At 70.7% G+C, this 53949-nt stretch carries 55 protein-coding genes (1 of these 55 only partly in view); 27 read left to right on the top strand and 28 right to left on the bottom strand.

What is annotated here, in order from left to right:
- Both FFS10_RS14925 and FFS10_RS14920 read left to right on the top strand, forming a co-directional pair.
- On the top strand, positions 1–428 hold the 3' portion of the coding sequence (locus tag FFS10_RS14925; protein WP_137895260.1) for an AAA family ATPase. It extends 958 nt beyond the left edge of the window; only the last 428 of its 1386 coding nucleotides appear in the window; the start codon falls outside the window, past its left edge; it ends in the stop codon at positions 426–428.
- A complete protein-coding gene (locus FFS10_RS14920; RefSeq protein ID WP_137895259.1) occupies positions 425–1264 on the top strand; it encodes a hypothetical protein in 840 nt (279 codons plus the stop codon). Before FFS10_RS14925 ends, FFS10_RS14920 begins: the two co-directional genes overlap by 4 nt.
- A 134-nt stretch (positions 1265–1398) precedes the next feature.
- Here the strand turns inward: FFS10_RS14920 and FFS10_RS14915 are convergent, their stop codons facing one another.
- Entirely contained in the window at positions 1399–2190 is a 792-nt protein-coding gene (locus FFS10_RS14915; RefSeq protein WP_137895258.1) for an exodeoxyribonuclease III, read from the bottom strand.
- A gap of 10 nt (positions 2191–2200) precedes the next feature.
- Here FFS10_RS14915 and pyrE point away from each other — a divergent pair, with 10 nt between their 5' ends.
- A complete protein-coding gene (gene pyrE, locus FFS10_RS14910) occupies positions 2201–2893 on the top strand; it encodes an orotate phosphoribosyltransferase (RefSeq protein WP_137895257.1) in 693 nt (230 codons plus the stop codon).
- A gap of 69 nt (positions 2894–2962) precedes the next feature.
- The gene (locus FFS10_RS14905) at positions 2963–3559 is read left to right on the top strand and encodes a DUF4124 domain-containing protein (RefSeq protein WP_137895268.1); all 597 of its coding nucleotides are present in this window, start codon (positions 2963–2965) and stop codon (positions 3557–3559) included.
- Between the two features lie 24 nt (positions 3560–3583).
- On the opposite strand, the gene gatB is transcribed toward FFS10_RS14905, so the two are convergent.
- From gatB to gatC, 3 genes are read right to left on the bottom strand one after another with little or no spacing between them, the layout of a single operon-like run.
- On the bottom strand, positions 3584–5032 hold the full coding sequence (gatB, locus tag FFS10_RS14900) for an Asp-tRNA(Asn)/Glu-tRNA(Gln) amidotransferase subunit GatB (protein WP_137895256.1): 1449 nt from the start codon (positions 5030–5032) through the stop codon (positions 3584–3586).
- Between the two features lie 2 nt (positions 5033–5034).
- Positions 5035–6543 (bottom strand): Asp-tRNA(Asn)/Glu-tRNA(Gln) amidotransferase subunit GatA, encoded by a 1509-nt coding sequence (gene gatA / locus FFS10_RS14895; protein ID WP_137895255.1) that lies wholly within the window; start codon positions 6541–6543, stop codon positions 5035–5037.
- A gap of 8 nt (positions 6544–6551) precedes the next feature.
- On the bottom strand, positions 6552–6851 hold the full coding sequence (gene gatC / locus FFS10_RS14890; RefSeq protein ID WP_137895254.1) for an Asp-tRNA(Asn)/Glu-tRNA(Gln) amidotransferase subunit GatC: 300 nt from the start codon (positions 6849–6851) through the stop codon (positions 6552–6554).
- A 201-nt stretch (positions 6852–7052) separates the two neighbouring features.
- Between gatC and FFS10_RS14885 the strand changes: the two genes are divergently transcribed.
- The 4 genes from FFS10_RS14885 to mrdA all read left to right on the top strand — a co-directional run bounded on the left by FFS10_RS14885 (position 7053) and on the right by mrdA (position 11624).
- Positions 7053–8096, top strand: a complete 1044-nt coding sequence (locus FFS10_RS14885; protein ID WP_137895253.1) for a rod shape-determining protein — start codon at positions 7053–7055, stop codon at positions 8094–8096.
- Between the two features lie 103 nt (positions 8097–8199).
- A complete protein-coding gene (gene mreC / locus FFS10_RS14880; RefSeq protein WP_137895252.1) occupies positions 8200–9141 on the top strand; it encodes a rod shape-determining protein MreC in 942 nt (313 codons plus the stop codon).
- A complete protein-coding gene (gene mreD / locus FFS10_RS14875; protein ID WP_137895251.1) occupies positions 9138–9656 on the top strand; it encodes a rod shape-determining protein MreD in 519 nt (172 codons plus the stop codon). The genes mreC and mreD overlap by 4 nt, the downstream gene beginning before the upstream one ends.
- An 18-nt stretch (positions 9657–9674) precedes the next feature.
- Positions 9675–11624, top strand: a complete 1950-nt coding sequence (gene mrdA / locus FFS10_RS14870; protein ID WP_137895250.1) for a penicillin-binding protein 2 — start codon at positions 9675–9677, stop codon at positions 11622–11624.
- Between the two features lie 27 nt (positions 11625–11651).
- On the opposite strand, the gene FFS10_RS14865 is transcribed toward mrdA, so the two are convergent.
- The 3 genes from FFS10_RS14865 to ssb all read right to left on the bottom strand — a co-directional run bounded on the left by FFS10_RS14865 (position 11652) and on the right by ssb (position 13715).
- On the bottom strand, positions 11652–12644 hold the full coding sequence (locus tag FFS10_RS14865; RefSeq protein ID WP_137895249.1) for an SLAC1 family transporter: 993 nt from the start codon (positions 12642–12644) through the stop codon (positions 11652–11654).
- Between the two features lie 36 nt (positions 12645–12680).
- Positions 12681–13127: an OsmC family protein gene (locus tag FFS10_RS14860; RefSeq protein WP_137895248.1), complete on the bottom strand. Its 447-nt coding sequence runs from the start codon at positions 13125–13127 to the stop codon at positions 12681–12683.
- Between the two features lie 78 nt (positions 13128–13205).
- On the bottom strand, positions 13206–13715 hold the full coding sequence (gene ssb, locus FFS10_RS14855) for a single-stranded DNA-binding protein (RefSeq protein WP_137895247.1): 510 nt from the start codon (positions 13713–13715) through the stop codon (positions 13206–13208).
- Positions 13716–13797: 82 nt separating this feature from the next.
- On the opposite strand from ssb, the gene FFS10_RS14850 reads away from it, so the two are divergent.
- On the top strand, positions 13798–15198 hold the full coding sequence (locus tag FFS10_RS14850) for a chloride channel protein (RefSeq protein ID WP_137895246.1): 1401 nt from the start codon (positions 13798–13800) through the stop codon (positions 15196–15198).
- On the opposite strand, the gene FFS10_RS14845 is transcribed toward FFS10_RS14850, so the two are convergent.
- The gene (locus FFS10_RS14845) at positions 15086–16264 is read right to left on the bottom strand and encodes an MFS transporter (protein ID WP_137895267.1); all 1179 of its coding nucleotides are present in this window, start codon (positions 16262–16264) and stop codon (positions 15086–15088) included. The genes FFS10_RS14850 and FFS10_RS14845 overlap by 113 nt on opposite strands.
- A gap of 159 nt (positions 16265–16423) precedes the next feature.
- On the opposite strand from FFS10_RS14845, the gene uvrA reads away from it, so the two are divergent.
- Both uvrA and FFS10_RS14835 read left to right on the top strand, forming a co-directional pair.
- Complete coding sequence (uvrA, locus tag FFS10_RS14840; RefSeq protein WP_137895245.1) at positions 16424–19357, top strand: excinuclease ABC subunit UvrA; 2934 nt, start codon at positions 16424–16426, stop codon at positions 19355–19357.
- Between the two features lie 68 nt (positions 19358–19425).
- Positions 19426–20925 carry a CYTH and CHAD domain-containing protein gene (locus FFS10_RS14835; protein WP_137895244.1) on the top strand — a complete coding sequence of 500 codons (1500 nt, stop codon included), beginning with the start codon at positions 19426–19428 and terminating at the stop codon, positions 20923–20925.
- A 4-nt stretch (positions 20926–20929) separates the two neighbouring features.
- Here FFS10_RS14835 and pyrF read toward each other — a convergent pair whose 3' ends face one another.
- On the bottom strand, positions 20930–21754 hold the full coding sequence (gene pyrF, locus FFS10_RS14830) for an orotidine-5'-phosphate decarboxylase (RefSeq protein ID WP_171016164.1): 825 nt from the start codon (positions 21752–21754) through the stop codon (positions 20930–20932).
- Positions 21755–21789: 35 nt separating this feature from the next.
- On the opposite strand from pyrF, the gene FFS10_RS14825 reads away from it, so the two are divergent.
- Both FFS10_RS14825 and FFS10_RS14820 read left to right on the top strand, forming a co-directional pair.
- On the top strand, positions 21790–22671 hold the full coding sequence (locus tag FFS10_RS14825; RefSeq protein ID WP_137895243.1) for a DMT family transporter: 882 nt from the start codon (positions 21790–21792) through the stop codon (positions 22669–22671).
- Positions 22668–23876 (top strand): polysaccharide pyruvyl transferase family protein, encoded by a 1209-nt coding sequence (locus FFS10_RS14820; protein ID WP_137895242.1) that lies wholly within the window; start codon positions 22668–22670, stop codon positions 23874–23876. The genes FFS10_RS14825 and FFS10_RS14820 overlap by 4 nt, the downstream gene beginning before the upstream one ends.
- Before the next feature lie 15 nt (positions 23877–23891).
- Here FFS10_RS14820 and FFS10_RS14815 read toward each other — a convergent pair whose 3' ends face one another.
- Both FFS10_RS14815 and FFS10_RS14810 read right to left on the bottom strand, forming a co-directional pair.
- A complete protein-coding gene (locus tag FFS10_RS14815) occupies positions 23892–24533 on the bottom strand; it encodes a DUF1109 domain-containing protein (protein ID WP_137895241.1) in 642 nt (213 codons plus the stop codon).
- Positions 24530–25105: a sigma-70 family RNA polymerase sigma factor gene (locus FFS10_RS14810; protein WP_137895240.1), complete on the bottom strand. Its 576-nt coding sequence runs from the start codon at positions 25103–25105 to the stop codon at positions 24530–24532. Before FFS10_RS14810 ends, FFS10_RS14815 begins: the two co-directional genes overlap by 4 nt.
- 195 nt (positions 25106–25300) lie before the next feature.
- Here FFS10_RS14810 and FFS10_RS14805 point away from each other — a divergent pair, with 195 nt between their 5' ends.
- The 5 genes from FFS10_RS14805 to FFS10_RS14785 all read left to right on the top strand — a co-directional run bounded on the left by FFS10_RS14805 (position 25301) and on the right by FFS10_RS14785 (position 29463).
- Entirely contained in the window at positions 25301–25612 is a 312-nt protein-coding gene (locus FFS10_RS14805) for a BufA1 family periplasmic bufferin-type metallophore (protein ID WP_137895265.1), read from the top strand.
- 4 nt (positions 25613–25616) lie between these two features.
- Entirely contained in the window at positions 25617–26501 is an 885-nt protein-coding gene (gene bufB / locus FFS10_RS14800) for an MNIO family bufferin maturase (protein WP_137895239.1), read from the top strand.
- Positions 26482–27288 (top strand): HvfC/BufC family peptide modification chaperone, encoded by an 807-nt coding sequence (locus FFS10_RS14795; protein ID WP_137895238.1) that lies wholly within the window; start codon positions 26482–26484, stop codon positions 27286–27288. The genes bufB and FFS10_RS14795 overlap by 20 nt, the downstream gene beginning before the upstream one ends.
- The gene (locus FFS10_RS14790; protein WP_137895237.1) at positions 27285–27752 is read left to right on the top strand and encodes a DoxX family protein; all 468 of its coding nucleotides are present in this window, start codon (positions 27285–27287) and stop codon (positions 27750–27752) included. The genes FFS10_RS14795 and FFS10_RS14790 overlap by 4 nt, the downstream gene beginning before the upstream one ends.
- 130 nt (positions 27753–27882) lie before the next feature.
- Entirely contained in the window at positions 27883–29463 is a 1581-nt protein-coding gene (locus FFS10_RS14785) for an MFS transporter (RefSeq protein WP_137895236.1), read from the top strand.
- Between the two features lie 12 nt (positions 29464–29475).
- On the opposite strand, the gene FFS10_RS14780 is transcribed toward FFS10_RS14785, so the two are convergent.
- From FFS10_RS14780 to FFS10_RS14765, 4 genes are read right to left on the bottom strand one after another with little or no spacing between them, the layout of a single operon-like run.
- Positions 29476–30300 (bottom strand): uracil-DNA glycosylase, encoded by an 825-nt coding sequence (locus FFS10_RS14780; RefSeq protein WP_137895235.1) that lies wholly within the window; start codon positions 30298–30300, stop codon positions 29476–29478.
- On the bottom strand, positions 30297–30764 hold the full coding sequence (rimI, locus tag FFS10_RS14775; protein ID WP_137895234.1) for a ribosomal protein S18-alanine N-acetyltransferase: 468 nt from the start codon (positions 30762–30764) through the stop codon (positions 30297–30299). Before rimI ends, FFS10_RS14780 begins: the two co-directional genes overlap by 4 nt.
- Positions 30761–31528, bottom strand: a complete 768-nt coding sequence (gene tsaB / locus FFS10_RS14770) for a tRNA (adenosine(37)-N6)-threonylcarbamoyltransferase complex dimerization subunit type 1 TsaB (protein WP_137895233.1) — start codon at positions 31526–31528, stop codon at positions 30761–30763. Before tsaB ends, rimI begins: the two co-directional genes overlap by 4 nt.
- Positions 31525–32499 carry a DMT family transporter gene (locus tag FFS10_RS14765; RefSeq protein WP_137895232.1) on the bottom strand — a complete coding sequence of 325 codons (975 nt, stop codon included), beginning with the start codon at positions 32497–32499 and terminating at the stop codon, positions 31525–31527. Before FFS10_RS14765 ends, tsaB begins: the two co-directional genes overlap by 4 nt.
- 55 nt (positions 32500–32554) lie before the next feature.
- On the opposite strand from FFS10_RS14765, the gene dacB reads away from it, so the two are divergent.
- The 3 genes from dacB to FFS10_RS14750 all read left to right on the top strand — a co-directional run bounded on the left by dacB (position 32555) and on the right by FFS10_RS14750 (position 35520).
- A complete protein-coding gene (gene dacB / locus FFS10_RS14760) occupies positions 32555–33991 on the top strand; it encodes a D-alanyl-D-alanine carboxypeptidase/D-alanyl-D-alanine endopeptidase (protein ID WP_137895231.1) in 1437 nt (478 codons plus the stop codon).
- Between the two features lie 81 nt (positions 33992–34072).
- Positions 34073–35200 carry an SGNH/GDSL hydrolase family protein gene (locus FFS10_RS14755; protein WP_137895230.1) on the top strand — a complete coding sequence of 376 codons (1128 nt, stop codon included), beginning with the start codon at positions 34073–34075 and terminating at the stop codon, positions 35198–35200.
- A gap of 65 nt (positions 35201–35265) precedes the next feature.
- Positions 35266–35520: a SemiSWEET transporter gene (locus tag FFS10_RS14750; RefSeq protein WP_137895229.1), complete on the top strand. Its 255-nt coding sequence runs from the start codon at positions 35266–35268 to the stop codon at positions 35518–35520.
- Positions 35521–35591: 71 nt separating this feature from the next.
- On the opposite strand, the gene FFS10_RS14745 is transcribed toward FFS10_RS14750, so the two are convergent.
- From FFS10_RS14745 to purE, 4 genes are all read right to left on the bottom strand, one after another.
- On the bottom strand, positions 35592–36584 hold the full coding sequence (locus FFS10_RS14745) for an SGNH/GDSL hydrolase family protein (RefSeq protein ID WP_137895228.1): 993 nt from the start codon (positions 36582–36584) through the stop codon (positions 35592–35594).
- A 91-nt stretch (positions 36585–36675) separates the two neighbouring features.
- Positions 36676–37665 carry an L-threonylcarbamoyladenylate synthase gene (locus tag FFS10_RS14740; RefSeq protein ID WP_137895227.1) on the bottom strand — a complete coding sequence of 330 codons (990 nt, stop codon included), beginning with the start codon at positions 37663–37665 and terminating at the stop codon, positions 36676–36678.
- 11 nt (positions 37666–37676) lie between these two features.
- Positions 37677–38858: a 5-(carboxyamino)imidazole ribonucleotide synthase gene (locus FFS10_RS14735; protein WP_137895264.1), complete on the bottom strand. Its 1182-nt coding sequence runs from the start codon at positions 38856–38858 to the stop codon at positions 37677–37679.
- A gap of 14 nt (positions 38859–38872) precedes the next feature.
- A complete protein-coding gene (gene purE / locus FFS10_RS14730; RefSeq protein ID WP_137895226.1) occupies positions 38873–39373 on the bottom strand; it encodes a 5-(carboxyamino)imidazole ribonucleotide mutase in 501 nt (166 codons plus the stop codon).
- Between the two features lie 42 nt (positions 39374–39415).
- Here purE and trxA point away from each other — a divergent pair, with 42 nt between their 5' ends.
- Both trxA and FFS10_RS14720 read left to right on the top strand, forming a co-directional pair.
- Positions 39416–40372: a thioredoxin gene (gene trxA, locus FFS10_RS14725; protein ID WP_137895225.1), complete on the top strand. Its 957-nt coding sequence runs from the start codon at positions 39416–39418 to the stop codon at positions 40370–40372.
- A 67-nt stretch (positions 40373–40439) separates the two neighbouring features.
- Positions 40440–41489: a GSU2403 family nucleotidyltransferase fold protein gene (locus FFS10_RS14720; protein WP_137895224.1), complete on the top strand. Its 1050-nt coding sequence runs from the start codon at positions 40440–40442 to the stop codon at positions 41487–41489.
- A 40-nt stretch (positions 41490–41529) separates the two neighbouring features.
- On the opposite strand, the gene FFS10_RS14715 is transcribed toward FFS10_RS14720, so the two are convergent.
- The 3 genes from FFS10_RS14715 to pyk all read right to left on the bottom strand — a co-directional run bounded on the left by FFS10_RS14715 (position 41530) and on the right by pyk (position 45157).
- Complete coding sequence (locus FFS10_RS14715) at positions 41530–42450, bottom strand: phosphoribosylaminoimidazolesuccinocarboxamide synthase (protein ID WP_137895223.1); 921 nt, start codon at positions 42448–42450, stop codon at positions 41530–41532.
- A 95-nt stretch (positions 42451–42545) separates the two neighbouring features.
- Positions 42546–43610: a class II fructose-bisphosphate aldolase gene (fba, locus tag FFS10_RS14710; protein ID WP_137895222.1), complete on the bottom strand. Its 1065-nt coding sequence runs from the start codon at positions 43608–43610 to the stop codon at positions 42546–42548.
- Positions 43611–43723: 113 nt separating this feature from the next.
- Positions 43724–45157: a pyruvate kinase gene (pyk, locus tag FFS10_RS14705; protein WP_137895221.1), complete on the bottom strand. Its 1434-nt coding sequence runs from the start codon at positions 45155–45157 to the stop codon at positions 43724–43726.
- A 502-nt stretch (positions 45158–45659) separates the two neighbouring features.
- On the opposite strand from pyk, the gene FFS10_RS14700 reads away from it, so the two are divergent.
- Positions 45660–46745: a fatty acid desaturase gene (locus FFS10_RS14700; protein ID WP_171016163.1), complete on the top strand. Its 1086-nt coding sequence runs from the start codon at positions 45660–45662 to the stop codon at positions 46743–46745.
- 72 nt (positions 46746–46817) lie between these two features.
- On the opposite strand, the gene FFS10_RS14695 is transcribed toward FFS10_RS14700, so the two are convergent.
- From FFS10_RS14695 to def, 6 genes are all read right to left on the bottom strand, one after another.
- Positions 46818–48011 (bottom strand): phosphoglycerate kinase, encoded by a 1194-nt coding sequence (locus tag FFS10_RS14695; protein WP_137895220.1) that lies wholly within the window; start codon positions 48009–48011, stop codon positions 46818–46820.
- 69 nt (positions 48012–48080) lie between these two features.
- Entirely contained in the window at positions 48081–48419 is a 339-nt protein-coding gene (locus FFS10_RS14690; RefSeq protein ID WP_137895219.1) for an AzlD domain-containing protein, read from the bottom strand.
- Positions 48416–49156 carry an AzlC family ABC transporter permease gene (locus tag FFS10_RS14685; RefSeq protein ID WP_137895218.1) on the bottom strand — a complete coding sequence of 247 codons (741 nt, stop codon included), beginning with the start codon at positions 49154–49156 and terminating at the stop codon, positions 48416–48418. Before FFS10_RS14685 ends, FFS10_RS14690 begins: the two co-directional genes overlap by 4 nt.
- Positions 49156–50127: a methionyl-tRNA formyltransferase gene (fmt, locus tag FFS10_RS14680; RefSeq protein WP_137895217.1), complete on the bottom strand. Its 972-nt coding sequence runs from the start codon at positions 50125–50127 to the stop codon at positions 49156–49158. The genes FFS10_RS14685 and fmt overlap by 1 nt, the downstream gene beginning before the upstream one ends.
- Positions 50128–50139: 12 nt before the next feature.
- Entirely contained in the window at positions 50140–50655 is a 516-nt protein-coding gene (locus FFS10_RS14675) for a hypothetical protein (RefSeq protein ID WP_349654589.1), read from the bottom strand.
- A complete protein-coding gene (def, locus tag FFS10_RS14670; RefSeq protein ID WP_137895216.1) occupies positions 50652–51164 on the bottom strand; it encodes a peptide deformylase in 513 nt (170 codons plus the stop codon). The genes FFS10_RS14675 and def overlap by 4 nt, the downstream gene beginning before the upstream one ends.
- A gap of 145 nt (positions 51165–51309) precedes the next feature.
- Here def and FFS10_RS14665 point away from each other — a divergent pair, with 145 nt between their 5' ends.
- The 3 genes from FFS10_RS14665 to FFS10_RS14655 all read left to right on the top strand — a co-directional run.
- A complete protein-coding gene (locus tag FFS10_RS14665) occupies positions 51310–52518 on the top strand; it encodes a LysM peptidoglycan-binding domain-containing protein (RefSeq protein ID WP_137895215.1) in 1209 nt (402 codons plus the stop codon).
- A gap of 38 nt (positions 52519–52556) precedes the next feature.
- A complete protein-coding gene (gene dprA, locus FFS10_RS14660) occupies positions 52557–53684 on the top strand; it encodes a DNA-processing protein DprA (protein WP_137895261.1) in 1128 nt (375 codons plus the stop codon).
- 45 nt (positions 53685–53729) lie between these two features.
- Positions 53730–53949, top strand: a 220-nt coding sequence (locus tag FFS10_RS14655) for a DUF494 family protein (protein WP_137895214.1), incomplete at its 3' end; no start/stop codon positions are given.

Raw genomic sequence — 53949 nt, 5'->3', positions numbered from 1 at the left:
TACTCCAACCCTACATTAAGAGCGTTGAAGGTCGACTTGAAGCTGTAGAGCCAATCTACCAGTTAATCGATCGCTTCGTAACCATCGTCAACAGCCTCCTAAGTGACAAAACGATTTCTTTCAAGCTTAGCCAGGGATTTAGCATTCAGAACCGCCTTGGGGTGCCTCTAAAGCCAGCCCAGCTTTCCTCAGGAGAGCAGCAACTTTTGCTCTTGTTCTGCTACGTTCTGACGGCCCGCGATACACCAACGGTCTTCATGATTGACGAGCCCGAGATATCCCTCAATATTAAGTGGCAGCGCCAGCTCGTTCAGTCCCTTCTGGATATCACTCAAGGTGCCAGCATCCAGTTCGTGTTCGCCTCCCACTCCATGGAACTATTGGCCCAGCATCGCAGCCGGGTTGTCAAGTTGGTGAGCAAGCCGTGAGCGACCAGACCCGTTGGTCTATCGAGGAACTTCTCGCAAGATACGACCTTGAGCCTCAGCTTGCCGATGTCTTTGTAGAGGGGTCGTTTGATAAAGAGATCTTGTCGCAAGTGTTTAACCAGTCAGCCCGCCGTGCGACTTTCTACGAAGTAGATACCGTAGATGTCCCGCCAGACCTGCTGAGACGGCATGGTCTCACATCTGGCAACAAGCAGCGTTTAATAGCGCTTTCCAAAGAGTTCGAAGCCCTGACATCCGACGCGAGCGTTGTCTGCCTTGTTGATCGCGATCTTGATCACTGGTTTGGCAACATAAGCGACACGCATCGCCTTCGATGGACCCGGTTCTGTTGCATCGAGAGCCACTTCATCACGCGTGAAATCGTAATAGATGTGGCACTCACCACAGGTGCCTCTCGAATCAAACAGGTCGACATCTTCGTCATCTCTCTATTCAATGTGCTTAAGACCTTGTATGCCTTTCGACTCGCAGATCGCGAGCTAAGCTTGTCGCTCAAGTGGGTGGCTCTGCGCAAGTACCTAGCCCGCGACGGTGACGCAGTTCAACTGAATACCGATAAGTATGTCGCAGCAACTCTCGGGGCGAACGCAGCGCTTGCCAAGAAGCAGGAGTTCGCAGGCTCGTGGAATACATGGTTGACGAAATTGGATGGCGATGTCCGACTCTCTGCCAGGGGGCACGATTACACTGAGCTTCTCGCGTGGGCTATAGGCGAGTTCAACGGGCACAAAGCCTTTGGGCAGCAGGCAGCGGTTGAGCGTTTGTTGGTGCTGCTAGCGAGGTCAGTTCCAACCATTTCCAACGAACTTCAGTGATACAAAACGTTCCGCTAAACGGAGGGCAAAGGACCGCTTATGTCAGACGTTGATTGTCCACTTTGCTCGGTTCAAAAAAGGTCTGATTAGGGTCGCTATGGAAAGCTTTGCATAGCGCCCCAAAGTCAGAAACCTCAAAGCCCCATCTCATACTCGATCGTGATCGGCGCGTGGTCCGAGAACTTCTCGTCCTTGTAGATCGCCTCGCGTCGCGCCAGCTGCGCCAGCGCCGGCGTGGCCAGGTGGTAGTCCAGCCGCCAGCCCACGTTGTTCGCATAGGCCTGGCCGCGGTTGCTCCACCAGGTGTAGGCGGTGTCGGTGGCCGTGGGCTGGAGCTGGCGGTAGACGTCGACCATGCGGGCCTCGTCCAGCAGCTTGGTCATCCAGGCGCGCTCCTCGGGCAGGAAGCCGCTGTTCTTCTGGTTGCTGCGCCAGTTCTTCAGGTCGATCTGCTGGTGCGCGATGTTGACGTCGCCGCACAGGATGAACTCGCGCTGCGCCTTCAGCGCCTCCAGGTGCGGGTAGAAGGCGTCGAGAAAGCGGAACTTGGCCTCCTGCCGCTCGGGGCCGGACGAGCCGCTGGGGAAGTAGGCGCTGACTATGGAAAGCTTGCGCGCCGGGGTGTCGAAGCGCAGCTCCACGTAGCGGCCCTCGGCGTCGAACTCGGGCGAGCCGAAGCCTATGATCACCTCGCTGGGCTCGTGGCGCGTGTAGACCGCCACGCCCGAATAGCCCTTTTTCTCGGCGAAGTGGAAATGCCCCTTGAGGCCGGCCAGCTGCTCGAAGCGGCCGGCCACGTCGGCGGCCTGGGCCTTGACCTCCTGCACGCAAATACAATCGGGCTGGTGCCGGGCCAGCCAGGTTTCCACCCCCTTGGTGGCGGCCGAACGGATGCCGTTGAGGTTTAGGCTGGTGAGTTTGAACAAGGATTTCCCCATGGTGGCAGAGAGCGCAAGGTCGGCTGGTCAGGACCAGCTGGCGCAGGATTTCGTGCAGTTTTCAGTCGACGCAGGCGTGCTGCGCTTCGGCGAGTTCAAGACCAAGGCCGGACGGCTGTCGCCGTATTTCTTCAATGCGGGCCTGTTCGACGACGGCGCCAAGCTAGGCCGGCTGGCCGAATTCTATGCAAAAGCGCTGATCGCCAGCGGCATCGAGTTCGACATGATCTTCGGCCCGGCCTACAAGGGCATTCCGCTGGGCGCGGCGGTGGCGATCGAGCTCGCGCGCCTGGGGACCAATGTGCCCTTTGCCTACAACCGCAAGGAGGCCAAGGACCACGGCGAGGGCGGCAGCCTGGTCGGCGCGCCGCTCAAGGGCCGGGTGCTGATCGTCGACGACGTGATGTCGGCGGGCACGGCGGCGCGCGAGTCGATCGCGCTGATCCAGGCCGCCGGCGCCACGCCACACGCGGTGGCGATCGCGCTGGACCGCCAGGAAATGGCCACCGAGAACGGCCGGGACGTGCCGCACAGCGCCGTGCAATACGTGCGCGACCAGCTGGGGCTGCAGGTCTGCGCGATTGCGCGCCTGGCGGATTTGCTGCAGTATCTGTCGCAGCACAGCAGCGAGGGCCTGGCGGCCCACCACGAGCGCGTGCTGGCTTACCGAAAACGTTACGGCGTGGAATAAGAAGCAAGGTGGAACGTGCAGGGTTGGCTCAGGACATCGTCGGCTTTCGTCATCTTCTTGGCCAGCCCGCTGGGCACGACCTGGGCCCAGCAGGGCATCTACACCTGCACCGCCGACAAGGGCCGCGCCATCACCTCCGACCGGCCCATCGCCGAATGCCTGGACCGCGAACAGCATGAGCGCAACCCCAGCGGCACGGTGCGCCGCACCATCGGCCCCTCGCTGACCGCGCCCGAGCGCGCCGCCCTGGAGGCGCGCGAGCGTCAGGCCGCCCAGAAGCAGGCCCGCATCGCCGAGGAAAGGCGCCGCGAGCGCGCGCTGCTGGTGCGCTACCCCAACCAGGCCGCGCACGACAAAGAGCGTGCCGAGGCGCTGCAACAGGTCGACGCCGTGATCCAGGCCGCGCAAAAGCGGGTGGACCAGCTGCTGGCGCAGCGCCAGCGCATAGACGCCGAGCTCGAGTTCTACCTGAAGGACCCGTCCAAGGCCCCGCCCGAGCTCAAACGCCAGGCCGAGGACAACACCCAGAGCCTGAACGTGCAGAAGCGCTTCATCGCCGACCAGGACAGCGAGAAGAAACGCATTCAGGCGCGCTTCGACGCCGAGCTGGCCAAGCTGCGCCCGCTGTGGGTACCCGCCGCGGCGGCCGGCCTGCCCGCGCGCTGAGACGCGTCAGGCCCCGCAGCCCGCTCAGCTGAGTTTCTGCTTGAGCAGTTGGTTGACCTGGGCCGGGTTGGCCTTGCCCTTGCTGGCCTTCATGACCTGGCCGACCAGGGCGTTGAAGGCCTTGTCCTTGCCGGCCTTGTACTGGGCCACGTTGTCGGCGTTGGCGGCGATCACCTCGTCGATGATTTTCTCGAGGGCGCCGGTGTCGCTCATTTGCTTGAGGCCCTTGGCCTCGATGAGGGCATCGACGTCCTGGCCCTCGCCGTTCCACAGCGCGTCGACCACCTGCTTGCCGGCGTTGTTCGAGATCGTGCCGTCGGCGATACGACCGATCACCATGGCCGCCTGGGCCGAACTCACCGGCGCCTGCTCGATACCGATCGCATTTGCATTCAGGCGGCGAGAGATTTCACCCATGATCCAGTTGCTGACCAGCTTGGGCTGCCCGCTGCGCTTCGCTGCGTCCTCGAAATAGGCCGCCATCGCCTTGCTTTGCGTGAGCGTGGTCGCGTCGTATTCGGGCAGGCCATAGTCGGCCACGAAGCGCGCCGCCATGGCGCGCGGCAGCTCGGGCATGCGCGCGCGCACCTCATCGATCCACTCGGGCGCGATCACCAGCGGCGGCAGGTCGGGGTCGGGGAAGTAGCGGTAGTCGGCCGAGTCTTCCTTGGTCCGCATGGCGCGGGTCTCGCCCGTGTCGGGGTCGAACAGCACCGTGGCCTGCTGGATCGCCAGGCCGTCCTCGAGCTGCTCGATCTGCCAGCGCACTTCGTAGTCGATGGCCTGCTGCATGAACTTGAAGCTGTTGAGGTTCTTGATCTCGCGGCGGGTGCCGAGCTTTTCGCCGGGCTTGCGCACCGAGACGTTGGCGTCGCAGCGGAAGCTGCCTTCCTGCATGTTGCCGTCGCAGATGCCTATCCAGGTCACGATCTTGTGCAGCTCCTTGGCGTAGGCCACGGCCTCGTCGGACGAGCGCATGTCGGGCTCGGTCACGATCTCGAGCAGCGGCGTGCCGGCGCGATTCAGGTCTATGCCCGATTGCCCGACGAAGTCCTCGTGCAGCGACTTGCCCGCGTCCTCCTCGAGGTGGGCACGCACCAGGCGCACGGCCTTCTTCTCGTCGCCCAGGTAGAACTCGATCTGGCCGCCCTGCACCACCGGGATCTCGAACTGGCTGATCTGGTAGCCCTTGGGCAGGTCCGGGTAGAAGTAGTTCTTGCGCGCGAACACGCTGCGCGGCGCCACATGGGCGCCGATCGCGAGGCCGAACTCGATGGCGCGCTCGACCGCGCCCTTGTTCATCACCGGCAGGGTGCCGGGCAGGGCCAGGTCCACCGCGCAGGCCTGGGTGTTGGGCTCGGCGCCGAAGGCGACCGAGGCGCGGCTGAAGATCTTGGACTGGGTGGACAGCTGGGCGTGGGTCTCGAAGCCGATCACCACCTCGTAGCCCTGAATCAGTTGAGGAGTGCTCATGGTCAGATGCCCTCCGGCTTGCGCAGATGCCAGTCGGTCGCCTGCTGCAGGCGGTGCGCTGCGTTGAGCAGCTTGGCTTCGGAGAAGTAGTTGCCTATCAGCTGCAGGCCCACGGGCAGCGGCTTGCCGCTGCCCGCTTCCGAACCTTGCATGCCGGCCTCGCTGAAGCCGCAGGGCACGCTCATGCCGGGCAGCCCGGCCAGCGAGCCCGGCAGGGTGAAGATGTCGGCCAGGTAGTCGGCCAGCGGGTCGCTGCCATGCGCGCCGAGCTGCCAGGCCACGCTGGGCGCGACCGGGCCGGCGATCAGGTCGCATTGCTTGAAGGCCTGCTGGAAGTCGTCGGCGATCATGCGCCGGATCTTCTGCGCCTGCAGGTAGTAGGCATCGTAGTAGCCGTGCGAGAGCACGTAGGTGCCTATCATGATGCGGCGCTTGACCTCGTCGCCGAAGCCCTGGGCGCGCGTCTTCTTGTACATGTCGACCAGGTCGGCATAGTCCTTGGCGCGGTGGCCGAACTTCACGCCGTCGAAGCGCGCCAGGTTGGAGCTGGCCTCGGCCGGGGCGATGATGTAGTAGACGGGGATGGCCAGCTCGGTGCGCGGCAGCGAGATCTCGACCAGCTGGGCGCCCAGCTTCTGGTATTCCTTGAGCGCCGCGTCGATCGCGGCGCGCACGTCGGCCGACAGGCCTTCGCCAAAGAACTCTTTGGGCACGCCGATGCGCAGGCCATCGAGCGAGTCGTTCAGGCCGCGCGTGAAGTCCTCGGGCGGCAGATCGAGCGAGGTCGAGTCGCGGTCCGGGTCCGGGCCGCACATGGCCGACAGCAGCAGCGCGCAGTCCTCGGCCGTACGCGCCATGGGGCCGGCCTGGTCCAGGCTGGAGGCAAAGGCGATCATGCCGTAGCGCGAGGCGCGGCCGTAGGTCGGCTTGATGCCGGTGATGCCGCAGAAGGCGGCCGGCTGGCGGATCGAGCCGCCGGTGTCGGTGCCGGTCACGGCCGGCGCCAGGCGGGCGGCCACGGCGGCCGCGCTGCCGCCCGATGAGCCGCCCGGCACGCGCGCGCGGTCCCAGGGGTTGTGCACCTTGGCGTAGGCCGAGTTCTCGTTGGCCGAGCCCATGGCGAACTCGTCGCAGTTGAGCTTGCCCAGGCTCACCATGCCGGCGCCGCCCTCGGCCAAGCCGAGCCGGGCCACCACGGTGGCGTCGAAAGGCGAGCGGTAGCCCTCCAGCATGCGCGAGCCGGCCGTGGTCGGGAAGTCGCGCGTGACGAAGATGTCCTTGTGCGCCACTGGCACGCCCAGCAGCGGGGCGCTGTCGCCCGCGGCCAGGCGCGTGTCGGCCGCCTGGGCCTGGGCCAGGGTGGCGGCCTCGTCGATGGCGAGGAAGGCGCCGAGCCCGGCCTGGGCCTGGGCGCGCGCGAGGAAATGGCGGGCGGCTTCCACCGCCGAGACGCTGCGGCTGCGCAGTTGCTCGGCCAGCTGGGCCACCGTGAGGTCGTGAAGCTGGGTCATGGCCGGCCTCACTCGATGACCTTGGGCACCAGGAACAGGCCGCGCTCGACGGCCGGCGCACTGCGCTGGTTGGCCTCGCGCTGGTCGGGCTCGCTCACGCTGTCCTCGCGCAGGCGCAGGGCCACTTCCTGGATCGCGGCGACCGGATGGGCCAGCGGCGCTATGCCGCTGGTATCCACAGCCCGCATGGCCTCGACGATGCCGAAGAAGCCGTTGAGCTGCGTGAGCATGCGCTCACTCTCTTCGGGCTGCAATTCGAGCCGCGCCAGATTGGCGATCCGGGCGATGTCCTGGGAAGTCAACGACATAGGGAATGGGGGTTCGGAAACCAGATGTAAGGCTGAAATTCAGGCGGCGCTGTGGGGAGTTATTCACAGGCGATCGGGTATTATCCCGTGTTTGCCGCAGCGCCAGCCGAACGGTCGGCATTTGCGCTGAAAACACAATTTCAAAATGGTCAACAGGGCGATGGCGGGCCGAAGCGCATGCCGTGCCCGAGAGGATTTGTCATGTTTGGAGCTTTCCGTCGGTACTTCTCCACCGACCTGGCGATTGACCTGGGCACCGCCAACACCCTGATCTACGTGCGCGACAAGGGCATCGTGCTGGACGAGCCCTCGGTGGTCGCGATCCGCCACGAAGGCGGGCCCCAGGGCAAGAAGACCATCCAGGCCGTCGGCAAGGAAGCCAAGGCCATGCTGGGCAAGGTGCCCGGCAACATCGAGGCCATCCGCCCGATGAAGGACGGCGTGATCGCCGACTTCACCGTCACCGAGCAGATGCTCAAGCAGTTCATCAAGATGGTGCATCCGCGCGGCGTGCTCAAGCCCAGCCCGCGCATCATCATCTGCGTGCCCTGCGGCTCGACCCAGGTCGAGCGCCGCGCGATCCGCGAGTCGGCTCTTGGAGCGGGCGCCTCCGAGGTCTACCTGATCGAGGAGCCCATGGCGGCCGCGATCGGCGCCGGCCTGCCGGTGTCGGAAGCCAGCGGCTCGATGGTGGTCGACATCGGCGGCGGCACCACCGAGGTCGGCGTGATCTCGCTGGGCGGCATGGTCTACAAGGGCAGCGTGCGCGTGGGCGGCGACCGCTTCGACGACGCCATCATCAACTACATCCGCCGCAACTACGGCATGCTGATCGGCGAGCCCACGGCCGAGTCCATCAAGAAGAACATAGGCTCGGCCTTCCCCGGCTCCGAGGTCAAGGAGATCGAGGTCAAGGGCCGCAACCTGTCCGAGGGCGTGCCGCGCAGCTTCACCATCTCGAGCAACGAGATCCTGGAGGCGCTGACCGATCCGCTCAACAACATCGTCTCGGCCGTCAAGACCGCGCTCGAGCAGACCCCGCCCGAGCTCGGCGCCGACATCGCCGAGCGCGGCATGATGCTGACCGGCGGCGGCGCCCTGCTGCGCGACCTCGATCGCCTGCTGGCCGAGGAGACCGGCCTGCCGGTGCTGGTGGCCGAGGAGCCGCTGACCTGCGTGGTGCGCGGCTGCGGCATGGCGCTCGAGCGCATGGACCGCCTGGGCAGCATCTTCACCAGCGAGTAAGCACGCCCGATCCGGCCGGCCTTGCCGACGCGCAGGCCGGCCTTTTCCATACCGGCCCGCCACAGGACTTCGCCCCGCCCTCTCACGCGACGCCTTCACGCACATGCCACTGGGAACCCTGGACCGCACCCCGCCGCCCTTCTTCAAGCAGGGGCACTCGGCGCTGTCCAAGCTGCTGTTCTTCAGCGCGCTGGCCCTGTTCCTGATGGTGGCCGACGCGCGCTTTCGCGTCATGCAGCCGCTGCGCGCGGCCGTGGCCACGGTGCTGTACCCGGCGCAATGGCTGGCCATGCAGCCGCTGCTGGCCGCGCAGTCCGCGGGCGACTACCTGACCAGCCTGCAGAGCGCGCAGCAGGCCGAACAGGCGGCGCGCCAGCAGCTGGCACGGCAGTCGCAGCGCGCCGGCCAGGTCGAGCTGCTCACGCTGGAGAACACCCAGCTGCGCCAGCTGCTGGGCCTGCGCGGCCAGCTCCGCGTGGCCTCGCAGGCCGCCCAGGTGCTGTACGACGCACCCGACCCCTACACGCGCAAGGTGATCCTCGACAAGGGCCTGTCGCAGGGCGTGGCCGCAGGCTCGCCGGTGATCGACGCCGCGGGCGTGCTGGGCCAAGTCACACGCGTCTACCCGCTGGTCAGCGAGGTCACGCTGCTGACCGACCGCGAGCAGGCTATTCCCGTGCTCAACACCCGCACCGGCGCGCGCGGCGTGGCCTATGGCGACCCGCTGACCCAGGGCGGCGCGCTGGAGCTGCGCTTCATGCCGGCCAACGCCGACGTGCAGGAAGGCGACCTGCTGAGCACCAGCGGCGTGGACGGCATCTACCCGGCCGGCCTGCCGGTGGCCAGGGTGGCCCGCGTGGAGCGGCGCGCCGACTCGGCTTTCGCGCGCATCCACTGCACGCCCCAGGCCCTGGTGGCCGGCGCCCGGCACGTGATGGTACTCAAGCCGCTGGCCGACCAGATCCCGGCGGTGCCGGCCGCCGACAAGGCGCCCGCGCCCGCCGCGCGTGGCGCGCGCACGCGCGGCAAGGAGGCCCAGCCATGATCATGCGGCCCGGCCAGCAGTTGCTGCTGCCCGCCAACCCGGTCTTCATCTGGACCAGCCTGATCGCGGCCCTGCTGCTGGACATGCTGCCGCTGGGCCGCCAGGCCTGGATGCCGGACTTCCTGGCCATGGCCCTGGTGTTCTGGAGCGTGCACCAGCCGCTGCGCGTGGGCGTGGGCGCAGCCTTCGTGTTCGGCCTGGCGATGGACGTGCACCAGGCCGGCCTCCTGGGCCAGCACGCGCTGTCCTACACCGTGCTGAGCTACTTCGCGATCACCATCCACCGCCGCCTGCTGTGGTTCAGCGTGCCGGCCCAAGCCCTGCAGGTGCTGCCGCTGTTCATGGCCGCCCATGCCATCGCCCTGCTGCTGCGCCTGATCGGCGGCGGCCTGTTCCCCGGCTGGTCGCTGCTGCTGGCACCGCTGCTCGAGGCCCTGCTCTGGCCGGTGGCCAGCGTGCTGCTGCTGGCGCCGCAGCGCCGCGCGCCCAACCCCGACGAGAACCGTCCCCTGTAAGGACCCAAGGCCGTCCGCATGACCGAACTGCGCAACGTCGAAGCCGAGCTCTACCGCTTCCGCCTGCGGGTGCTGGCCATAGGCGCGGTGGTGCTGCTGGCCTTCGGCCTGCTGGCCGCGCGCCTGGTCTACCTGCAGGTGGTGCGCCATGCCGACCTGGACGAGCAGGCCGAGAGCAACCGCACGGCCATCGTGCCCGTCGTGCCCAACCGCGGCCTGATCCTGGACCGCAACGGCGTGGTGCTGGCCAGCAACTACGCGGCCTACACGCTGGAGATCACGCCCTCGCGCGCCGGCAAGCTCGACGACACGCTCGAGGCCCTGTCCGAGCTGGTCGAGATCCAGCCGCGCGACCGGCGCCGCTTCAAGAAGCTGCTCGAGGAGTCGAAGAACTTCGAATCGCTGCCGATACGCACGCGCCTGACCGACGAGGAGGTGGCGCGCTTCGCCGCCCAGCGCTACCGCTTTCCCGGCGTGGAGATCAAGGCGCGGCTGTTCCGCCACTACCCCCATGGCGAGCTGGCCAGCCACGTGATCGGCTACATCGGCCGCATCAACCAGCGCGAGAAGGAGCGCATCCAGGACTCGGAGGACGAGGCCAATTACCGCGGCACCGAGTACATAGGCAAGCTCGGCGTCGAGCAGAGCTACGAGCAGCAGCTGCACGGCCAGACCGGCTTCGAGCTGATCGAGACCTCGGCCGGCGGCCACGCGGTGCGCCGCCTGGGCAACCGTCCGGCCACGCCCGGCAACACCGTGGTGCTGTCGATCGACATCAAGCTGCAGAAGCTGGTCGAGGAACTGTTCGGCGAGCGGCGCGGCGCGCTGGTGGCGCTCGACCCCAGGACCGGCGAGGTGCTGGCCTTCGTCAGCAAGCCCACCTTCGACCCCAACCTGTTCGTCGAGGGCATAGACGTCGAGAACTGGCAGGCGCTCAACGAGTCGATCGACAAGCCGCTGTTGAATCGGGCCCTCCGGGGTACGTACCCGCCGGGTTCGACCTACAAGCCCTTCATGGCCCTGGCCGCGCTGCAGACCGGCAAGCGCGCGGCCAGCGTGGTGGTGCAGGACAACGCCTCCTGGACCTTCGGCGGCCACACCTTCCGCAGCCATGGCGACACGGCGCTCGGCCCGGTGAACATGCACCGCAGCATCGTGATGTCGAGCAACGTCTACTACTACTCGCTGGCCAACGAGCTGGGCGTGGACCTGATCCACGACTTCATGAAGCCGCTGGGCTTCGGCCAGATCACCGGCATCGACATCCAGGGCGAGGTGCGCGGCGTGCTGCCCAGCCAGGACTGGAAGCGCAACACCTACAAGCGCCCCGAGCAGCGCAGGTGGTACGCGGGCGAGACCATCTCGCTGGGCATAGGCCAGGGCTACAACAGCTTCACCATGCTGCAGCTCGCGCACGCGACCGCCACGCTGGCCAACGGCGGCCTGCGCCACCGCCCGCGCCTGGTCGTCGCCACCGAGGACGCGGTGAGCCGCACGCGCGCGCCGGTGCCGGCCGAGCCGGGCCAGGACCTGGGCCTCAAGCCCGAGCATGTGGCGGTGGTGCACAAGGCCCTGGTCGGCGTGACGCAGGAAGGCACCTCGGCCCGGGTGTTCGCCGGCGCACCCTACCTCAGCGCGGGCAAGACCGGCACCGCGCAGGCCGTGACCATCGGCCAGAGCCAGAAGTACAACGCGTCCAAGCTCGAGGAGCACCAGCGCGACCACGCGCTCTACATGGCCTTCGCGCCCGTGGAGGCCCCCAGGATCGCCCTGGCCGTGGTCGTCGAGAACGCCGGCTTCGGCGCGGCCCATGCGGCGCCGATCGCGCGCCGCGTGTTCGACTACTGGCTGCTCGGCCAGCACCCCAACCCCACGGACCTGGCCGCAGTGCAAAAGGGCCAGGCCGCCGCGCCTATCGGCCAGCCGCTGAACGCGGCCGAGCAGGACCCGGCCACGGCCAGGCACTGAGCGCCGCCTCCATCGGCTCTCTTGCGCTCATTGCGCGGCTTGGGCGGCCGGCTCGGGTGCCGGCAGGCGACCGCTGCACAGCCCCTTCACGGTGGCCAGCGCCAGCAGCGCGATGACCAGCGTGACCGCGACCAGCAACAGGCAGGCCATGGTCTGGAACCAGGGCGCGGCATCCATTGCCAAGCGCAGGCTCAGGGCGCTGAACGCCGCGAGCGGAAAGGACAGCGCCCAGAACGTCAAGCCGAAGGGCTGCGGCAGGCTGCGCCGAAGCACCAACCCGGACCACAGGACAAAGAACAGCGCCATGCCCCAGAACGACCAGCCCAGCAGGATGGGCGCGCCGAGCTGCAACAGAGCCAGGCCGATCGCGGCCGGCGGCGCGACGGTGATAAAGGTGGTCGGCAGCAGCGGTGTCGGCCACAGGCCGCTGGCGGCGATGCGCAGCGCCAGCAAGGCCAGGACCAGCGGCCAGAGCAGCACGCCCACGCCCAGCTGCGCCGCCGACCAGGCGAGTTGACCGAGCGGGGCGCCGGCCAGCGGCACCAGCACATTGCCCACCGCCGGAATGAACAGCAGCGGCGTGATGGACGGCCAGGACAGACCTTCGGCCCTGACCGGGCTCAACCAGCGGCCCAGGGTCCAGACCGTGACGCCCAGTTGCAGTGCAGCGCCGACCATCCACAAACCGGCGACCAGCTGGCCGGGCCCGGCCAGCACCACGGCGACCGTGGCCAGCAGGATCAGCGACACCGGCACCGCCGCCGCGAAAGCATGACGCACCGGATGCCTAAGGTCTTCCGTCAGCGCCTGCGGGTAACGCCGCCAGCGCAGCAGGGAAAGGACCGTCAGCAAGCCAAACACCAGCGCGGCCAGAGCACCCAGCAACAAGGCGCAGGCGCCAGCCAGGCCGCCCATGAACGGCCCGGCCCGCTGCCAAGCCAGTGCCAGGCCGCTGAGACCCATGACGATGGCAAACCAGCCGGGCGATAGAGACTTGAGCGGGGTGGGATGGTGCAACATGCCGGAACCTCCGGCATATCCACGCAAGATTGGTGCCTACTTGAGCTGCAGGTCTTGCGCGTCGCGCACCTCCACCGTGACCGGGAAGCCCTGGGACACGCTTTGCGTGACGGTGCAGAAGGCCTCGAACTGGGCCAGCGCGCGATCGAGGTGCTGCAGCGAGGCGGCCGGCACGCCGAGCCGGATCACGGCCCTCATGCCCAGCACGCGCAGCCGGCCCTCGACGTTACGGCCGACCTCGGCCTCGACCTCGCAGGCCAGGGGTTCGGGCGCCTGCTTGTATTTGCGCAGCGCGAACAGCAGCGAGGACGACAGGCAGTTGCCCACGGCCGCCGCGAGCAGCTGCACCGGCTCGGGCCCGCGCCCCGTACCCAGCGGCGGCGGCTCGTCGGCCAGCAGGTTCGGCACCCCCTCGCCGAAGGACACGGAGAAGCAGTAGTCGGCCTCCTGGGTCAGGCCGATGGAGATGGTTTGCTCGCTCATGATTCGCTCCCCCTCAGGATGAAAAAGGCCTCCAGAGCCGGGGCTGTGGAGGCCGTCAATCTGTGCCGTGGCTTGGCTTCAGAACGGAATGTCGTCGTCCATGTCGTCGAAGCCGCTCGAGGCGCGCGCTGCGGGCGCCGGGGCCTGGCGCGGCGCCGGTGCGGCTGCAGGTCGCGGAGCAGGTGCCGCGCGGCGCGGCGGCGCGCTGTCGTAGCCGCCCTCGTCGCCGCCGCCGGCCGGGCCACCCATGCCCTCGCGCCCGCCGAGCAGCTGCAGCTCGGTGGCGATGATGTCGGTGGCATTCTTCTCGATGCCGTCCTTGTCGGTGTACTTGCGGTAGGTCAGGCGACCCTCCACGTAGATCGGGCGGCCCTTCTTGACGTACTCGCCGGCGATCTCGGCCAGGCGGTCGAAGAAGGTGACGCGGTGCCACTGGGTGTCCTCGACCATCTCGCCGGTGTTCTTGTCCTTGCGCCGGCTGGAGGTGGCGACGCTGACGTTGGCGACGGCCTGGCCCGAGGGCAGGTAGCGGATTTCGGGGTCGCGGCCGCAATTGCCGACGAGGATGACTTTGTTGACGGATGCCATGGTGTGTGTGCCCGCAGGGAGGTGCAAAACCGACATTGTGCCGCATGCACCGCCCGCGGGACGCATGCCAAAATCCCCGGCCATGAAAGGCGAACCCGACTTCCTCAGCAACCTGCGCCAAGAGTTCGCCGACCACCGCGTCTGGCTCGACCGCCTGGTCGTCGCCGGCTTCGCGGTCGCCGCCGGCGCGGCCGTGGTGGGCTTCACGCTGCTGGCCGACGGCGCCTTCGAGCTGTTCCTGGCGCTGCAGGGCCGCTGGCCCTGGTTCACCCTGCTCTGGACCCCGGCCCTCACCGCCGCCGTGGTCTGGGCCACGCGGCGCTGGTTTGCCGCCGCCTCGGGCTCGGGCGTGCCCCAGGTGGTGGCCGCGCTGGACCCGCGCCTGGAGGAGGGCCGGCGCGGCCTGCTGGTCTCGGTGAAGCTGTCGGCCGCCAAGGTGCTGGCGGTCTCGGGCGGCCTGCTGGCCGGCCTGTCGATCGGGCGCCAGGGCCCTTCGGTCCAGGTCGCGGCCGGCATCATGTTCAGCGCCCGCCACTGGCTGTCGCCGCGCTCGGGCATCAGCGCGCGCGAGCTGCTGGTGGCCGGCGGCGCGGCCGGCATCGCGGCGGCCTTCAACACGCCGCTGGGCGGCATCGTGTTCGCGATCGAGGAGCTGTCGCGGCGCCTGGAGCAGCGCAGCAGCGGCCTGATGCTGGCCGCCATCGTGATCGCGGGCCTGGTCGCGGTCTCGGCGCTGGGCAACCTGGCCTATTTCGGCCGCATCCATATCGAGGCCGTGGGCTGGCGGCTGCTCGCGCCGGGCCTGCTGGTGGCGCTGGCCAGCGGCCTGCTGGGCGGCCTGATGGCGCGGCTGCTGGTGGCCTCGCTGACCGGCCTGCCCGACCGCTTCTGCGCCTACCGGCGCAAGCGCCCGGTGAGCTTCGCCGCGCTGTGCGGCCTGGCCGTGGCGGCGATCGGCCTGCTGACCCAGGCCAGCGCCCTGGGCGGCGGCCACCACCACACGCGCGAGCTGCTGGCGGGCCAGGCCGAACCCCTGCCCATCGTCTGGACCTGGCTCAAGTTCGTCGCCTCCTGGCTGTCGGCCTGGGCCGGCATGCCGGGCGGCATCTTCGGCCCCAGCCTCGCTATCGGCGCGGGCATAGGCAGCGACGTGGCCTGGCTGATCGCGCCGCAGCACCAGGTGGCGCTGATCGCGCTGGGCATGGCCGGCTTCCTGGCCGCGGTCACGCAGACCCCGATCACGGCCATGATCATCGTGATGGAGATGGTCGACGGCTACGCCATGGTGCTGAGCCTGATGGCCTGCGCCCTGCTGGCCAGCCTGGTCTCGCGCCTGGTCAGCCGCCCGCTCTACCCGACGCTGGCCGACCTCATGCTGCGCCAGCTCGCGCCGCCGGCAGCTGCAGGCCCCGGCCCAGCAGCAGCCACAGCAGCATCAGGACCGCACAGGCCAGAAACAGCGCCGCATTCCCCGCCAGCTTGACCAGGGCGCCGCCCATCAGGCCGCCGGCGAACAGACCCAGCGACTGCAGGGTGTTGTAGATGCCCAGGGCCGCGCCGCGCGCGCCGGCCGGCGCCAGGCGCGAGATCAGGCTGGGCTGGCTGGCCTCCAGCACGTTGAAGCTGCAGAAGAACAGGAACAGCAGGCCGCCCAGGGCCCCGAGCTGCGGCGCGCGCACGGCGAGCAGGAAACCGATCTGCACCAGCACCAGCAGGGCGATCGCGGCCAGCAGCACCTGGCGCAGGTAGCCGCGGCGCTCCAGCGGGAACAGCAGGCCGCCCATGACCAGGAAGGAAGCCAGCACGGCCGGCAGGTAGACCTGCCAGTGCCCGGCCTTGGGCAGGCCGGCCTGCACCAGCAGGGCCGGCACGGCCACCCACATGGCCATCTGCACGCTGTGCAGCACGAACACGCCCAGGTTCAGCCGCCACAGCGCGGGATGGCGCCACAGCTGGGCCAGCGCCGCGCGCGGCGCCGGTGCATGGCTGGCCGGCTCGGCCGGCGTCCAGGCCAGGACCACGGCGATGCCGGCCAGCGCCAGCGCGGCCGTGAGGCCGAACAGGCCGGACAGGCCCATCCAGGCGGCCAGCGGCGGCGCCGCCATCAGCGAGAGCGCGAAGCTCAGGCCTATGCTGGCGCCCACCAGGGCCATGCCCTTGGTGCGCACGCTGTCGCGCGTGAGGTCCGCCAGCAGCGCCGTCACCGCCGCCGAGATCGCGCCCGCGCCCTGCAGCGCCCGCCCGGCCAGCAGCCAATGCACCGAGGGCGCCAGCGCCGCCAGCAGGCTGCCGGCGGCGAACAGGGCCAGCCCGGCGACGATCACGCGCTTGCGCCCCCAGCGGTCCGAGGCCAGGCCCAGCGGCACCTGCATGCAGGCCTGGGTGAGGCCATAGATGCCCATGGCCAGGCCGACCAGGGCCGGGTCGTCACCGCCCGGCAAGCGGCTCGCCTCCAGCGCGAACACCGGCAGCACCAGGAACAGGCCCAGCATGCGCAGGGCGAAAATCGAGGCCAGCGAGGCGCTGGCGCGCCGCTCCAGCGGCGTCATGGCGCTGGACGCGGGCGCCGCGGCAGCGGCAGACGGGGCGAGGGAGGTCTCAGACACGCGGGAAACCGATTGCGGGGCGGTGGCGAAACCCGTGATTGTCCGCTATCGGCGCCGGCCGGGCAGGCGGGCAGCGGCCCGGCCCGGCCGGCCTTCCTCATAATGGAGGGTTTTCCTGCGGCGCGCCTTATCTTGAACCCATCGAACGACAGCGACTACCTCGCCAGCCTGCTGCGCCAGCCGCGCATCAGCGTGCGCGGCGCGCGCACGCACAACCTCAAGAACGTCGACCTGGACATCCCGCGCAACCAGCTGGTGGTGATCACCGGCCTGTCGGGCTCGGGCAAGTCCAGCCTGGCCTTCGACACCCTGTACGCCGAAGGCCAGCGCCGCTACGTGGAGAGCCTCTCGGCCTACGCGCGCCAGTTCCTGCAGCTGATGGACAAGCCCGACGTGGACCTGATCGAGGGCCTGTCGCCGGCGATCAGCATCGAGCAGAAGGCGACCAGCCACAACCCGCGCTCCACCGTGGGCACGGTGACCGAGATCCACGACTACCTGCGCCTGCTCTACGCGCGCGCCGGCACGCCCTACTGCCCCGAGCACGGCCTGGCGCTGCAGGCCCAGACCGTGAGCCAGATGGTGGACGCGGTGCTGGCCCTGCCGGCCGAGACCCGGCTGATGGTGCTGGCGCCGGTGGCGCGCGAGAAGAAGGGCGAATTCGCCGAGCTGTTCGCCGACATGCAGGCCCAGGGCTACATCCGCTTCCGCGTCGACGGCCAGGCCTACGAGGCGGAGAACCTGCCGGCGCTGAAGAAGGCCGAGAAGCACGACATCGACGTGGTGATCGACCGCATCAAGGTGCGCGCCGAGGCCGACGCGGCCGCGCGCGACGCGCTGCGCCAGCGCCTGGCCGAGAGCTTCGAGGCCGCGCTGCGCCTGGCCGAGGGGCGCGCCATCGCGCTGGAGATGGATGCCGGGCAGGAGCACCTGTTCAACGCCAAGTTCGCCTGCCCGGTCTGCAGCTACTCGATCAGCGAGCTCGAGCCGCGCCTGTTCTCGTTCAACTCGCCGGTCGGCGCCTGCCCCAGCTGCGACGGCCTGGGCACCACCGAGGTGTTCGACCCGGCGCGCGTGGTCGCCTTTCCCAGCCTCAGCCTGGCCAGCGGCGCGATCAAGGGCTGGGACCGGCGCAACGCCCATTACTTCACCCTGCTCGAGAGCCTGGCCAAACACTACCAGTTCGACATCGAGGCGCCGTTCGAGGCGCTGCCGCCGGCGGTGCAGCAGGTGATCCTGCACGGCTCGGGCGAGCAGGAGATCAAGTTCAGCTACCTGGCCGACGGCGCCGCGGGCCCGCGCAAGCTCAGCAAGAAGCACCCCTTCGAAGGCATCATCCCCAGCATGGCGCGGCGCTACCGCGAGACCGACTCGGTGCTGGTACGCGAGGACCTGGGCCGCTTGCGCAGCACCCAGGCCTGCGGTGACTGCGGCGGCGCGCGCCTGCGGCGCGAGGCGCGCCATGTCAAGGTCGGCGAGGGCGATCAGGCGCGCGCCCTGCACCAGATCAGCCATGTCACGCTGGGCGAGGCCCAGCAGTACTTCAACGGCCTGCAGATGCGCGGCGCCAAGGCCGAGATCGCCGACAAGGTGGTGCGCGAGATCGGCAACCGGCTCAAGTTCCTCAACGACGTGGGCCTGAACTACCTGAGCCTGGCGCGCAGCGCCGAGACCCTGTCGGGCGGCGAGGCCCAGCGCATCCGCCTGGCCAGCCAGATCGGCTCGGGCCTGACCGGCGTGATGTACGTGCTCGACGAGCCCAGCATAGGCCTGCACCAGCGCGACAACGACCGACTGATCGCCACGCTCAAGCACCTGCGCGACCTGGGCAACAGCGTGCTGGTGGTCGAGCACGACGAGGACATGATCCGCGCGGCCGACCATGTGATCGACATGGGCCCGGGCGCCGGCGTGCACGGCGGCCACGTGGTCGCCCAGGGCAGCTGCGACGAGGTGCTGGCCGCGCCCGGCTCGCTGACCGGGCAGTACATGTCCGGCGCCAAGACCATCGCGGTGCCGGCCAGGCGCCATGCGCCGGGCGAGGCCTGCATCGAGATCGTCAAGGCCAGCGGGCACAACCTCAAGCAGGTCAGCGTCAGCTTCCCGGTCGGCCTGCTGAGCTGCGTGACCGGCGTCTCGGGCTCGGGCAAGTCCACCCTGGTCAACGACACGCTGTACGCCGCCGCCGCGCACCAGATCCACCGCGCGCACGACGAGCCGGCGCCGCATGAGGAGATCCTGGGCCTCGAGCATTTCGACAAGGTGATCAACGTCGACCAGTCGCCGATAGGCCGCACGCCGCGCAGCAACCCGGCCACCTACACGGGCCTGTTCACGCCGATCCGCGAGCTGATGGCCGAGGTGCCGATGGCGCGCGAGCGCGGCTACGGCTCGGGGCGCTTTTCCTTCAACGTGACCGGCGGGCGCTGCGAGGCCTGCCAGGGCGACGGCGTGGTCAAGGTGGAGATGCATTTCCTGCCCGACGTCTACGTGCCCTGCGACGTCTGCCACGGCCTGCGCTACAACCGCGAGACCCTGGAGGTGCAGTGGAAGGGGCGCAACATCGCGCAGATTTTGGACATGACGGTGGAGCAGGCGCACGCCTTCTTCAAGGACCTGCCGGCCATCGCGCGCAAGCTGCAGACCCTGCTCGACGTGGGCCTGTCCTACATCCGGCTGGGCCAGTCGGCCACCACGCTCTCGGGCGGCGAGGCCCAGCGTGTCAAGCTGGCGCAGGAGCTGTCCAAGCGCGACACCGGGCGCACGCTCTACATCCTCGACGAGCCGACCACCGGCCTGCATTTCGCCGACATAGACCTGCTGCTCAAGGTGCTGCACCAGCTGCGCGACGCCGGCAACACCATCGTCGTGATCGAGCACAACCTGGACGTGATCAAGACCGCCGACTGGCTGATCGACATGGGCCCCGAGGGCGGGGCCGGCGGCGGCAGCGTGGTCGGCGTGGGCACGCCGGAGCAGCTGGCGGCCAATCCGGCCAGCTTCACCGGGCACTACCTCAAGCGGCTGCTGGCCTGACCAGGCCGCTGCGGTAGCGCCGCCGGCCCAGGGCTGGCAGACTGGCGGCCTCCCATCCTTCCACCGCCATGGCCCTGGAAACCGAACTCAAGCTCGGCCTGTCGCCGGGCGACCTGCCGCGCCTGCTGGCCCACCCCCTGCTGGCCGGCCAGGCGCCGCAGCGCCAGCGGCTGGACAACACCTACTTCGACACGCCCGAGCTCGAGCTGCTGCGCCGCCGCATGGCGGTGCGCGAACGCCGCATCGGGCGCCAGACCCTGCTGACCGTGAAGACCGCGGGCAGCCAGGTCGGCGGCCTGGCGCGCCGCGGCGAATGGGAAGGCCCTACCGAGCCCGGCCGCTTCGACTTCGCCGCCCTGGTCGACGAGCCCGCCCTGGCGCAGGAGCTCGCAGCCCTGGCCGGTCGGCTGGTGCCGGTATTCAGCACCGACTTCAGCCGCCGAAGCTGGTTGCTGCGCCAGGGCCGCGCGCGCATCGAGGTGGCGCTGGACCGCGGCCGCATCCGCTCGCAGACGGCGCAAGGCCCGCGCCAGGCCACGCTGCTGGAGCTCGAGCTCGAACTGCTGGACGGGCCGGTCGACGCGCTGTTCGGCCTGGCCCAGTCCCTGAGCCGGGCAGCCCCCCTGCGCCCGCTCGCCAGCAGCAAGGCCGAGCGCGGCTATGCGCTGTTCCTGGACCGGCCGCCCGCGCCGCGCCGCGCCGCGGCCATCGCCCTGACGCCGGACATGGCGCCGCTGCAGGCCTTCCGCCTGATCGCGCTGGAAAGCCTGGCCCAGCTGCAGGCCAACGAAGCCGGCCTGCTGCAGCGGCTGGAGGACGTGGAATACGTGCACCAGGCGCGCGTGGCCCTGCGCCGCCTGCGCTCGGCCCTGCGCCTGTTCGCCCCTATCCTGCCCGCGCCCTTCGTGCGCCGCTGGAGCCGGGAATGGCAGGGGCTGGCGCAAAGCCTGGGCGATGCGCGCGACTGGGACGTGCTGTGCACCGAGGGGCTGCCCCGCCTGGCCGAGGCCCTGGGCCCCGCCGTCTCCCGGATCGAACGCCACGCCCGCGCGCGGCGCACGGCTGCCCGGGCCGCCGCGCGGGCCAGCCTGGCCGCCCCGCGCCACGCCCAGCAGCTGCTGGCCTTCACGCGCGCGCTGCTCAAGCTCAGCGAGGCGCCGGACGCGGCGCCCCCGCCGCTCGTCGACTGGGCGCGCGAGCGCCTGGCCGCGCGCCACCGCAAGGTCCGGCGCGGCGCGCGCGCCACCGCCCAGCTGGCGCCCGAGGCGCGCCACGCCTTGCGCATCGAGCTGAAGAAGCTGCGCTACGCGCTCGACTTCCTGGCCAGCCTGTTCCCGCCGAAGCGGGTGCAGCCCTACAGCCGGGCGCTGGCCGCCGCGCAGGACCTGCTGGGCCGGATGAACGACCTGGCCACGGCCCAGCGGCTGCTGGCCGGCGCACCGCAGGCCGGCCTCGAAGCCCTGCCCGCCTGGCTGGAACAGCAGACGGACACGCTGGCCCGCCAGCTGCCCGAGGCCCTGGCGCCGCTGCGGCAGGCCGCGCCGCCCTGGAAGAAACGCAGAGGCTAGGGCCTCAGGCGCGCGCGGCCTGCAGCAGCTCGCGCGTCCTGAGCGCCTCGCGCCGCGCGGCCTCGGCGAAGTCCTCGCCCGAGGAGGCGTAGAGGATGGCGCGCGAGGAGTTGACGATGATGGGGCCGTCGGCCCGCCAGCCGGCCTTCACGGTGGCCACGGCGTCGCCGCCCTGGGCGCCCACGCCGGGAATCAGCAGCGGCAGCGTGGGGGCGAGCGCGCGCACGCGCTCGATCTCCGCGGGATAGGTGGCGCCCACCACCAGGCCGAGCTGGCCGTTCAGGTTCCAGGGCCCCTGGGCCAGGCGCGCCACATGTTCGTAGAGCAGGGGCTGGCCGTCGACCGAGGCCAGGCGCTGGTTCTGCAGGTCGTCGCCACCCGGATTGGAGGTGCGGCACAGCAGGAAGGCGCCCTTGCCCTCGTAGCGGAGGTAGGGCTGGACCGAGTCGAAGCCCATGAAGGGCGAGAGCGTCACGGCGTCGGCGCCGTAGCGCTCGAAGGCCTCCTTGGCGTATTGCTCGGCGGTGGAGCCGATGTCGCCGCGCTTGGCGTCGAGGATGATGGGCACCTGGGGCGCGACGCGGCGCATGTGTTCCATCAGGCGCTCGAGCTGGCCCTCGGCGCGGTGCGCCGCGAAATAGGCGATCTGCGGCTTGAACGCGATCACGAGGTCGGCCGTGGCGTCGACGATGCGCGCGCAGAAGTCGTAGATCTTGTTCGCGTCGCCCTTGAGCGCGGCGGGGAACTTGGTCGGCTCGGGGTCCAGGCCGACGCACAGCATAGAGCCGTTCTGGCGCCCGGCCTGCTGCAGCATGTCGAGGAAGGTCATGACGCGATTTTACGGTTCGACGCAGAATCGCCCCCATGCAAGCGCTCTCCCGACAGCAGCTGACCACGCTCGTGCTCCTGACCCTGGTCTGGGGCATCAACTGGCCCATCATGAAGCTGGGCGTGACGGACTTCCCGCCGCTGAGCTTTCGCACCCTCTCGCTGTGGCTGGGCCTGCCGGTGCTGGGCGCGGCCATGGCCTGGATGCGGGTGCCGTTCCAGCTGCCGCGCGAGCACTGGCGCGAGCTGCTGCGGCTGGCCCTGTTCAACATGTTCGTCTGGCACGCCCTCATGATCATCGCGCTCAAGTCGCTGTCCAGCGGGCGCGCCGCCATCCTGGGCTACACCATGCCCATCTTCTCGGCCCTGCTCGGCGCCCTGTGCTTCGGCGACCGGCTGCGGCCGCGCGGCTGGGGCGGCGTGGGCGCCGCGGCGCTGGGCGTGCTGCTCCTGCTGTGGCATGAGTTCGCCAACCTCGGTGGCAGACCCCTGGGCGTGCTGCTGGCGCTGGTGGCGGCCGCCACCTGGGCCCTGGGCACGCAGCTGCTGCGCCGCACCCGCATCCCCGTGGCGACGCCGACCATCGCGTTCTGGATGACGGCCCTGACCGCCTGCGTGATGACGGTGCTGGCCCTGCTGTTCGAGCGCGGCTCCTGGCAGGCACCGGGCACCGCCAACTGGGGTGCGATCGCCTACAACGCCGTGGTGATCTTCGGCTTTGCCCATGCCGCCTGGTTCTTCCTCGCGCGCAGCCTGCCGCCGCTGGCCTCGACGCTGAGCGTGATGTTCATCCCTGTGCTGGGCGTGTTCAGCGGCGCGTTGTGGCTGGGCGAGCGGCTGCACTGGCAGGACTGGACGGCCGTCGGCCTGATGGTGGTGGCCATCGCCTCGGTGCTGTGGCCGGCGCGCCGGCCATGAACCCCGCCGCGCCCAAGCCGCCCCTGCTGCTGTTCGGCGCCTTCGACCGCCACAATTTCGGCGACCTGCTGTTTCCCCATGTCGCCGCCACCCTGCTGCCGGGCCGGGAGCTGCTGCTTGCCGGCCTGGCCGAGCGCGACCTGCGCCCCTTTGGAGGCCACCGGGTCCAAGCCATAGCTCCCCTGGCCGAGCAATGGAGCGAGCGCCCGATCGAGCTGATGCACGTGGGCGGCGAGCTGCTGAGCTGCGAGGCCTGGCAGGCCGCGGTGATGCTGCTGCCGCCCGAGCAGGCGCAGCCCACCATCGCCTACCTCGAGGCCCGGCCGCGGGCCCGGCAGGCCTGGGTACGCCGCAGCCTGGGCCTTGCGGACCGAGCGCCCTACACCCTGTCGCGCGCGCTGTTCCCGCGCGCCGGCCGCGTGATCTACAACGCCGTGGGCGGCGTGGACCTGGCGCGTCGCAGCCCGGCGCTGCGCGCCGAGGTGCTGGCCAAGCTGCGCGCGGCCGACGCGCTGGGCGTGCGCGACCTGCAGACCCAGGCCCAGCTGCAGGCCGCCGGCCTGGCCCCTGCCCTGCTGCCCGACCCGGCCGCGCTGGTGGCCGAGCTGTTCGGCCCGGCGATCCGCGAGCGCCTGCAGCAAGGAGAGCCCGCGGCCGCGCGCACGGCCTTTCCCCAGGGCTATCTGGCCTTGCAGCTGAGCGCCGAGTTCGGCGACGACGCCACGCTGGCGGCTCTGGCCGACCAGCTAGAGCGGCTCGCTGCGGCCACCGGCCTGGGCCTGGCGCTGTTTCGCGCCGGCGCCGCGCCCTGGCACGACGACCTGGCGCTGCTGCAGCGCCTGGCGGCGCGCCTGCCCCAGCCGGCCGTGCGGGTGTTCGAGTCACTCCAGCTGTGGGACATCTGCGCCCTGATCGCCGGCAGCCGCGGCTATGCGGGCAGCAGCCTGCACGGCCGCATCGTCGCCATGGCCTTCGCCCTGCCGCGCCTGAACCTGCGCCCGCCGGGCCCGGAGGCGGGCGTCAAGCAGGCGGCCTATGCCGCCACCTGGGAGGCGCCGGGCCTGCCCACGGTGGCGCCGGTCGCGGACCTGGCCCAGGCCATGGCCCAGTCCCTGGCCAGCGATCCCGCCCTGCTGCGGCGCCAAGCCCAAGAGTTGGCGGCGCGCTACCGCGCGGGCTTCGCGGCGCTCTGCTGCGCCTCTTGAGCGCACCGCGGCGCCCTACCAGCGCAACAGCCGCGGCCCGAGCAGGGCGCCGGCCAGGGTGGGGATGGCCATGCCCACCACGTACCAGACCGCCAGGAAGGGCGCGGCCGACTCCGGGCAGTGCAGGGCATAGACCAGGGCCCCCAGTGCGCCCGACAGCAGGCCTGCGCCGGCACCCGCCAGGGCCAGGCGGGTGGGCGCCAGACCCTTCATGGCCCAGAACATGGCCACGAACAGCGGCAGCGAGATCAGCGCGATGTTGAACGGGCAGCTGCGCCAGGTGCTGCCCAGCAGCAGCGCGGCGCGCTCGGCCGGCTCGGCCTGCAGCAGGCTGACGGCGCCGGCCAGCCACACCAGCAGCAGCGGTGCGGCCAGCGCCGCCCACAGCGGCCCCAGGCGCATGCCGGGGCGGCCCAGGCGCTCGGCCGCCGCCAGCCCGGCCAGCGCCAGGCTGCCGGCAAACAGCAGCTTCATCCAGAACATCATCCCGCCCGCGGCCTGCGCCAGGTCGGCGCGCAGGCCCAGCGTGAGGGCCAGCAGCAGGACGGCCGCCGGCAGGCCGCAGCCCAGGGCCCAGGCGAAGCGCCGGCCCACGGCATGCGCCGGCACCGGCGCGGCCTGGGCCGCCAGCAGGGAGAGCAGATCGTCGGTCTTCATGCGCGTCCCCTGATCAAGGCCGCCAGCGCCTTCAGGCCCCGGTGCACGCCGACCTTGACCGCCGATTCGGACATGCCCGTGAGCTGCGCGGTCTCGAGCACCGACAGGCCCTCGAGCTTGACATGCACGATGGGCAGGCGCTGCCGCTCGGGCAGGCTGGAAAGCAGCTTGCCGAGGTCCTTCCTGGCCTCGGCCGCCTCGGTGTCGGAGCTGGCGAACAAGTCGAGCTCGTCGTCCAGCGGGTCGTTGAGTGCCTCGTGCGAGGCGCGCGCGCGCAGCAGATCGACCAGCTTGTAGCGCGCGATCGCGTGCACCCAGGCCGTCAGCGGCTGGTCCGGCCGGTAGGTGTGGCGCTGGTTGTGCACCGCGAGCAGTGTTTCTTGCACGAGGTCCTCTACTTCGTCGGTTCGCTGGAACAGCCGCTTTCTGAAATAGGCGCGCAGGTGCGCGCTCAGCGCTTTCAGGAAGCGGTGGTAGGCCGCCGCGTCGCCGCCCAGACCCTGCACCAGCAGCCCGTGCAGCTGGCGCTCGGGCTCTGCGAAGCGGGCGTCTGTCTCTGTGGTTCGTTCCATGTCGGCCAGGGGTTACAGCGCGGGCGAAAAAAATACTTGTCGCGGATTGTGCTCCGACCTGTAACCCGCGGCCGGGTTCCATCGAACTACAGCTCAGACCGGTGCCGCCACCGCGTGACGGCCCCGGTCTGAATCCTCAACCCTCATTGATTGAACCGGAGTCAGCACATGAACACCCGTATCGAAGCCCCTGCCATGGACAAGCGCCTGTTCGCCTCCACCGCGCTGTCGACCGCGCTCGGCCTGGTGCTCGCCATGAACGGCGTTGCCGCCCAGGCCCAGGGCATGAAGGACATGCCGCCCATCGTCAAGGAAAACATGGAGAAGATGGCCAAGGACAAGCTCGAGAAATGCTACGGCATCAACGCCGCCGCGAAGAACGACTGCGCCGAGGGCGTGCATTCCTGCGCCGGCCAGGCGACCCAGGCGCGCGACGCCAAGTCCTTCGTGCTGGTGCCGGCCGGCGTGTGCGGCAAGATCGCGGGCGGCAAGCTCAAGGCCGCCTGATGCCATGGCCCCCACGCCCGTCACTTCGTGCACTTCGCTGCCCCCCGTGGCGGGGGTGGGCCTGCGTTTCCCGCACCACCAGGCCTTCCTCGAACAGCGCCCCACGGTCGGCTGGCTCGAGGTCCATGCCGAGAACTACATGGGCGGCGGCCAGCCGCTGCGCGTGCTGCAGCAGTTGCGGCAGGACTACCCGGTCTCGCTGCACGGCGTGGGCCTGTCGCTGGGCAGCGCCGAGGGGCTGGACAAGGCGCATCTGGAGCGGCTCGCGCAGCTGGCCGAGCGCATGGAACCGGCCCTGGTCTCCGAGCACCTGTCGTGGAGCATGGCCGGCCAGACCTACCTCGCCGACCTGCTGCCTCTGCCCATGACCGAAGAAGCGCTGGCCGTGGTCTGCCGCCATGTAGACCAGGTTCAGGAGCGGCTGGTGCGCACCATCCTGGTCGAGAACCCGTCTTCCTACCTGCAGTTCGCCCATTCGACGATTCCCGAAGCGCAGTTCCTGGCAGCCGTCGCGGCGCGCACCGGCTGCGGCATCCTCTGCGACGTCAACAACGTCTTCGTCAGCGCCTGCAACCACGGCTGGGACGCCCTGGCCTACCTCGACGCGCTGCCGCCCCAGGCGATCGCCGAGATCCATCTGGCGGGGCACGCGCTCACGACGCTGGAGGGCGGCGCCCAGCTGCGCATAGACGACCACGGCTCGCGCGTGGCCCCCGAGGTCTGGGCCCTGTACGAACAGGCACTGGCGCGCTTCGGCGCGCAGCCGACCTTGATCGAGTGGGACACCGACATTCCACCGCTACCGGTGCTGTTGGCCGAGGCGGCGCAGGCCGACCACCGGCTGGCGCAGCAGGGGCAAGGAGCAAGTCATGACACCCTCCCTGCTTGAGCTGCAGCAGTCCCTGCGGCGCAGCATGGTCGAAGGCGAGGACGCAGAGGCCGGCCGGCACGTGGTGAGCGCGGGCCTGGCGCCGCGGCAGCGGCTGGCGGTCTATCGCAACACCTTCGGCCAGACCCTGGTGCGGGCGCTGCGCCTGTCCTTCCCGGCCGTGGAGCGGCTGGTCGGCGCCGATTTCTTCGAGGCCGCCGCGCGCGACTTCATCGCCGGCGCGCCGCCGCGCAGCAGCTGGCTGGACGAGTTCGGCGCCGAGTTCCCCGGTTTTCTCGAGCGCTTCGCGCCGGCCGCCGCCCTGCCCTATCTGGCCGAGGTGGCGCGGCTGGAATGGGCCGTCAGCCGCGCCCTGCATGCGCCCGACGCGGACCCGCTGGACCCCGCCGCCCTGGCGGCGGTTGGCGCGGACGCGCAGGCGCGCATCCGCTTCACGCCCCAGCCCTCGCTGGGCCTGGTCGCCTGCAGCTTTCCCGCCGACGCGATCTGGCGCGCCGTGCTCGACGAGGACGATGCGGCACTCGCCGCCCTGGACCTGGCCAGCGGCCCGGCCTGGCTGCTGGTGCAGCGCGGGCCCGCGGGCGTCGAGGTGCTGCGCCTGGACGAGCCGCGCTGGCGCCTGGTGCAGGTTCTGTGCGCGGGGCGCCCGCTGGGCCTGGCGCTGGCCGAGCATGCAGGCGATCACGCAGCGGCCACCCTGGCCGAGCTGCTGAGCCGGGGACGGCTGGCCGGCTTCGAGCTGGCGCCGCCCTGCGACCCCAATTCCGACTTCAGGAGTCCGACATGAACCACATCCTTGCCCTGACCGAACGCAGCCGCCTCGTGGCCCTGGCCGCGCGCGTCCTGGGCTGGCTGGACGCCACCCCTTACGCCCTGCTCGCCCTGCCGCTGCGCTTCGCGGTGGCCACGGTGTTCTGGAACTCGGCCATGAGCAAGCTGGCCAGCTGGGACACGGCGCTCGCGCTGTTCGCCGACGAGTACCGCGTGCCGCTGCTGCCGCCCGAGCTCGCGGCCTACATGGCGGTGTCCATCGAGCTGAGCGCGCCGGTGCTGCTGGTGCTGGGCCTGGCGACGCGGCCGGCGGCCGCCGTGCTGCTGGGCATGACGGCCGTGATCCAGACCTTCGTCTATCCCCAGGCCTGGCCCACCCATCTGCAATGGGCTGCCATGCTGTGGGTGCTGCTGGCGCGCGGCGCGGGCGGGCTGTCGATCGACGCGCTGGTGCGCAAGCGCTGGCTCGGCGAGTCCTGACAGGCCCCACGTTCGGCACTGCGTGTCCTCGCCGGGCTCGCGCCATGCACGTTCCGAGGCATGACGCTTCGGCCCGGCGCCGGTCCGAGGTCGCGCAGCAGGCGGTGGGCCTGATGAATAATGGCCCACCATGTCATCCGCCGCCACGATCTGGAGCCCGCTGCGCAAACCCGCCTTCCGCGGCCTGTGGCTCTGCGGCGCCGTCTTCTTCATCGGCAACGGCATGCAGTCCATGGCGGCCGCCTGGCTGATGGTCGAGCTCAGCGGCTCCTCCTTCCTGGCCGCGCTGGTGCAGACCGCGGTCTTCCTGCCCATGTTCCTGCTGGCGCTGCCGGCGGGCGTGCTGGCCGACACCACCGACCGCCGGCGCCTGATCTCCGCGGCACTGCTGGCCCAGGTCGCGGCCTGTGCCCTGCTGGCCCTGCTGGTGCTGGCCGGCGGGGGCGGGCCGGCTTCGGTGCTGCTGCTGGTGTTCGTCTGCGGCTGCTGCACCGCGGTGCTCACGCCGGCCTGGAACTCCTCGGTGGTCGACCCCGTGCCGCGCGACGAGTGGCCGCAGGCCATCACCACCATAGGCATCGCCTACAACGCCGCGCGCGCCCTGGGTCCCACGCTGGCCGGCCTGCTGTTCGCCTGGCTGGGCGCGGGCTGGGTGTTCGCCAGCACGGTGCTCACCACCCTGGTGATGTGGGAGTCGATACGCCGCTGGCCGCCGCGCGCCCATCCGCCCACGCGCCTGCCGGCCGAGCGGCTGTGGAGCGGCACGCTGAGCGGGCTGCGCTTTGCCTGGCACTCGCGCATGATCCTGGCCCAACTGGTGCGCGCCATGGCCTTCAGCGGAGCCGGTTCGGCCCTGTGGGCCCTGCTGCCCATCATCGCCCAGCGCCAGCTCGGCGCCGGCGCCGAGGGCTTCGGCCTGCTCATGGGCTGCCTGGGCACGGGTGCGGTGGCCGCCGGGCTGGTGATCGGCCGGCTGCGCGCGCGCTTCGGCCTGGACGCCATCGTGAACGCGAGCTGCGTGAGCTTCGCCTCGGTGATGCTGGTGGCCGCCTTGGTGCGCACGCCGCTGCTGGTCTACCTGGCCATGGCGCTGGGCGGCGCGGCCTGGATGAGCGCCATGTCCACCTTCAACACCGCCACCCAGGCCAGCGCGCCGCCCTGGGTGCGCTCGCGCGCGGTGGCGCTGCACATCGTGGCCTCGCTGGGCGCGTTCGCCCTGGGCTCCGGCTTCTGGGGCGCGCTGTCCGACGTGGCCGGCCTGAGCGTGGCGCTGATGCTCGCGGCAACGCTGATGGCCACCGGCCTGCTGCTGAACCGGCCGCTGCCGCTGCGCATGGGCGCGGCGCACGAGGTGACCCAGGCCCAGCCCTGGGAAGACCTGTTCGTGACGGCCGAGCCCAGCCCCGACGCCGGCCCGGTGGCGGTGGAGATCGCCTACCGCATACGCGCCGGCGAGGAGCGCGCCTTTCTCGACGCCGTGAGCCACCTCAAGGCCCCGCGCCGGCGCGACGGCGCCACCTTCTGGCGTGTCTACAAGGACCTGGGCCAGCCCCTGCGCTACGTCGAGCGCTTCATCGTGACCTCCTGGGCCGACTACCTGCACCAGCGCGCCCGCGCCACCGTGGCCGACCAGACGCTGGAAGCCGAGGTGCGGCGCTTCCTCGCGCCGGGCGAGAGCGCCCGCATGTCGCACTACATCGCCGAACGCTGAGCGCTGAAGCGCTCAGCCCTGCTGCCGCACCAGCTCCAGCGCCAGGCACAGGTCGGCCCAGGCCTTGGCCTTGTCGGGCAGGTTGCGCAGCAGGTAGGCCGGGTGGTAGGTCACGACCACCGGAACGCCCTGGTAGCTGTGCACGCGCCCGCGCAGGCGGCCGATGGGCTCGCTGGTCTGCAATAGCGACTGCACGGCAAAGCGCCCCATGGCCAGGATGATGCGCGGCTGCACCAGGGCCACCTGGCGGCGCAGGAAGGGCTCGCACTGCGCCACCTCGGCCGGCTCGGGGTTGCGGTTGGCCGGCGGGCGGCACTTGAGCACGTTGGCGATGTAGACGCCCTGCCCGCCCTGGGCCTGGCGGCTCAGGCCTAGGGCCTTGAGCATGTTGTCCAGCAGCTGGCCGGCCGGGCCGACGAAGGGCTCGCCCTGCAGGTCCTCCTTCTCGCCCGGGGCCTCGCCGACCACCATCCAGCGCGCCTGTGTATCGCCGACCCCGAACACGGTGTTCTTGCGGCTGGCGCACAGGCCGCAGGCCTGGCAAGCGGCCACGGCCTGCTCCAGCTCGGTCCAGTCCATGGACTCGACGCCGGTGGGGCGCGGGGCGCGCGCCGCCGGCTCGGCGGCAGGACGCACGGGCGCCTCGACGGACAAGGCCTGCATCGCGGGCGGCACCGGAGCAGCGACGCGGGGCGCTCGCAGCGGCGCCTCGACCGGAGCCGCCACGGCGCTGCCCTGCTGCGGCGCCGGCGCGGCCGGCTGCCAGACGCGCACGCCCATCTCGGCCAACATGGCGCGCTGGCGTTCGTCGAGTTCGAATCGCGTGGCTTCGCTCATAGCTTCAGGCTCATCACCACCGCGTCCTCGCGCTGGCCTTGGCCGGCCGGGTAGTAGGCGCGGCGCAGGCCGACGCGGCGAAAACCATGGCGCTCGTAGACCTCGAGCGCGCGCTGGTTGCCCACGCGCACCTCCAGCCACAGCCATTGCGCGCCCTGGCCGCGCGACCACAGCGCCAGCGCGTCGAGCATCACATGGGCCCAGCCCTGGCGCTGGAAGGCCGGCGCCACGGTGATGTTGAGCAGGTGCACCTCGTCCACGCCCTTCATGGCGACGAAATAGCCCAGCAGCTGCTCGTCGGCCAGCAGCAGCTGGGCCTGGTAGCCCGAGGCCAGGGTGTCGATGAAGTTGCCGCGCGACCAGGGATGGCTGTAGGCGACCTGCTCGACGGCCAGCACCGCCTCCAGGCGCTCGGGCGTGAGCGGCTCGAAACGGGCTTCGACGGGCTGCAGGACGGCGCTCATGCGGGACGATGGCTCGGTAGGCTGGGGGGGCCGGGATGGGCGGCCTTGGCGGCGGCGCGCTCCTCGGTGGTCTGTGCGACTTTATCGCGAATGTAGCGCGGCATGGCCTGCGCGGCCGGCACGGCCTGGCCGGCCGCCAGCAGGGCGGGCGCCAGGCGCAGCAAGGCCTCGGCCGTAGGCAGGGCCTCGATGCGCGGCAGCCCGGGCGGCAGGCGCTCGCCGTAGGCCGCGAAGGCATTGCCGGCCAGCGCCCAGCCCGGCGCCGCGTCGGGAACGAGCACGGTCTCGGGCCGGCCCACGGCCAGCTCGGCGCGCGGCAGCCACTGCCGGCCGTCCCAGGCGTAGGCGGCGCTGTAGACCTCGTCCATGCGCGCGTCGAGCAGGGCCAGCACGCGCAGGCCCGCCTGCGCCTCGGGTGCCAGCTGGGCGCGTGCGGCCTCGGCCACGGCCAGCAGGGTGTCGACCGGCAGCACCGGCCGGCCGGCGCCGAAGGCCAGGCCCTGGGCCACAGCGCAGGCGGTACGCAGGCCGGTAAAGGCGCCGGGGCCATGGCCGAACACGATGGCGTCGAGCTCGGCCAGGCCCAGCCCGGCCTGGGCCAGCAGCGTCTGGCAGGCCGGGATCAGGGCCGCCGAGGCCTGCGCGCCGCCGGCGCCATGGTGGGACCAGACCCGCGCGCCGTGCTGCACGGCGACCGACAGGTATTCGGTGCTGGTGTCGAAGGCCAGCAGCCGGGGCCAGGCGGCGGGGTCGGGGCGCGTCATCGGGCCTCCATGGCGCGGCCTGCGGTCGGCGCCGGCCGCGCCGCGCGCACGCCGAACAGGATGCCCGCCGTCACCAGCGCCAGACCGGCCAGCAGGGGCGCCGACAGCGGCTCGCCCAGCCACAGCACGGCGCCCAGGGCCGACAGGCCGGGCACCAGGGCCGTGATCATGGTCGAGCGCACCGGTCCGAAGTAGCGGATCATCTGCGTGAACGCGATGCCCGAGACCACCACCGAGCCCAGGCCCTGGAACAGCACCTGGAACAAGATCTCGCCCCAGGGCGCGGCGGCCAGCTGGCTGGCCACCTGGCCGGACAGCACCAGCAGCGCATAGGCCGGCACATAGCTCACGAAGGCGAAGGCGGTGATGGCGATGGTCGCGCGCACGGCGTCCAGCCCGAAGCGGCGCGCCAGCACGCTGTAGCCGGCCCAGCAGATCGCGGCCGACATGAACAGCAGGTCGCCCTTCCAGACCTCGCCCCCATCGAAGGCCTTGAGCAGGCTGGCGCCGCCCACCAGCAGGTCGCCCGCGACGATGCAGGCCAGGCCCAGGGCGCGCGCCGGCGTGAGGCGCTCGCGCAGCACCAGAACGGCCAGCAGGGCGGTCCACAGCGGCAGGCTGCCGGGCATCAGCACCGAAGCATGGGCGGCCGGTGCGTAGAAGAAGCCGGTGTAGGCCAGCAGCGCATAGAGCAGGCCGCCGAACAGGCCGGTGACGGCCGTGACGCGCAGCGGCAGTGGCGACAAGCCGAACAGCGAGGACTTGCCGCCGCCCCGGCGCCGCGCCGAGCGCACCAGCCAGGCGCCCCAGGGCAGCAGCACGCTGGAGGCGCCCACGATGCGCGCCAGCGCGATATCGAAAGGCGTGAGCGTGCGGCCGGCCGAGGCCCGGGTGATGATGATGAAGGAGGTCCAGATGAAGACCGTGACGACAGCGGCGGCAAGGCCCACGGTCCTGGCAGAAAAACGCATGCCGCGATTATCCGCCGGCGGTCGGCGCGGCGCCGGGCCCGGGTAGACTGACCCCATGAGGCATTGCTGGACCCTCCTGGGATGGCTGGCCCTGGCCCTGCCGGTCTGGGCCCAGGGCGCGCTGCCGGCCGAGTTCGCCCAGGGCCTGGCGCGCGCCGGCGTGCCGAGCGAGGCGGTCAGCGTGCTGGTCGCGCCGCTGCCCGATCCCGCCGCGCCAACCTCCCTGCCCGCACCGCGCCTGGCGCACCGCCCCGATGCCGCCATGAACCCGGCCTCGGTGCTGAAGCTGGTCACCACCTACGCCGCGCTGGAGCTGCTGGGCCCGGATTTCACCTGGACCAACCGCGTCTACGTCGACGGCCCGGTGGCAGGCGGGGTGCTCGAGGGCGACCTGGTGCTGCGCGGCAGCGGCGACCCCAAGCTGGTGCTGGAGCGGCTGGACGCGCTGCTGCGCGAGGTGATCGCGCGCGGCGTGCAGGAGGTGCGCGGCGACATCCTGCTCGACCGCAGCGTGTTCGAGCTGCCCGAGCACGACCCGGCGGCCTTCGACGAGGAGCCGCTGCGCCCCTACAACGCGGCGCCCGACGGCCTGCTGCTGAACTTCAAGGCGCTGATCTTCACCTTCACGCCCGACCCGGCCGGCGCGCGCGCCCTGGTCGCGAGCGAGCCGCCGATCGCGGGCGTGGAGATCCCGGCCGAGCTCGGCCTGGCGGCCGGCCCCTGCAGGGACTGGCGCAGCGCGCTGCGCGCCGATTTCTCGAGCCCGCAGCGGGTGCGCTTTGCCGGCCGCTACCCGGCCGCCTGCGGCGAGCAGCGCTGGCCCGTGGCCTATGTCGATCCGCGCAGCTACGCCCGGCGCGTGGTCCAGGCCATGTGGCAGGCCGCCGGCGGCCGCCTGACGGGCCGGGTGCGCGAGGCCCCCACCCCGCCCGGTGCGCGCCTGTGGGTCAGCGCGCCCTCGCTGCCGCTGGCCGAGATCGTGGCCGACGTCAACAAGTTCTCCAACAACGTGATGGCGCAGCAACTGTTCCTCACGCTGTCCAGCGCGGCCGAGGGCCGGGGCAGCTTCGAGGCCTCGCGGCTGCGCCTGCAGGACTGGTGGCGCCAGCGCCTGGACGGGCAGCCGCAGCCCGAGCTGGACAACGGCTCGGGCCTGTCGCGCCAGGGGCACAGCAGCGCCGCCGCGCTCACGGCCCTGCTGCAGCGCGCGGCAGCCGGCCCCCAGGCCGCGGCCTTCGAGAGTTCGCTGGGACTGGCCGGCGTGGACGGCGGCGTGGCGCGCATGGCCGATCGGGGCGCCGCGCCCGAGGTGCTGGGCAACGCCCGGCTCAAGACCGGGACGCTGCGCGACGTGGCCGCCCTGGCGGGCTATGTCACCGGGCGCAGCGGCCGGCGCTACAGCCTGGTCGCGCTGGTCAACCACCCCAACGCCCCGGCCGCGCGCGCGGCCCTGGACCGGCTGGTCGAGTGGGTGGTGCGCGACCCGCCCTGACGATGGCCGCGCGAAACAAGGCGTAACAGCGGCAGCGCCCGCGTGCCCCTGTGCCTACCATGGGCCCCGGGGGAGAACACCATGGGAACAACACTCAGGGCCAAACTCGCTGCGCTGGCCGCTGCTCTGCTGCTGGCGTCCTGCGGCGGAAGCGGCCCCGATCGCTTCGCCACCCTGGTCTCGTTCGGCGACAGCCTGAGCGACGTGGGCAGCTACCGCACTGCGGGCATCGCCGCGATCGGCGGCGGCAGGTACACGGTCAACGGTCCCGGCCCGCTGATCTGGGTCGAGCAGCTGGCGGAGCAGCTCGGCCTGCCCGCGCCCTGCGCGGCGCAGACCGGCCTGAACGCCTCAGGCGCGTTCGCGGCCTTCGCGGAAGCCGTCGCCAACCACCCGGGCTGCACGGCCTATGGCCAGGGCGGGGCCCGGGTCAGCCACCCCATCGGTCCCTGGAACGCGGCGCTGCTCGGCTCGCCCGATCCCGACACGGCCTTCACCGGCCAACTGGGCCAGCTCACGCTGCCGGTGGCCAGCCAGATCACCAACCACCTGGCGGCCAGCGGCGGCCATTTCAGCAGCAGGGCGCTGGTGCTGGTGCAGGCCGGCAACAACGACCTGTTCATGCTCGCCACGGCCATCCCGACGCGCGTGGCCGAGCTCGTGGGCGGCGGCACGGACCTGGCCACCGCATCGGCCCAGGCCGCCAGCGAGGCAGTGAGCGCCATGGCCGTGGCCGGCGGCGAGCTGGCGGTCCTGGTGCAGCTGCAGTTGCTGGGCCGGGGCGCTCAGCGCGTGGTGGTGGCCAACATGCCCAACATCAGCCTCACGCCGAGCGCCGTCGTCGCCGAGGCCAGCTCGCCCGGCACCCAGATCCTGACGGATGCCATGACCCGCGCCTTCAACCTGGCCCTGGCGCAGGGCCTGAAGGACAAGGCAGGCGTGCTGCTGGTGGACCTGTACCAGCACAGCAGCGACCAGGCGGCCCGACCCGCTGCCTACGGCCTGAGCGACGTCAGCACGCCGGCCTGCAGCACGAGCTCGCCGCTCAATCCGCTGCAAGGCTATTCCTTGACCTGCACCACGGCCAGCGTGATCACCGGCGACGTGTCGCGCTACCTGTTTGCCGATTCGGTGCACCCCACGCCCTACGCGCACCAGCTGTTTGCCCTCAAGGTGTCGCAGGCCATGACCCAGGCCGGCTGGCTGTGAGCGACTAAAATCGCTTTGGGCCGGCTGCCATCCTGCGCTTTGCGGCCCCGTCCCGCCCGCACACCATGCCCCTGTCCGACCTGACCGGCTTCGTCGCCGCCGCCCTCACCACCGTCAGCTTCCTGCCCCAGGCCTGGCACACCTTCCGCACGCGCGACGTGCGGGGCATCTCGCTGGCCATGTACAGCCTGTTCACGCTGGGCGTGGCGCTGTGGCTGGTCTACGGCCTGATGGTCGGCGCCTGGCCCGTGGTGGCGGCCAATGCGGTCACGCTGGCGCTGGCGGCCACCATCCTGGTGATGAAGCTGCGCTACCGCTGAAGTCCAGCGGACACCGCCCAAGAAAAAACCGGCCGCCAGGGCCGGTTTTTTTCATGCGAAGACCCTGCGGCTCACCAGCGCGCGCGCAGCTTGTCGTAGGCGTAGTTGCCGAACAGGCGCTGGCCCGCCGGGGTCATGTAGACGCGGTCGGCGAACAGCGTGGTGTTGTAGTTCACGCCCGAGGCGATGGTCGAGGAGGTGCACAGCGACGAGTTGGCCTCACCCGTGCCCGTGCCTATGCCCACGCCGGCGTCGATGGAGGCGCCGGCACAGGCCTCGACCGCCGCCTCGGCCGCGGTGATGGCGGGGTTGCGGTCGGGCGAGTTGGCCGGGTCGGTCAGGCCGTAGCCGCCGGGCGTGGCCGTCACCAGGTTGAAGTACAGGGCCGCGTCGACGTAGAGCACGTTGGCGCCGAGGTCGTTGATCGCGACCAGCAGGCCGTTGTTGAACTCGGTGCTCAGCGTGCGCAACAGGTCGCGCTGGCCGGTCTCTATGGCCCAGCGCGACTGGCCCAGGTTGTAGGAGCCGACCACGATCACGTACTTGGCGCCGGCGGTGACCAGGCGGCGCGCCTGGGCGCCGAGCTCGCGGCCGGCCTGGTTGAGGTTGGCGGCCTTGGTGGCGTTGTCGGTGCCGGTCGAGGCCATCTGCGCGATGATGTCGCCGATGCCGCCCTGCACCAGCACCACGTCGTTGGCGCCGAAGCTGTTGGCGGCCAGCAGGGCGTCGACCTGGGCCGTGATGCTGGCTGCGCTGCCGCCCACCGCATCGGTCGCCGAGCTCACGCGGGCATGGGCCTGCGCGTAGCTGCGCCCGCCACTGTTGGAGGCGCTCAGCGTGAGCCCGAAGCGCGAGGCCAACTGCTCGCTCCAGATGTTGACGCTGCCGTCGTTGACGGTGTAGCGCGAGCCGCCCTGCCCCAGGTCGCTGAAGGCGTCGCCCACGGCCAGGAAGCGCGAGGGCGTGAGCGCCGACTCGATGGTGCTCGAGCCGCAAGCCGCCAGCAGGCCGGCCGTGGCGCAGGCCAGCGACAAAAGGACACGACGGGACCAGTTTGCAATCATTCAAATTCTCCGGAATCTTGTCGGGCAGAGTGTAACGAGCCCCGGTGAAGGGCTTGTAAGCGAAGGCACGGGCAGGCGTCGGGGACGCGGCTCAGGCCGCGGCCGCGCGCCGCAGCCGGTCGCGCACGCCCTCCCATTCGGGGGTGTCGGGCGGCGCCTCGACCCAGATCAGCCGCACGCCCTGGTCGTCCAGCGCGCGCAGCACGGCGAACAGTTCCTGCGCGGCGGCTGCCGCATCCTCGGGCATGCGGCGCAGGATCACGCCGGCCGAGGGGCTTTTCAGCGGCACGCGCGCATAGACCGCCAGCCGGGCGGCCTCGCGCCCCAGCAGATCCAGGCCGTCCTGCAGGGCGCGCGCGTCCATCAGGCGCAGCTTGGCGCTGGGCGCGTAATGCGCCTCCAGCGTGCCCGAGGCGCGCGGATCGGGCGCCTGCAGCTCGTCCTGGCTGCGCAGGCGCTGGCCGCAGGCGGCCTCGACCTGGGCCCGGCCGATCTGGCCGGGGCGCAGCAGCACCGGCACGCCGCGCGTGCAGTCGACGATGGTGGACTCTATGCCGACCTGGCAGGCGCCGCCGTCGAGCACCAGCAGCGCGTCGCCGAACTCATCGCGCACATGGGCGGCCGTGGTCGGGCTGACGCGGCCGAAGCGGTTGGCGCTGGGCGCGGCCAGGCCGTGCAGGCCCTGGGCCGCGCAGGCTTTCAGCAGGGCCCGCGCCACCGGGTGGGCGGGGCAGCGCAGGCCGATCGAGTCCTGGCCGCCGGCCGCGGCCTGGCCCACGCCAGGGCGGCGCGGCAGGATCAGCGTGAGCGGGCCGGGCCAGAAGGCCTGGATCAAGCGCTGCGCGAAATCCGGCAGCTGGGCCGCGAAATGCGCCACACCCTCGGCGTCGGCCACGTGCACGATCAGCGGATGGTCGGCAGGGCGGCCCTTGGCCGCGAAGATCCTGGCCACGGCCACGTCGCTGGCCGCGTCGGCCGCCAGGCCGTAGACGGTCTCGGTGGGCAGGCCCAGCAGCTCGCCGGCGCGCAGCGCCTGCACGGCGGCCGCGATGGCCTCGTCCGATTCGCCGGGGAGAATCATCGCGGCGCCATTTAGAAGGCTTCCAGGCCGAGCAGGTCCGCCACGCGCAGCGCCGTGACCTTGACCACGTCGACGCTGGCGCCGGTGATGCTGAGGTGGCCCATCTTGCGGCCGGGGCGCGCGCCGAGCTTGCCGTACAGGTGCAGGTGCACGCCGGGCAGGGCCAGCACCTCGCGCCAGGCCGGCGTGATGGGCTGGCCTTGGGCGTCGAACCAGAGGTCGCCCAGCAGGTTGAGCATGATGGCCGGGCTGTGCTGGCGCGGCTGGGCCAGCGGCAGGCCGGCCAGGGTGCGCACCTGCAGGTCGAACTGCGAGCAGTCGCAGGCGTCTATCGTGTAATGGCCGCTGTTGTGCGGGCGCGGCGCCATCTCGTTGACCACCAGGCTGCCGTCCTCGAGCACGAAGAACTCGACGCACAGCACGCCCACGTAATTCAGGCCCTCGGCGATCGCGCGCGTGGCGGCCACCGCGCGCTGCGCCAGCGCGTCGGGCAGGTTGCCCTCGTAGACCTCGGTCACGGCCAGGATGCCGCCACGGTGCAGGTTGCGCTGGGCCGGGAAGTTGACCATGGCGCCGTCGGCGCCGCGCGCCACGATGACCGAGCATTCGGCGGCCAGCGGCAGCATCTTCTCGAGCACGCAGGGCACCTGATTGAGCTCGCCCCAGGCAGCGGCGAGCTCGGCGCGCGTGGCCACGCGCAGCTGGCCCTTGCCGTCGTAGCCCATGCGCGCGGTCTTGAGGATGCCGGGCAGCAGGCCGCCCTCGACCGCGGCCAGCTGCTCGGGCGTCTCGATCAGGGCATAGGGCGCCACCGGCACGCCGCAGCGCACGAAATGCGCCTTCTCGCGCGCGCGGTCCTGGGCCACGGCCACGGCCTCGGCCCCCGGCGCCACCCAGCGCTGCGCGGCCAGGCCTTGCAGCGCCGGCGCGGGCACGTTCTCGAACTCGGTGGTGATGGCGGCCGAGCGCTGGATCAGCTGCTCCAGGCCATGCGGGTCGAGGTAGTCGGTGCGGATGTGGAAATGCGCCGCCAGGCCGGCCGGGCTGTTCGGGTCGGGGTCCAGCACCGCCGTGAAATAGCCCATGGCCTGGGCCGCGTGCACGAACATGCGGCCGAGCTGGCCGCCGCCCATCACGCCCAGCGTGGCCGGCTGGCCGCCCGCCAGCGCGCCAGGAAGAATCACGCCGCTCATCATGTCGCCGCGCATCAAGCGGCTCCCACCGGCGGCAGCGTCATGGCGCGGGCCGCCTCGGTCTGCTCGGCGCGGAAGGCCTCGAGCCGCGCGCGCAGCGCCGGGTCTTCGTTGGCCAGCAGGGCCACGGCGAACAGCGCGGCGTTGGCCGCGCCGGCCGCGCCGATCGCGAAAGTGGCCACCGGCACGCCCTTGGGCATCTGCACGATGCTGTGCAGCGAGTCCACGCCCTGCAGGTGGCGGCTGGCCACCGGCACGCCCAGCACCGGCACCACGGTCTTGGCGGCGATCATGCCCGGCAGGTGGGCCGCGCCGCCCGCGCCGGCGATGATGGCCTTGAGCCCGCGCCCAGAGGCGGCCTCGGCGTAGGCGAACATGTCGTCGGGCATGCGGTGCGCCGAGACCACGCGCGCTTCGTGCGCGACGCCGAACTGTTGGAGAATCTGGACTGCGTGCTGCATGGTGTCCCAGTCGGAACTGGAGCCCATGACGACGCCGATGAGCGCTTGAGTCATTGAGTGCTTTTCGAAGAATCGCTGAATTTTAAGGTTTCCACCATGATTGACGTCACCGTCCAAAACTTCGAAGCCGAGGTGATCGCTGCCTCCATGACCACCCCGGTGCTGGTGGACTTCTGGGCGCCCTGGTGCGGCCCCTGCAAGGCGCTGGGCCCGCTGCTGGAAAAACTCGAGACCGCCTACGAGGGCCGTTTCAAGCTGGTCAAGATCAACTCCGACGACGAACAGCAGCTGGCCGCGGCTTTCGGCATACGCAGCATCCCGACCTGCGTGCTGATGAAGAACGGCCAGCCGGTCGACGGCTTCATGGGCGCCGTGCCCGAGGGCAAGCTGCGCGAGTTCCTGGACAAGCACCTGCCCGGCGAGCACGAATTGGCCGCCGAAGCCGACGCCCAGGAGGCGCAGGAGCACCTGGCCTCGGGCGACACGGAAAGCGCCCAGGCCCGCCTGGCCGGCGCGCTGGCCACCGACCCGGGCAACGACGACATCCGCTACGACTACGTCAAGCTGCTGATCGGCACCGGTCAGCTGGGCGAGGCAGCCGGCGCGCTGGCGCCGGCGCTGGCGCAGATCCCGGTGGCGCTGCGCTTCGAGGCCCTGGCCCAGTGGCTCAACGCCATGGAGTTCGCCACCACCGACCCGCGCGGCCGCTGGAGCCAGGCGCAGTTCGACGACAGGATCGCCGAGAACAAGCGCGACTTCGAGACCCGCTTCGCCAAGAGCCGCGTGCTGATGGCGCACGGCGAGTGGACGGCCGCCATGGACGAGCTGCTCGAAATCATCATGCGCGACAAGAAATGGGACGAGGAGGCGCCGCGCAAGACCTTCGTCGCCATCCTCGAGCTGCTGGCGCCGCCCCGCCCCAAGGCCAGCGCCGAGGCCGGCGGCAAGAGCACCGGTGGCATCGAGCTGATGGGCAAGAGCGCCGTGCAGGAAGACCCGCAGTCCGCCCTGGTCTCGGCCTACCGGCGCAAGCTCAGCATGATGCTGAACTGAGCCTCACAAGCACCGCTCTGACGCGTCACCCGGGACTTATACTTCCTTTTTAAAAATGGAAGTATAAATGCCCAGTTTGTACACCGAGATGTCGGCAGCGGCGCAGGCCGCATTTGCCGGGCTCGATACGGCAGCCCGCCAGCGCGAAGTCGATCGATGCGTCGCCGACTTGCCGGGGGGGTTCACCCGCAAGCTGGTCAACGGCAGGACCTACTGGTACTACCAGGCCAAGTCGCCGGATGGCGCGCCCTTGCAGACCTATGTAGGGCCTGACGACGCGACGACGCGCGCGCTCATAGCCGCACACAAGAGCGGCGTCCATGCGCAAGCCGACCAGAACATGCTGCGCGCGGCGCGCGCGGCCGTGGAACTGGGCTGCGCCCAGGTGCCGCTCAAACACGGGCGGGTGATCAGCCGGCTCGGCGACCACGGTTTTTTCCGCGCGGGGGGCATTCTGGTCGGCACCCATGCCTTCATGGCCTACCAGAACCTGTTGGGCGTGGCCTGGCAGGGCAGCGCCATGACGCTGGACCTGGACTTCGACCATGCCGGACGGAATGTCTCGATCGCCTTGCGGCCGGGGATCAAGATCGACACGCGCAAGGCGATCGAGTCACTGGAAATGGGATTCATGCCCATCCAGAGCCAGACGACCTACAAGAAGGCGGACGAGCCCGACTTCGACATCGACTTCCTGACCGCGATGGGCAGGACGGGCGACGCCCCGGTCCATGTCGCATCGCTGAACGTGACGCTGCAGCCGCTCAGGTTCATGGAGTTGTCGCTGGAGGACCCTCTCACGACGACCCTGCTCTGGCGCAACGGCCCCGTGGTCGTCAATCTGCCCCGCCCCCAGCGTTACGCCGTGCACAAGCTGCTGGTTTACGGAGAGCGGCCGCAGAACATGCGCACCAAGGCCGTCAAGGACCTGGCCCAGGCGGCCGCCCTGATGGACTACTTGCTGGACATGGATCTGGCACTCATCCAGGAGGCCTGGCAAGACGCCCTGTCCCGCGGCAAGGGATGGCAAAGCCGGATGGAAGAAGGCTTCAGCGCGCTCTGCCGGCAGTACGAAGCCTTGAACTTTCGCCAGCGCCTCGCGGTGGGCGCCGCATAAGCCCCTGCCCAGGCAGGCCCGGCGCGGCGACTGGCCGCGCTCAAGCGGTGAGCCGCTGCAGCGCCTCGCGGTACTTGGCGGCGGTCTTCTCGATCACCTCGCGCGGCAGGCGCGGCGCGGGGGCGGTCTTGTCCCAGGGCTTGCCGCCGACCTGGGCCTGCTCCAGCCAGTCGCGCAGGAACTGCTTGTCGTAGCTCGGCGGGTTGCTGCCCTCGGCGTAGCTCTGGTCATAGGATTCCTGGGGCCAGTAGCGCGAGGAGTCGGGCGTCAGCACCTCGTCCATCAGCACCAGGGTGCCGTCGGCGTCGAGGCCGAATTCGAACTTGGTGTCGGCGATGATGATGCCCTTCTTGGCCGCGATCTCGGCCGCCGCCTTGTAGATGGCGATGCTGATGTCACGGATGCGGCCCGCCAGGTCGGCACCAATCATTTCCACCGTGCGCTCGAAGCTGATGTTCTCGTCGTGCTCGCCCACGGCCGCCTTGGCCGCCGGCGTGTAGATCGGCTCGGGCAGCTTGCTGGCGTTCTTCAGCCCGGGCGGCAGCGGCACGCCGCAGACCGACTGGCCCTGCTGGTACTCCTTCCAGCCGCTGCCGGCCAGGTAGCCGCGCACCACGGCCTCCACGGGAATCGGCTTGAGGCGCTTGACCAGCATGGCGCGGCCCTGGACCTGGGGCAGGTCGTCGGGCGTGACCACGCTCTCGGGCGCCTCGCCGGTCAGGTGGGTGGGGCAGAGGTTCAGGCCCTTGGGGCCGAGCTTGTCGAACCAGAACAGCGTCATCTGCGTGAGCAGCTCCCCCTTGCCGGGAATCGGTTCGCCCATGATCACGTCGAAGGCGCTGATGCGGTCGGAGGCGACCATCAGGATGCGGTCGTCGCCCACCGCGTAGTTGTCGCGCACCTTGCCGCGCGCGAGCAGCGGCAGGGAGGTCAGGGACGAGGTGTGCAGGGCAGAAGTCATGGGCGGGCTCACGAGAGGGCTGCAATGAAAAAGCCCGTCGAACAGTCAACGGGCTTGCCGATTATCGCAAGACTGCGAAAGGGACTGTTACACCCTCAGTTCACCAGCTGGGCCAGCTCGCCCTTGGCGTACTTGGCGGCCATGACCTGCAGGCTCGCGCCCTTGATCTTGGCGCCCTGGCCTTCGCAGCCGAACTCGAGGTAGCGCGCCTTGCAGACCTGCTTGGCGGCCTCGCGCGCCGGCTTGAGCCATTCGCGCGCGTCGAACTTCTCGGGGTTCTCGGCCAGGAACTTGCGCACCGCCCCGGTCATGGCCAGGCGGATGTCGGTGTCGATGTTGATCTTGCGCACACCGTACTTGATGGCTTCCTGGATCTCCTCGACCGGCACGCCGTAGGTCTCCTTCATCTTGCCGCCGTACTGGTTGATGACGGCCAGCAGCTCCTGCGGCACGCTCGACGATCCGTGCATCACCAGGTGGGTGTTCGGGATGCGGGCGTGGATTTCCTTCACGCGGCTGATCGCCAGGATGTCGCCGGTGGGCTTGCGCGAGAACTTGTAGGCGCCGTGGCTGGTGCCGATGGCGATCGCCAGGGCGTCGAGCTGGGTGGCCTTGACGAACTGGGCCGCCTCCTCGGGGTCGGTCAGTAGGGCCGAGTGGTCCAGCTTGCCGACGGCGCCTATGCCGTCTTCCTCGCCGGCCTCGCCGGTCTCCAGCGAGCCCAGGCAACCGAGCTCGCCCTCGACCGTGACGCCGACCTTGTGCGCCATGTCCACCACCTTGCGCGTCACGTCGACGTTGTAGTCGAACGAGGCCGGGGTCTTGCCGTCCTCGCGCAGCGAGCCGTCCATCATGACCGAGCCGAAGCCCAGGTCGATCGCGCCCTGGCAGATCGCCGGGCTCTGGCCATGGTCCTGGTGCATGACCAGCGGAATCTGGGGATAGGCTTCGACGGCGGCCTGGATCAGGTGCTTGATGAAGGCCTCGCCTGCGTACTTGCGCGCGCCGGCGCTGGCTTGCAGGATCACCGGCGCGCCGGTCTCCTTGGCAGCCTCCATGACGGCCTGGACCTGCTCCAGGTTGTTGACGTTGAAAGCCGGAATGCCGTAGCCGTTGGCCGCCGCATGGTCCAGCAGCTCGCGCATCGAAACGAGTGCCATGTGATGATCCCAGAGAGTTGAAAGTCGGATGAAAGCCGCCCAGGCGGCCCGTAACCGCCTGGTAACTCCCGGATTTTAAACGGTGCGCCCGGCGCGCGGGGGCAGGGCAGCACTCAGCCGACGCGGCAGACCTTGAGCATGTTGGTGCCGCCCGGCGCGCCCATGGGCTCGCCGCAGGTGATGGCGTAGACGTCGCCGGTCTGCACGATGCCGCGCGCCTTGAGGTGGCGCTCGGCCTGGCTCAGCGCCGTGTCGCGGTCGGCGCTGGTGTCCATCAGCAGCGGGCGCACGTTGCGGAAGATGGCCATCTTGCGCTGGGTCGCGAGCTTGGGCGTCAGCGCGTAGATCGGGATGCGGATGCGGTGGCGGCTCATCCACAGCGGCGTCGAGCCCGAATCGGTCAGCGCCACGATGGCCTTGGCGTCCAGGTGGTGGGCGGTGAACAGCGCGCCCATGGCGATGGCCTGGTCGATGCGGCTGAAGGTCTGGCCGGTGAAGTCGGCGTCGATCTCCACATGCTCGGCCCCTTCGGCCGCCTCGCAGATCTTGGCCATCTCCTGCACCGTCTCCAGCGGGTACTTGCCGGCCGCGGTCTCGGCGCTCAGCATCACCGCGTCGGTGCCGTCGAGCACGGCGTTGGCCACGTCGCTGACCTCGGCGCGCGTGGGCACCGGGTTGGTGATCATGCTCTCCATCATCTGCGTGGCCGTGATCACCACCTTGTCGTGCACATGGGCCAGCTTGATCATGCGCTTTTGCAGCGCCGGCACGGCCGCGTTGCCGACCTCCACGGCCAGGTCGCCGCGCGCCACCATGATGCCGTCGCTGGCCTTGAGGATCTCCTCGAGCAGCGGAATCGCCTCGGCGCGCTCGATCTTGGCGATCAGGCCGGGCCGGTGGCCGTATTGCTCGGCGGCCACGTTGCACAGCTGGCGCGCCATGGCCATGTCGGTGGCGTTCTTGGGGAAGCTCACCGCCACGTAGTCGGCCTGGAAGCTCATCGCGGTCTTGATGTCCTCCATGTCCTTGGCCGTCAGCGCCGGCGCCGTCAGGCCGCCGCCCTGCTTGTTGATGCCCTTGTTGTTCGACAGCTCGCCACCGAGCTTGACCGTGGTGTGGACCTGCTCGCCACGCACCGCGTCCACCGTCAGCACGATCAGGCCGTCGTTGAGCAGCAGCATGTCGCCGGCCTTGACGTCGCGCGGCAGCTCCTTGTAGTCCAGGCCCACGCCGGTCAGGTCGCCCGGCTCGGCGCGCGAGGCGTCGAGCACGAACTTGGCGCCCGGCTCCAGCATCACCTTGCCCTCGGCGAACTTGCCGACGCGGATCTTGGGGCCCTGCAGGTCGGCCATGATGGCGACCTCGCGCCCAGCGCGCTGCGAGGCCTCGCGCACCAGGCGGGCGCGGTCGATGTGGTCCTGCGCCTTGCCGTGGCTGAAGTTGAGCCGCACCACGTTGACGCCGGCCCGGATCATGGCCTCCAGCAGGGCGGGGTCGCTCGACGCGGGGCCGAGGGTGGCGACGATTTTGGTGGCGCGACGTGGCATGGAAAGGGGTCTCCTGTAACTAAGTTCCGGATTCTCACACGGAAACGGTTACAGCCAGGGTACAGAACAAAGCCCCTGGCCGCGCCAAGGCATCGCCGCGGCGGCCGGCCGCAGACATGGCTGGGCCTGCCCCGCCCCGCACCCGGCCGGGCGCCAATGCCGCGAAAACGGCCCCGGGCCTGGCTCTGCGGCCCCAACCCGACCGCCCCGCCGGGCCGGATCGACGCCCCGGGAACCGGCCGCCCGCCGCCCATTCCATGTGAAATGGTCAAGGCTCTTGTCACCAAAGGCGCAGCGATCCTGCTCGTCACGGCCCGGGGCCGCATCGGCGCGGGCCGGCACGGGCCGGTCAATCGGCGCATGTTTGATCCTGGTCAGAGTCCATGGCCCCGCCCCCCGGTAGCATCCCCGGCATCACTTTCCGCCTCCGTCGCGCCGGCGCGCGGCCGCAGCTGCGGGGACATCCCGCGGCGCCACATCCCTTCCATCCGTACCGACCTTCATGATGCCGACCCTCGCCCCGATCCCGGCCGACCAGCCGCTGCCGCACCGCAAGACCCTGCGCGAATGGCTGATCCCCCTGTCCACCCGCACCACGGCCTGGGCCCTGCTGCTGCTGGCCTTCGACTACACGCTGCTGCTCGCCGCCTTCGCCGGCACGGTGCTGCTCCATGCTTGGTGGGCCAAGGCGCTGTGCGGCCTGGCCGCGGGCTTCGTGACCGGCCGCCTGTTCATCATCGGCCACGACGCCTGCCACCAGAGCCTGACGCCGCACCGCGGGCTCAACCGCTGGCTGGGCCGCATCGCCTTCCTGCCCTCGCTCACGCCCTACAGCCTGTGGGACGTGGGCCACAACGTGGTGCACCACGGCTACACCAACCTCAAGGGCGTGGACTTCGTCTGGGCGCCGCTCACGCGCGAGGAATACGCGGCGCTTCCGCCGCTGCAGCGCGGGCTCAACCGCCTCTATCGCAGCGGCTGGGCGCCCGGCCTCTACTACTTCGTCGAGATCTGGTGGAAGAAGATGTACTTCCCCAACCGCACGCAGATGCCCACGCGCCGCCCCATTTTCGTGAAGGACGGCCTGCTGGTCAGCGCCTTCGCCCTGCTCTGGGCCGGCGGCCTGGTGGCCGGCGCGCTGGCCGCCGGGCAGTCGCTGGCCCTGGTGCTGGCCACCGGCTTCGCCCTGCCCTTTTTGTTCTGGAACTCGATGATAGGCTTCGTGGTCTACGTGCACCACACCCATGTCAAGGTGTCCTGGCACGAGGACAAGGCCGCCTGGGCCAAGGCCCAGCCCTTCGTCTCGACCACCGTGCACCTGACCTTCCCGTTCAGGATAGGCGCGCTGCTGCACCACATCATGGAGCACACGGCGCACCACGTGGACATGAGCATTCCGCTCTACCGCCTCAAGCAAGCCCAGGCCCGGCTGGAGGAGCTGCTGCCCGCGCGCATCATCGTCCAGCCCTTCTCCTGGCGCTGGTACTTCGAGACCGCGCGCCAATGCAAGCTCTACGACTTCAGGCGCCGCTGCTGGACCGACTACCGCGGGCGGCCGACCAGCGCGCGGCGGCCGCAGATTGCGTAATCGCCAAGCCCAAGGACAAAGGGGCGGCGCCCGGCAGGCGCCGCCCCTTTCTTGCCTCGGCCCGACGGCCCGTCAGCCCGCGGCGCGCTTTTGCAGGATCTCGAAGGCCGGCAAGGTCTTGCCCTCCAGCACCTCGAGGAAGGCGCCGCCGCCGGTGGAGATGTAGCCGACCCGCTTGTCGATGCCGTACTTGGCAATCGCGGCCAGGGTGTCGCCGCCGCCGGCGATGCTGAAGGCCTGGGATTCGGCAATCGCCTGGGCAATCACCTTGGTGCCGTTCTCGAAGGCCGGGAACTCGAACACGCCCACCGGGCCGTTCCAGACGATGGTGCCGGCGGCCTTGAGCTGCTCGGCCAGGCGAGCCGCGGTGTGCGGGCCTATGTCCAGGATCAGGTCGTCGTCTTCGACTTCGGTGGCCAGCTTGACGCTGGCCGGCGCGTCGGCCGCGAACTGCTTGGCGCAGACCACGTCGGTCGGGATCGGCACCTCGGCGCCGCGCGCGCGCATGGCATCGATCACCGCCTTGGCCTCGCCCACCAGGTCCGGCTCGGCCAGGCTCTTGCCGATCTTGAGGCCGGCGGCCAGCATGAAGGTGTTGGCGATGCCGCCGCCGACGATCAGCTGGTCCACGTTCCTGGCCAGGCTTTGCAAGATGGTCAGCTTGGTCGAGACCTTGGAGCCGGCCACGATGGCGGCCAGCGGGCGCTTCGGGTTCGCCAGGGCCTTGCTGATCGCGTCGATCTCGGCCGCCAGCAGCGGGCCGGCGCAGGCGATGGGCGCGTACTGCGCGATGCCGTAGGTCGTGCCCTCGGCGCGGTGCGCGGTGCCGAAGGCGTCGTGCACAAAGATGTCGCACAGCGCGGCCAGCTTGCGCGCCAGCTCCTCGCTGTTCCTCTTCTCGCCCTTGTTGACGCGGCAGTTCTCGAGCAGCACGACCTGGCCCGGCGCGACCTGCACGCCGTCGACCCAGTTCGCGAGCAGCGGGACCTCGCGTCCGAGCAGCTCGCCCAGGCGCTGGGCCACCGGGGCCAGCGAGTCCTCGGGCTTGAACTCGCCCTCGGTCGGGCGGCCCAGGTGCGAGGTCACCATGACGGCCGCGCCGGCGTCCAGCGCCATCTGTATGCAGGGTACCGAGGCACGGATGCGCGTGTCCTCGGTGATGCGTCCCGCATCGTCCTGCGGGACGTTGAGGTCGGCGCGGATGAACACGCGTTGGCCGCGGGCTTTGCCCTGGGCGCAGAGGTCGGAGAAGCGGATGACGTTCATGGGGGGCGCTCGGAAAGGAATGGGGGGAGGGTTCGCCCGCCATTTTAGAAGCCGCCCCGCCGGCGCGGGTTACCAACCGAGTCCGAGATGCAGGGGCAGGTAGACCGCCATGCCGGCCAGGATGGTGAGGAACACGTCGCGCCGCCAGTAGAAGGCCGCAGCGCCGGCCATGGCGGCGAACAGGCGCGCGTCCTGCCAGGTGGCGACCAGCCGGCCCTGGGTCATCACCACCTCGGGCACGACGACGGCCGCCAGCGCCGCGATCGGCGCGTACTGCAGGCCGCGCTGGGCCCAGGGCGGCAGGCTCCAGGGCTTGCTCGTGATGAAGAAGAAGCAGCGCGCGAGCACCGTGACGCCGGCCAGGGCCACGATCACCGCCACGCTCCAGAGGTCGGTGCCCCCGCTCATGTCGTCGCCCGCCCCTGCGCCGCCGGCGGCTGGGGCTTCTCGAGCGCGAGGCACAGCAGCACCGCGGCCGCGATCGCAACCACGATGTTGAGCTTGAGCGGCAGCGCGTAGGCTAGCACGGCCGCGACGCCGGCCACGCCGGCCGAGACCACACGCAGCCGCGTGCTGGCCAGCGAGCAAAGAATGCCCAGCAGGCACAGAATGCCGGCAAAGCCCAGGCCCCAGGAGGTGGGGATGAAGTTGGCCAGCGCGATGCCGACCAGGCTGGCCAGCATCCAGCTGCCCCAGTTGACCAGGCAGTTGCCCGACAGGTAGGCCTCCTGCACCAGATGCTCGGCGGCGCTGCGGCCGGGATGCGGGAAGCGGCGCGTGAACAGCACGTAGCTGATGTCGGTCGTGAGATAGCCGTGCGCCAGGCGCTGGCGCAGCGGCAGGTGCATGAGGTAGGGCCGCAGGTGCAGGCTGAACACCACGAAGCGCAGGTTGACGCAAAAACCCGCGGCCAGGATCACCCAGGCCGGCGCGCCGGCCACCAGCAGGGGGATGGCCGCCAGCTGCGAGCTGCCGGCGAACACCAGCAGCGTCATCAGCACCGCCTCGAACACGCTCATGCCCGACTTGAGCATAGCCACGCCGGTCATCAGCCCCCAGGCGGCCACGCCCGGGGCCTGCGGCAGCATGGCCCGCATGCCGACACCGAACTCGGGATGGGTGTGGATCGCGCGCCGCCAGAACATCAGTGCGCCCGGGTCTCGAAGCGCTGGCCGGCCTGCAGCGCAAAGCCGCGCAGGAACTCGCCCACCGGCAGGCGCTTGCCGCCGGGGCGCTGCAATTCCAGCAGATTGAGCACGCCGTCGCCGCAGGCCACGCGCACGCCGCCGGCATCTGCCGACAGGACGGTGCCGGGCGCCTGGCCGGGCGACGAGGCTGCCTGGTCCGCCTCGGCACGCCAGAGCTTGATCAGGTCCGGCCCCAGCTGGGCCTGGGCCCCGGGAAAAGGGTCGAAGGCCCGGATGCGCCGCTCGATCTGCGCCACGGGCAGGGTCCAGTCGAGCGCGGCCTCGGCCTTCTCTATCTTGTGCGCGTAGTTCACGCCTTCGGCGGGCTGCTTGAGCGGCCGCAGGCCGCCGCAGGCCGCCAGCTCCAACGCCTCCACGATCAGGCGACCGCCCAGGTCGGCAAGCTTGTCGTGCAGGCCGGCCGTCGTGTCGCCGGCCGCGATGGGCAGCGCCTGCATGAGCAGCATGTCGCCGGTGTCCAGCCCCGCGTCCATCTGCATGATGGTCACGCCGGTCTCGGCGTCACCGGCCTCGATCGCGCGGTGGATGGGCGCGGCGCCGCGCCAGCGCGGCAGCAGGGAAGCATGGATGTTCAAACATCCAAGCCTCGGCAGGTCCAGTACCCACTGCGGCAGGATCAGCCCGTAGGCCGCAACCACCATGGCGTCGGCCCGCGCCGCCAGCAGGGCCTCGCGCGCGGCGGCCGCGTCCTCGGGGTACTTGCCGTCCAGGCGCAGGCTGCGCGGCTGGGCCACCGGCATGCCGTGCTCGAGCGCGAACTGCTTGACCGGCGAGGCCTGCAGCTTCATGCCGCGCCCGGCCGGGCGGTCGGGCTGAGTCAGGACCAGGGGGATCTCGAAACCCGCGGCGTGCAGGCGCTGCAGGGCCACGCGGGCGAACTCGGGCGTTCCGGCAAAGACGATTCTCAAGATGACGGGCTTTCAGCGGCGCTCAGGAAACTCGCGCGGCTCGGGCTCGATTTCCTCGGTGATCAGCCATTTGCGCACCACGCCCGAGGGGTCCAGATGCAGGTGCAGGCGGCGAAAACCGAAGCCGCTGACATCCCGGTAGCGGTAGGTCCAGACCACGCCGTCGAACAACGCCACGCGCTCGAGCAGGGCGGGCTTGCCGAACATCAGCTCCACGTCGCGCGCGGTCCAGCGGTCGATCTGGATGCGGCCGAACTTGCCCGGATCCAGCGTCTGCTCGACACGCACCAGGCGGCCAGTGGCGTCGAAGTCGAGGTTGTGCACCTGGATGCCGGCGGGCTGCTGCGAGTACTGCAGGCGCTCGCCGTCGGGCAGGGCATAGCGGGCCGTGGGCTTGCCCAGGCGCGACAGCACGTCGGCGCGCGGGGCGCCCGGCTTCTCCCATTGCGGCGCGGCGCAGCCGACCAGCAGCATCGCCAGCGCCAGTCCAGCGAGCTGCAACGCGCGGCGGGCGGTGCCGGCCCTCACGGCCGCGCCTCCTCCCGCAGCTGCTTGAGCAGCTTGGACTTGATGCGGTTGCGCTTGAGCGGGGACAGGTAGTCGACGAAGACCTTGCCCATCAGGTGGTCCATCTCGTGCTGGATGCAGACGGCCAGCAGGCCCTCGGCCGGGATGCTGCGCGACTGGCCCTCGCCGTCCAGGGCGCTGACCGTGACGGCCGCCGCCCGCTCCACGCCGTCGTAGACGCCGGGCACCGACAGGCAGCCCTCGTCGCCGCGCAGCCGCTCGGCGCTGCCCCAGGTGATCTCGGGGTTGATCAGCACCATGGGCTCGTTGCGCTGCTCCGACACGTCGATCACGATCAGGCGCTCGTGCACGTCGACCTGGGTGGCCGCCAGGCCTATGCCATGGGCCTCGTACATGGTCTCGAACATGTCGGCGATCAGCGCCCGGATGCGCGCGTCCACCGCCTGCACGGGTTGGGCCACCTTGTGCAGCCGGGGGTCGGGATAGCGAAGAATGGGAAGCAGGGCCATGGCGTCAGGTCGAAGATGTCGTTATTTTCGCTACTTTTCGCCGCGGCTGCCGGCCTGGGGCCGATTCTTCTTTGCCCGATCAGGGTCTTGGGCGCAGAATTCAAAGTCGATTCTCAAGATTGACCGCAGGGGGCCCACACAAGCCATGAAGCACCGTCATCCCGCAGACCTCTATGCCAAGGCCGCCGCGGCGGCGCTGCTGAGCACCGCGCTGGCCGGCCCGCCCGCCGCGGCCCAGAACTACCCCATCACCCCCGCCCAGCGCGCCACGGCGCAGCAGGTGGCGCAGGCCGGGGTGCCGCTGTCCGAGCTGGCGCCGAACGCGCCGGATCAGCACCGGGTGCGGCGCGGCGACACGCTGTGGGACATCTCCAGCCTGTTCCTCAAGAGCCCCTGGCGCTGGCCCGAGCTCTGGGGCATGAACCTGGACCAGATCCGCAACCCGCACCTGATCTACCCCGGCCAGCTGCTGGTGCTGGAGCGACAGGGCGGCCGTGCCGTGCTGCGCGTGGCCGGCGGCAACGGCAGCGGCGCCGACACCGTCAGGCTGTCGCCGCGCACCCGCGCCGAGCCTCTGGGCGAAGGCGCCCTGCCGACCCTGCAGCCGCACCTGATCGAACCCTTCCTGGCCGAACCCCTGGTGGTCGACGCGACGCAGCTGCAGCAGGCACCGCGCATCGTCGCCACCCAGGAGCACCGCGTGCTGCTCAGCCGCGGCGACCGGGCCTACGTGCGCGGCGACGCCGCCGCCCCCCTGATCGACGGCCAGGGCCAGCCCTCGCGCTTCCGAGTGTTCCGCAGCGCCACGCCGCTGAAGGACCCCGAATCGGGCGAAATCCTGGGCTACGAGGCCCAGTACCTGGGCCAGGCCGAGCTGCGGCGCGGCGAATCCCTGCGCCAAGTCGCGCTGGCGGACGGCCAGACCCGCAGCGACCCGGTGCCCGCCACGGTCGACATCCTCAGCGCCAAGGAGGAGATGCGCACCGGCGACCGCCTGCTGCCCGAGCCGTCGCGCGAGTTCCGCAGCTACGCGCCGCGCGCGCCCATGGCCGCGGTCGAGGCCCGTGTGGTCTCGGTCTACGGCAGCGCCGTGCGCTACGCGGCGCAGAACCAGGTGGTGGTGATCAACCGCGGCACGCGCGACGGCCTGGAAAGCGGCCATGTGCTGGCCCTCCTGAGGGCCGGCGAGCGCGTCGTCGACAAGACCGACCCGGCGCGCACCATGCTGCAGCTGCCCGACGAGCGCAACGGCCTGCTGATGGTGTTCCGCACCTTCGAGCGAGTCTCCTACGGGCTGGTGCTGGACATCGTCGACAGCGTGAAGGTGGGCGACCGGCTGGTCAATCCGCGCTGATGCCGCCGGCCTGCCCGTCGGCCGCTGCGCCGGCCGCGCTGACCCGCGAGGAGCTCGCGGCCTGGCTGCGGCTCACGCTGAGCCCGGGCCTGGGCCCCGGGGCGGTGCGCCGCCTGCTGGCGGCCTTCGGCCTGCCCCAGCAGGTGCTGGCACAGCCGGCCAGCGCGCTGCGCCAGGTCCTCGGGCCGGCCCAGGTCCAGGCCCTGCTGGACGAGGCGCCTGAACTGGCCGAGCTCGCCACGCGCAGCTGGGACTGGCTGCAGGCCGGCGAAGCCGGCGAGGAAGGCGTGGGCCGCCGCATCCTGGTGCTGGGCGACGCCGACTACCCCGCCAGCCTGCTGGCCATCGAGGACCCGCCGCCCATGCTCTACCTGCTGGGCCAGGTCGACCGGCTCGCCATGTTGCGCGGCATCGCGGTGGTCGGCAGCCGCAACCCGACGCCGCAGGGCGCGGCCAATGCGCGGCAGTTCGCCCGTGCCCTGGCCAGCGCCGGACTGTCCGTGGTCTCTGGCCTGGCGCTGGGCGTGGACGGCGCGGCCCACGAGGGCGCGCTCGAAGGTGCCACCCCCGGCCAGCTCGCGACCCTGGCCGTGGTCGGCACCGGCCTGGACCGCGTCTACCCGCGCCAGCACCTGGATCTGGCGCGCCGCATCGCGCGCCAGGGCCTGCTGGTCAGCGAATACCCGCTGGGCACGCCGCCGCTGGCGCCCAACTTCCCGCGCCGCAACCGCCTGATCTCGGGCCTGAGCCAGGGCACGCTGGTGGTCGAGGCGGCGCTGAAGTCGGGCTCGCTGATCACGGCCCGGCTGGCCAGCGAACAGGGGCGCGAGGTGTTCGCCATCCCCGGCTCCATCCACGCGGCCCAGTCGCGCGGCTGCCACGCCCTGATCCGCCAGGGCGCCAAGCTGGTCGAATCGGCGCAGGACGTGCTCGAGGAACTGCGCTGGCCGGTCCCCGCGCCCGAGACTGAGAAACCCCTGCCCGCCACAGGCGCGGACGACCCGCTGTTGACCCTGATGGGGCACGACCCGGTGAGCCTGGACGCGCTGCAGGCGCGCAGCGGCCTGGACACGCCCACGCTCCAGACCCGGCTGCTGACACTGGAGCTCGACGGCGCGGTCGGCCGCCTGCCGGGCGGCCTGTTCCAGCGCCTGGCCAGCGCTTGAGGCCGGCCCCTAAAGGCGCCGGAACTTCTAGGCTATATTGGGGCCATGTTTGAAGTGCTCGTGTTCGTCTACGAAAACTACTGGCGAGGCGAGGCATGCCCCGAGCTGCCGCAGCTGGGGCGCAAGCTCAGCGCCGCCGGCTTCGACCCGGACGAGATCCAGCAGGCCCTGGCCTGGCTGAACGGTCTGAACCTGGCGGCCCGCGACACGCGGCTGGCCGACGGCGCGGCGCCCGAGCGCACCGGCATCCCCCTGACTCAGACCC

The sequence above is a fragment of the Ramlibacter sp. 2FC genome, from assembly GCF_005503345.1.
Taxonomy (GTDB): domain Bacteria; phylum Pseudomonadota; class Gammaproteobacteria; order Burkholderiales; family Burkholderiaceae_C; genus SCMQ01.
This window is presented reverse-complemented; position numbering and strand designations above follow the sequence as displayed.

What these genes read in the sequence shown, in the direction of transcription:
- FFS10_RS14790 (WP_137895237.1), top strand. Translation starts at nt 27,285, where the DNA reads ATGAACCACATCCTTGCCCTGACCGAACGCAGCCGCCTCGTGGCCCTG.
- FFS10_RS14785 (WP_137895236.1), top strand. Translation starts at nt 27,883, where the DNA reads ATGTCATCCGCCGCCACGATCTGGAGCCCGCTGCGCAAACCCGCCTTC.
- FFS10_RS14735 (WP_137895264.1), bottom strand. Translation starts at nt 38,858, where the DNA reads ATGAGCGGCGTGATTCTTCCTGGCGCGCTGGCGGGCGGCCAGCCGGCC.
- FFS10_RS14665 (WP_137895215.1), top strand. Translation starts at nt 51,310, where the DNA reads ATGAAGCACCGTCATCCCGCAGACCTCTATGCCAAGGCCGCCGCGGCG.
- fba (WP_137895222.1), bottom strand. Translation starts at nt 43,610, where the DNA reads ATGGCACTCGTTTCGATGCGCGAGCTGCTGGACCATGCGGCGGCCAAC.
- FFS10_RS14700 (WP_171016163.1), top strand. Translation starts at nt 45,660, where the DNA reads ATGATGCCGACCCTCGCCCCGATCCCGGCCGACCAGCCGCTGCCGCAC.
- FFS10_RS14740 (WP_137895227.1), bottom strand. Translation starts at nt 37,665, where the DNA reads ATGATTCTCCCCGGCGAATCGGACGAGGCCATCGCGGCCGCCGTGCAG.
- FFS10_RS14780 (WP_137895235.1), bottom strand. Translation starts at nt 30,300, where the DNA reads ATGAGCGAAGCCACGCGATTCGAACTCGACGAACGCCAGCGCGCCATG.
- gatB (WP_137895256.1), bottom strand. Translation starts at nt 5,032, where the DNA reads ATGAGCACTCCTCAACTGATTCAGGGCTACGAGGTGGTGATCGGCTTC.
- FFS10_RS14755 (WP_137895230.1), top strand. Translation starts at nt 34,073, where the DNA reads ATGGGAACAACACTCAGGGCCAAACTCGCTGCGCTGGCCGCTGCTCTG.
- pyk (WP_137895221.1), bottom strand. Translation starts at nt 45,157, where the DNA reads ATGCCACGTCGCGCCACCAAAATCGTCGCCACCCTCGGCCCCGCGTCG.
- FFS10_RS14715 (WP_137895223.1), bottom strand. Translation starts at nt 42,450, where the DNA reads ATGACTTCTGCCCTGCACACCTCGTCCCTGACCTCCCTGCCGCTGCTC.
- mreD (WP_137895251.1), top strand. Translation starts at nt 9,138, where the DNA reads ATGATCATGCGGCCCGGCCAGCAGTTGCTGCTGCCCGCCAACCCGGTC.
- bufB (WP_137895239.1), top strand. Translation starts at nt 25,617, where the DNA reads ATGGCCCCCACGCCCGTCACTTCGTGCACTTCGCTGCCCCCCGTGGCG.
- FFS10_RS14750 (WP_137895229.1), top strand. Translation starts at nt 35,266, where the DNA reads ATGCCCCTGTCCGACCTGACCGGCTTCGTCGCCGCCGCCCTCACCACC.
- FFS10_RS14685 (WP_137895218.1), bottom strand. Translation starts at nt 49,156, where the DNA reads ATGTTCTGGCGGCGCGCGATCCACACCCATCCCGAGTTCGGTGTCGGC.
- rimI (WP_137895234.1), bottom strand. Translation starts at nt 30,764, where the DNA reads ATGAGCGCCGTCCTGCAGCCCGTCGAAGCCCGTTTCGAGCCGCTCACG.
- def (WP_137895216.1), bottom strand. Translation starts at nt 51,164, where the DNA reads ATGGCCCTGCTTCCCATTCTTCGCTATCCCGACCCCCGGCTGCACAAG.
- trxA (WP_137895225.1), top strand. Translation starts at nt 39,416, where the DNA reads ATGATTGACGTCACCGTCCAAAACTTCGAAGCCGAGGTGATCGCTGCC.
- FFS10_RS14820 (WP_137895242.1), top strand. Translation starts at nt 22,668, where the DNA reads ATGAACCCCGCCGCGCCCAAGCCGCCCCTGCTGCTGTTCGGCGCCTTC.
- FFS10_RS14805 (WP_137895265.1), top strand. Translation starts at nt 25,301, where the DNA reads ATGGACAAGCGCCTGTTCGCCTCCACCGCGCTGTCGACCGCGCTCGGC.
- dacB (WP_137895231.1), top strand. Translation starts at nt 32,555, where the DNA reads ATGAGGCATTGCTGGACCCTCCTGGGATGGCTGGCCCTGGCCCTGCCG.
- mreC (WP_137895252.1), top strand. Translation starts at nt 8,200, where the DNA reads ATGCCACTGGGAACCCTGGACCGCACCCCGCCGCCCTTCTTCAAGCAG.
- FFS10_RS14815 (WP_137895241.1), bottom strand. Translation starts at nt 24,533, where the DNA reads ATGAAGACCGACGATCTGCTCTCCCTGCTGGCGGCCCAGGCCGCGCCG.
- tsaB (WP_137895233.1), bottom strand. Translation starts at nt 31,528, where the DNA reads ATGACGCGCCCCGACCCCGCCGCCTGGCCCCGGCTGCTGGCCTTCGAC.
- pyrF (WP_171016164.1), bottom strand. Translation starts at nt 21,754, where the DNA reads ATGACCTTCCTCGACATGCTGCAGCAGGCCGGGCGCCAGAACGGCTCT.
- FFS10_RS14865 (WP_137895249.1), bottom strand. Translation starts at nt 12,644, where the DNA reads ATGTTGCACCATCCCACCCCGCTCAAGTCTCTATCGCCCGGCTGGTTT.
- FFS10_RS14745 (WP_137895228.1), bottom strand. Translation starts at nt 36,584, where the DNA reads ATGATTGCAAACTGGTCCCGTCGTGTCCTTTTGTCGCTGGCCTGCGCC.
- FFS10_RS14810 (WP_137895240.1), bottom strand. Translation starts at nt 25,105, where the DNA reads ATGGAACGAACCACAGAGACAGACGCCCGCTTCGCAGAGCCCGAGCGC.
- FFS10_RS14765 (WP_137895232.1), bottom strand. Translation starts at nt 32,499, where the DNA reads ATGCGTTTTTCTGCCAGGACCGTGGGCCTTGCCGCCGCTGTCGTCACG.
- FFS10_RS14695 (WP_137895220.1), bottom strand. Translation starts at nt 48,011, where the DNA reads ATGAACGTCATCCGCTTCTCCGACCTCTGCGCCCAGGGCAAAGCCCGC.
- FFS10_RS14690 (WP_137895219.1), bottom strand. Translation starts at nt 48,419, where the DNA reads ATGAGCGGGGGCACCGACCTCTGGAGCGTGGCGGTGATCGTGGCCCTG.
- FFS10_RS14860 (WP_137895248.1), bottom strand. Translation starts at nt 13,127, where the DNA reads ATGAGCGAGCAAACCATCTCCATCGGCCTGACCCAGGAGGCCGACTAC.
- mrdA (WP_137895250.1), top strand. Translation starts at nt 9,675, where the DNA reads ATGACCGAACTGCGCAACGTCGAAGCCGAGCTCTACCGCTTCCGCCTG.
- pyrE (WP_137895257.1), top strand. Translation starts at nt 2,201, where the DNA reads ATGGTGGCAGAGAGCGCAAGGTCGGCTGGTCAGGACCAGCTGGCGCAG.
- purE (WP_137895226.1), bottom strand. Translation starts at nt 39,373, where the DNA reads ATGACTCAAGCGCTCATCGGCGTCGTCATGGGCTCCAGTTCCGACTGG.
- FFS10_RS14850 (WP_137895246.1), top strand. Translation starts at nt 13,798, where the DNA reads ATGAAAGGCGAACCCGACTTCCTCAGCAACCTGCGCCAAGAGTTCGCC.
- FFS10_RS14885 (WP_137895253.1), top strand. Translation starts at nt 7,053, where the DNA reads ATGTTTGGAGCTTTCCGTCGGTACTTCTCCACCGACCTGGCGATTGAC.
- FFS10_RS14795 (WP_137895238.1), top strand. Translation starts at nt 26,482, where the DNA reads ATGACACCCTCCCTGCTTGAGCTGCAGCAGTCCCTGCGGCGCAGCATG.
- FFS10_RS14845 (WP_137895267.1), bottom strand. Translation starts at nt 16,264, where the DNA reads ATGACGCCGCTGGAGCGGCGCGCCAGCGCCTCGCTGGCCTCGATTTTC.
- FFS10_RS14720 (WP_137895224.1), top strand. Translation starts at nt 40,440, where the DNA reads ATGCCCAGTTTGTACACCGAGATGTCGGCAGCGGCGCAGGCCGCATTT.
- uvrA (WP_137895245.1), top strand. Translation starts at nt 16,424, where the DNA reads ATGGAGGGTTTTCCTGCGGCGCGCCTTATCTTGAACCCATCGAACGAC.
- FFS10_RS14835 (WP_137895244.1), top strand. Translation starts at nt 19,426, where the DNA reads ATGGCCCTGGAAACCGAACTCAAGCTCGGCCTGTCGCCGGGCGACCTG.
- gatA (WP_137895255.1), bottom strand. Translation starts at nt 6,543, where the DNA reads ATGACCCAGCTTCACGACCTCACGGTGGCCCAGCTGGCCGAGCAACTG.
- FFS10_RS14825 (WP_137895243.1), top strand. Translation starts at nt 21,790, where the DNA reads ATGCAAGCGCTCTCCCGACAGCAGCTGACCACGCTCGTGCTCCTGACC.
- gatC (WP_137895254.1), bottom strand. Translation starts at nt 6,851, where the DNA reads ATGTCGTTGACTTCCCAGGACATCGCCCGGATCGCCAATCTGGCGCGG.
- ssb (WP_137895247.1), bottom strand. Translation starts at nt 13,715, where the DNA reads ATGGCATCCGTCAACAAAGTCATCCTCGTCGGCAATTGCGGCCGCGAC.